General features: G+C 57.2%; 60 protein-coding genes, 1 tRNA gene and 1 pseudogene (1 of these 62 only partly in view). 15 read left to right on the top strand and 47 right to left on the bottom strand.

Annotated elements, in window-relative coordinates; all coding sequences use genetic code 11:
* Nucleotides 1-41 precede the first annotated feature (41 nt).
* Nucleotides 42-248, bottom strand: a pseudogene (locus ACR0KN_RS19505) (IS6 family transposase); the annotation flags it as partial.
* Here ACR0KN_RS19505 and ACR0KN_RS19500 point away from each other — a divergent pair.
* Nucleotides 247-1266, top strand: coding sequence for a recombinase family protein (locus ACR0KN_RS19500; protein ID WP_480655880.1), 1020 nt, complete (start codon nucleotides 247-249; stop codon nucleotides 1264-1266). The pseudogene ACR0KN_RS19505 and the gene ACR0KN_RS19500 sit on opposite strands and share 2 nt — an antisense overlap.
* A gap of 375 nt (nucleotides 1267-1641) precedes the next feature.
* On the opposite strand, the gene ACR0KN_RS19495 is transcribed toward ACR0KN_RS19500, so the two are convergent.
* Nucleotides 1642-1731, bottom strand: a tRNA-Ser gene (locus tag ACR0KN_RS19495).
* A gap of 204 nt (nucleotides 1732-1935) precedes the next feature.
* On the opposite strand from ACR0KN_RS19495, the gene ACR0KN_RS19490 reads away from it, so the two are divergent.
* From ACR0KN_RS19490 to ACR0KN_RS19455, 8 genes are all read left to right on the top strand, one after another.
* Nucleotides 1936-3237: an SPOR domain-containing protein gene (locus ACR0KN_RS19490; protein WP_480655878.1), complete on the top strand. Its 1302-nt coding sequence runs from the start codon at nucleotides 1936-1938 to the stop codon at nucleotides 3235-3237.
* 19 nt (nucleotides 3238-3256) lie between these two features.
* The gene (locus tag ACR0KN_RS19485; protein WP_480608949.1) at nucleotides 3257-4423 is read left to right on the top strand and encodes a D-alanyl-D-alanine carboxypeptidase family protein; all 1167 of its coding nucleotides are present in this window, start codon (nucleotides 3257-3259) and stop codon (nucleotides 4421-4423) included.
* Nucleotides 4420-5046, top strand: a complete 627-nt coding sequence (gene tmk / locus ACR0KN_RS19480) for a dTMP kinase (protein WP_010442736.1) — start codon at nucleotides 4420-4422, stop codon at nucleotides 5044-5046. Before ACR0KN_RS19485 ends, tmk begins: the two co-directional genes overlap by 4 nt.
* Nucleotides 5047-5053: 7 nt before the next feature.
* Complete coding sequence (locus ACR0KN_RS19475; RefSeq protein WP_480655876.1) at nucleotides 5054-6175, top strand: DNA polymerase III subunit delta'; 1122 nt, start codon at nucleotides 5054-5056, stop codon at nucleotides 6173-6175.
* Nucleotides 6172-6978: a TatD family hydrolase gene (locus tag ACR0KN_RS19470; RefSeq protein WP_480655874.1), complete on the top strand. Its 807-nt coding sequence runs from the start codon at nucleotides 6172-6174 to the stop codon at nucleotides 6976-6978. The genes ACR0KN_RS19475 and ACR0KN_RS19470 overlap by 4 nt, the downstream gene beginning before the upstream one ends.
* Nucleotides 6975-7772, top strand: coding sequence for an MBL fold metallo-hydrolase (locus tag ACR0KN_RS19465; protein WP_480655872.1), 798 nt, complete (start codon nucleotides 6975-6977; stop codon nucleotides 7770-7772). Before ACR0KN_RS19470 ends, ACR0KN_RS19465 begins: the two co-directional genes overlap by 4 nt.
* A 44-nt stretch (nucleotides 7773-7816) precedes the next feature.
* A complete protein-coding gene (locus tag ACR0KN_RS19460) occupies nucleotides 7817-8749 on the top strand; it encodes an AEC family transporter (protein ID WP_480655870.1) in 933 nt (310 codons plus the stop codon).
* A 72-nt stretch (nucleotides 8750-8821) separates the two neighbouring features.
* Nucleotides 8822-9508, top strand: coding sequence for a CbiX/SirB N-terminal domain-containing protein (locus ACR0KN_RS19455; protein WP_480655868.1), 687 nt, complete (start codon nucleotides 8822-8824; stop codon nucleotides 9506-9508).
* Nucleotides 9509-9522: 14 nt separating this feature from the next.
* Here ACR0KN_RS19455 and ACR0KN_RS19450 read toward each other — a convergent pair whose 3' ends face one another.
* From ACR0KN_RS19450 to ACR0KN_RS19430, 5 genes are all read right to left on the bottom strand, one after another.
* On the bottom strand, nucleotides 9523-10518 hold the full coding sequence (locus tag ACR0KN_RS19450) for a diguanylate cyclase domain-containing protein (protein WP_480655866.1): 996 nt from the start codon (nucleotides 10516-10518) through the stop codon (nucleotides 9523-9525).
* Nucleotides 10515-11102, bottom strand: coding sequence for a heme NO-binding domain-containing protein (locus ACR0KN_RS19445; RefSeq protein WP_170775727.1), 588 nt, complete (start codon nucleotides 11100-11102; stop codon nucleotides 10515-10517). Before ACR0KN_RS19445 ends, ACR0KN_RS19450 begins: the two co-directional genes overlap by 4 nt.
* A 122-nt stretch (nucleotides 11103-11224) precedes the next feature.
* Nucleotides 11225-12784 carry a trimethylamine methyltransferase family protein gene (locus ACR0KN_RS19440; protein ID WP_480655864.1) on the bottom strand — a complete coding sequence of 520 codons (1560 nt, stop codon included), beginning with the start codon at nucleotides 12782-12784 and terminating at the stop codon, nucleotides 11225-11227.
* Between the two features lie 120 nt (nucleotides 12785-12904).
* On the bottom strand, nucleotides 12905-13597 hold the full coding sequence (locus ACR0KN_RS19435; RefSeq protein WP_480655862.1) for an HAD family hydrolase: 693 nt from the start codon (nucleotides 13595-13597) through the stop codon (nucleotides 12905-12907).
* A gap of 19 nt (nucleotides 13598-13616) precedes the next feature.
* Nucleotides 13617-13901, bottom strand: coding sequence for a DUF3572 domain-containing protein (locus tag ACR0KN_RS19430; protein WP_010442746.1), 285 nt, complete (start codon nucleotides 13899-13901; stop codon nucleotides 13617-13619).
* Between the two features lie 89 nt (nucleotides 13902-13990).
* On the opposite strand from ACR0KN_RS19430, the gene ACR0KN_RS19425 reads away from it, so the two are divergent.
* On the top strand, nucleotides 13991-15391 hold the full coding sequence (locus ACR0KN_RS19425) for a diguanylate cyclase (RefSeq protein WP_480655860.1): 1401 nt from the start codon (nucleotides 13991-13993) through the stop codon (nucleotides 15389-15391).
* Nucleotides 15392-15395: 4 nt separating this feature from the next.
* Here ACR0KN_RS19425 and ACR0KN_RS19420 read toward each other — a convergent pair whose 3' ends face one another.
* Genes ACR0KN_RS19420 through ACR0KN_RS19405 form a run of 4 tightly spaced genes read right to left on the bottom strand, consistent with a single transcriptional unit; the run spans nucleotide 15396 to nucleotide 17279 of the window.
* Nucleotides 15396-15869, bottom strand: coding sequence for a periplasmic heavy metal sensor (locus tag ACR0KN_RS19420; protein ID WP_480655858.1), 474 nt, complete (start codon nucleotides 15867-15869; stop codon nucleotides 15396-15398).
* Nucleotides 15866-16210 (bottom strand): hypothetical protein, encoded by a 345-nt coding sequence (locus tag ACR0KN_RS19415; protein ID WP_480655856.1) that lies wholly within the window; start codon nucleotides 16208-16210, stop codon nucleotides 15866-15868. The genes ACR0KN_RS19420 and ACR0KN_RS19415 overlap by 4 nt, the downstream gene beginning before the upstream one ends.
* Nucleotides 16203-16817, bottom strand: a complete 615-nt coding sequence (locus ACR0KN_RS19410; protein ID WP_480655854.1) for an RNA polymerase sigma factor — start codon at nucleotides 16815-16817, stop codon at nucleotides 16203-16205. Before ACR0KN_RS19410 ends, ACR0KN_RS19415 begins: the two co-directional genes overlap by 8 nt.
* Before the next feature lie 6 nt (nucleotides 16818-16823).
* On the bottom strand, nucleotides 16824-17279 hold the full coding sequence (locus ACR0KN_RS19405; protein WP_480655852.1) for an EF-hand domain-containing protein: 456 nt from the start codon (nucleotides 17277-17279) through the stop codon (nucleotides 16824-16826).
* A gap of 221 nt (nucleotides 17280-17500) precedes the next feature.
* Between ACR0KN_RS19405 and ACR0KN_RS19400 the strand changes: the two genes are divergently transcribed.
* Entirely contained in the window at nucleotides 17501-17899 is a 399-nt protein-coding gene (locus tag ACR0KN_RS19400; RefSeq protein WP_480655850.1) for a DUF983 domain-containing protein, read from the top strand.
* Nucleotides 17896-18597, top strand: coding sequence for an NUDIX hydrolase (locus ACR0KN_RS19395; protein ID WP_170476514.1), 702 nt, complete (start codon nucleotides 17896-17898; stop codon nucleotides 18595-18597). The genes ACR0KN_RS19400 and ACR0KN_RS19395 overlap by 4 nt, the downstream gene beginning before the upstream one ends.
* Here ACR0KN_RS19395 and ACR0KN_RS19390 read toward each other — a convergent pair.
* From ACR0KN_RS19390 to ACR0KN_RS19230, 33 genes are all read right to left on the bottom strand, one after another.
* Complete coding sequence (locus ACR0KN_RS19390; protein WP_480655848.1) at nucleotides 18594-20261, bottom strand: ribonuclease J; 1668 nt, start codon at nucleotides 20259-20261, stop codon at nucleotides 18594-18596. The two genes, ACR0KN_RS19395 and ACR0KN_RS19390, sit on opposite strands and share 4 nt — an antisense overlap.
* A complete protein-coding gene (locus ACR0KN_RS19385) occupies nucleotides 20258-21037 on the bottom strand; it encodes a type III pantothenate kinase (protein ID WP_010442755.1) in 780 nt (259 codons plus the stop codon). Before ACR0KN_RS19385 ends, ACR0KN_RS19390 begins: the two co-directional genes overlap by 4 nt.
* Nucleotides 21038-21048: 11 nt before the next feature.
* On the bottom strand, nucleotides 21049-21798 hold the full coding sequence (locus ACR0KN_RS19380) for a biotin--[acetyl-CoA-carboxylase] ligase (protein ID WP_170476520.1): 750 nt from the start codon (nucleotides 21796-21798) through the stop codon (nucleotides 21049-21051).
* A gap of 53 nt (nucleotides 21799-21851) precedes the next feature.
* Nucleotides 21852-23294, bottom strand: coding sequence for an NADH-quinone oxidoreductase subunit NuoN (nuoN, locus tag ACR0KN_RS19375; protein WP_480655845.1), 1443 nt, complete (start codon nucleotides 23292-23294; stop codon nucleotides 21852-21854).
* 15 nt (nucleotides 23295-23309) lie between these two features.
* A complete protein-coding gene (locus tag ACR0KN_RS19370) occupies nucleotides 23310-24854 on the bottom strand; it encodes an NADH-quinone oxidoreductase subunit M (RefSeq protein ID WP_260022805.1) in 1545 nt (514 codons plus the stop codon).
* Entirely contained in the window at nucleotides 24854-27016 is a 2163-nt protein-coding gene (gene nuoL / locus ACR0KN_RS19365; RefSeq protein ID WP_480655843.1) for an NADH-quinone oxidoreductase subunit L, read from the bottom strand. The genes ACR0KN_RS19370 and nuoL overlap by 1 nt, the downstream gene beginning before the upstream one ends.
* Nucleotides 27017-27022: 6 nt before the next feature.
* Complete coding sequence (gene nuoK, locus ACR0KN_RS19360) at nucleotides 27023-27328, bottom strand: NADH-quinone oxidoreductase subunit NuoK (protein WP_005984024.1); 306 nt, start codon at nucleotides 27326-27328, stop codon at nucleotides 27023-27025.
* A 4-nt stretch (nucleotides 27329-27332) separates the two neighbouring features.
* Nucleotides 27333-27935: an NADH-quinone oxidoreductase subunit J gene (locus ACR0KN_RS19355; protein ID WP_170476529.1), complete on the bottom strand. Its 603-nt coding sequence runs from the start codon at nucleotides 27933-27935 to the stop codon at nucleotides 27333-27335.
* Nucleotides 27932-28342 carry a carboxymuconolactone decarboxylase family protein gene (locus tag ACR0KN_RS19350; protein ID WP_170476531.1) on the bottom strand — a complete coding sequence of 137 codons (411 nt, stop codon included), beginning with the start codon at nucleotides 28340-28342 and terminating at the stop codon, nucleotides 27932-27934. The genes ACR0KN_RS19355 and ACR0KN_RS19350 overlap by 4 nt, the downstream gene beginning before the upstream one ends.
* The gene (gene nuoI, locus ACR0KN_RS19345) at nucleotides 28339-28833 is read right to left on the bottom strand and encodes an NADH-quinone oxidoreductase subunit NuoI (RefSeq protein ID WP_039524264.1); all 495 of its coding nucleotides are present in this window, start codon (nucleotides 28831-28833) and stop codon (nucleotides 28339-28341) included. Before nuoI ends, ACR0KN_RS19350 begins: the two co-directional genes overlap by 4 nt.
* Nucleotides 28834-28835: 2 nt before the next feature.
* Complete coding sequence (gene nuoH, locus ACR0KN_RS19340) at nucleotides 28836-29873, bottom strand: NADH-quinone oxidoreductase subunit NuoH (RefSeq protein ID WP_010442763.1); 1038 nt, start codon at nucleotides 29871-29873, stop codon at nucleotides 28836-28838.
* Nucleotides 29866-30081, bottom strand: a complete 216-nt coding sequence (locus ACR0KN_RS19335) for a hypothetical protein (RefSeq protein ID WP_480655840.1) — start codon at nucleotides 30079-30081, stop codon at nucleotides 29866-29868. Before ACR0KN_RS19335 ends, nuoH begins: the two co-directional genes overlap by 8 nt.
* Nucleotides 30078-32099, bottom strand: coding sequence for an NADH-quinone oxidoreductase subunit NuoG (gene nuoG, locus ACR0KN_RS19330; RefSeq protein ID WP_480655838.1), 2022 nt, complete (start codon nucleotides 32097-32099; stop codon nucleotides 30078-30080). The genes ACR0KN_RS19335 and nuoG overlap by 4 nt, the downstream gene beginning before the upstream one ends.
* Nucleotides 32100-32102: 3 nt before the next feature.
* Nucleotides 32103-32507, bottom strand: coding sequence for a DUF5333 domain-containing protein (locus ACR0KN_RS19325; protein ID WP_480655836.1), 405 nt, complete (start codon nucleotides 32505-32507; stop codon nucleotides 32103-32105).
* Between the two features lie 98 nt (nucleotides 32508-32605).
* The gene (locus tag ACR0KN_RS19320) at nucleotides 32606-32962 is read right to left on the bottom strand and encodes a hypothetical protein (RefSeq protein ID WP_010442767.1); all 357 of its coding nucleotides are present in this window, start codon (nucleotides 32960-32962) and stop codon (nucleotides 32606-32608) included.
* Nucleotides 32963-33037: 75 nt separating this feature from the next.
* On the bottom strand, nucleotides 33038-33541 hold the full coding sequence (locus ACR0KN_RS19315) for a DUF3291 domain-containing protein (protein WP_480655834.1): 504 nt from the start codon (nucleotides 33539-33541) through the stop codon (nucleotides 33038-33040).
* Nucleotides 33538-33954 (bottom strand): MAPEG family protein, encoded by a 417-nt coding sequence (locus tag ACR0KN_RS19310; protein WP_480655832.1) that lies wholly within the window; start codon nucleotides 33952-33954, stop codon nucleotides 33538-33540. Before ACR0KN_RS19310 ends, ACR0KN_RS19315 begins: the two co-directional genes overlap by 4 nt.
* Nucleotides 33955-33959: 5 nt before the next feature.
* Nucleotides 33960-35258 carry an NADH-quinone oxidoreductase subunit NuoF gene (nuoF, locus tag ACR0KN_RS19305; protein WP_010442770.1) on the bottom strand — a complete coding sequence of 433 codons (1299 nt, stop codon included), beginning with the start codon at nucleotides 35256-35258 and terminating at the stop codon, nucleotides 33960-33962.
* Nucleotides 35259-35270: 12 nt separating this feature from the next.
* On the bottom strand, nucleotides 35271-35492 hold the full coding sequence (locus ACR0KN_RS19300) for a DUF5337 domain-containing protein (RefSeq protein WP_010442771.1): 222 nt from the start codon (nucleotides 35490-35492) through the stop codon (nucleotides 35271-35273).
* 30 nt (nucleotides 35493-35522) lie between these two features.
* A complete protein-coding gene (gene nuoE / locus ACR0KN_RS19295) occupies nucleotides 35523-36623 on the bottom strand; it encodes an NADH-quinone oxidoreductase subunit NuoE (RefSeq protein WP_480655830.1) in 1101 nt (366 codons plus the stop codon).
* Nucleotides 36623-37846, bottom strand: coding sequence for an NADH-quinone oxidoreductase subunit D (locus ACR0KN_RS19290; RefSeq protein WP_010442773.1), 1224 nt, complete (start codon nucleotides 37844-37846; stop codon nucleotides 36623-36625). The genes nuoE and ACR0KN_RS19290 overlap by 1 nt, the downstream gene beginning before the upstream one ends.
* Nucleotides 37846-37971: a hypothetical protein gene (locus ACR0KN_RS19285; RefSeq protein WP_010442774.1), complete on the bottom strand. Its 126-nt coding sequence runs from the start codon at nucleotides 37969-37971 to the stop codon at nucleotides 37846-37848. Before ACR0KN_RS19285 ends, ACR0KN_RS19290 begins: the two co-directional genes overlap by 1 nt.
* On the bottom strand, nucleotides 37971-38144 hold the full coding sequence (locus ACR0KN_RS19280) for a hypothetical protein (protein WP_010442775.1): 174 nt from the start codon (nucleotides 38142-38144) through the stop codon (nucleotides 37971-37973). The genes ACR0KN_RS19285 and ACR0KN_RS19280 overlap by 1 nt, the downstream gene beginning before the upstream one ends.
* Nucleotides 38144-38749 carry an NADH-quinone oxidoreductase subunit C gene (locus tag ACR0KN_RS19275; protein ID WP_480655827.1) on the bottom strand — a complete coding sequence of 202 codons (606 nt, stop codon included), beginning with the start codon at nucleotides 38747-38749 and terminating at the stop codon, nucleotides 38144-38146. The genes ACR0KN_RS19280 and ACR0KN_RS19275 overlap by 1 nt, the downstream gene beginning before the upstream one ends.
* 12 nt (nucleotides 38750-38761) lie before the next feature.
* The gene (locus ACR0KN_RS19270) at nucleotides 38762-39295 is read right to left on the bottom strand and encodes a NuoB/complex I 20 kDa subunit family protein (protein ID WP_010442777.1); all 534 of its coding nucleotides are present in this window, start codon (nucleotides 39293-39295) and stop codon (nucleotides 38762-38764) included.
* Entirely contained in the window at nucleotides 39286-39651 is a 366-nt protein-coding gene (locus tag ACR0KN_RS19265) for an NADH-quinone oxidoreductase subunit A (RefSeq protein ID WP_010442778.1), read from the bottom strand. Before ACR0KN_RS19265 ends, ACR0KN_RS19270 begins: the two co-directional genes overlap by 10 nt.
* 182 nt (nucleotides 39652-39833) lie before the next feature.
* Complete coding sequence (locus tag ACR0KN_RS19260; protein WP_170543418.1) at nucleotides 39834-40616, bottom strand: crotonase/enoyl-CoA hydratase family protein; 783 nt, start codon at nucleotides 40614-40616, stop codon at nucleotides 39834-39836.
* Nucleotides 40617-40618: 2 nt separating this feature from the next.
* Entirely contained in the window at nucleotides 40619-41473 is an 855-nt protein-coding gene (locus ACR0KN_RS19255; RefSeq protein WP_170543416.1) for a hydroxymethylglutaryl-CoA lyase, read from the bottom strand.
* A gap of 79 nt (nucleotides 41474-41552) precedes the next feature.
* Nucleotides 41553-43484 (bottom strand): acetyl/propionyl/methylcrotonyl-CoA carboxylase subunit alpha, encoded by a 1932-nt coding sequence (locus ACR0KN_RS19250; protein ID WP_480655825.1) that lies wholly within the window; start codon nucleotides 43482-43484, stop codon nucleotides 41553-41555.
* A 3-nt stretch (nucleotides 43485-43487) separates the two neighbouring features.
* A complete protein-coding gene (locus ACR0KN_RS19245; protein WP_480655823.1) occupies nucleotides 43488-43913 on the bottom strand; it encodes an ASCH domain-containing protein in 426 nt (141 codons plus the stop codon).
* Nucleotide 43914: 1 nt separating this feature from the next.
* Entirely contained in the window at nucleotides 43915-45522 is a 1608-nt protein-coding gene (locus tag ACR0KN_RS19240) for a carboxyl transferase domain-containing protein (RefSeq protein ID WP_480655821.1), read from the bottom strand.
* Nucleotides 45519-45983 (bottom strand): lysozyme inhibitor LprI family protein, encoded by a 465-nt coding sequence (locus ACR0KN_RS19235; protein WP_480655819.1) that lies wholly within the window; start codon nucleotides 45981-45983, stop codon nucleotides 45519-45521. The genes ACR0KN_RS19240 and ACR0KN_RS19235 overlap by 4 nt, the downstream gene beginning before the upstream one ends.
* Nucleotides 45980-47506: an AMP-binding protein gene (locus ACR0KN_RS19230; protein WP_480655817.1), complete on the bottom strand. Its 1527-nt coding sequence runs from the start codon at nucleotides 47504-47506 to the stop codon at nucleotides 45980-45982. Before ACR0KN_RS19230 ends, ACR0KN_RS19235 begins: the two co-directional genes overlap by 4 nt.
* Before the next feature lie 136 nt (nucleotides 47507-47642).
* Here ACR0KN_RS19230 and ACR0KN_RS19225 point away from each other — a divergent pair, with 136 nt between their 5' ends.
* Nucleotides 47643-48248: an OmpW/AlkL family protein gene (locus tag ACR0KN_RS19225; RefSeq protein ID WP_480655815.1), complete on the top strand. Its 606-nt coding sequence runs from the start codon at nucleotides 47643-47645 to the stop codon at nucleotides 48246-48248.
* 46 nt (nucleotides 48249-48294) lie between these two features.
* On the opposite strand, the gene ACR0KN_RS19220 is transcribed toward ACR0KN_RS19225, so the two are convergent.
* The 3 genes from ACR0KN_RS19220 to ACR0KN_RS19210 all read right to left on the bottom strand — a co-directional run bounded on the left by ACR0KN_RS19220 (nucleotide 48295) and on the right by ACR0KN_RS19210 (nucleotide 51523).
* On the bottom strand, nucleotides 48295-49458 hold the full coding sequence (locus ACR0KN_RS19220) for an isovaleryl-CoA dehydrogenase (RefSeq protein WP_480655813.1): 1164 nt from the start codon (nucleotides 49456-49458) through the stop codon (nucleotides 48295-48297).
* 163 nt (nucleotides 49459-49621) lie between these two features.
* Complete coding sequence (locus ACR0KN_RS19215) at nucleotides 49622-50812, bottom strand: DegT/DnrJ/EryC1/StrS family aminotransferase (RefSeq protein ID WP_480655811.1); 1191 nt, start codon at nucleotides 50810-50812, stop codon at nucleotides 49622-49624.
* Nucleotides 50813-50851: 39 nt separating this feature from the next.
* Entirely contained in the window at nucleotides 50852-51523 is a 672-nt protein-coding gene (locus ACR0KN_RS19210; RefSeq protein ID WP_170775670.1) for an HAD-IA family hydrolase, read from the bottom strand.
* Between the two features lie 134 nt (nucleotides 51524-51657).
* Between ACR0KN_RS19210 and glmU the strand changes: the two genes are divergently transcribed.
* Together glmU and glmS are read left to right on the top strand one after the other, a co-directional pair.
* Nucleotides 51658-53010 carry a bifunctional UDP-N-acetylglucosamine diphosphorylase/glucosamine-1-phosphate N-acetyltransferase GlmU gene (glmU, locus tag ACR0KN_RS19205; protein ID WP_480655809.1) on the top strand — a complete coding sequence of 451 codons (1353 nt, stop codon included), beginning with the start codon at nucleotides 51658-51660 and terminating at the stop codon, nucleotides 53008-53010.
* A gap of 3 nt (nucleotides 53011-53013) precedes the next feature.
* Nucleotides 53014-53564: the 5' end (the start) of a glutamine--fructose-6-phosphate transaminase (isomerizing) gene (gene glmS / locus ACR0KN_RS19200; RefSeq protein WP_480617762.1), read on the top strand. It continues 1273 nt past the right edge of the window; the window shows 551 of its 1824 coding nt (coding positions 1-551); its start codon is at nucleotides 53014-53016; the stop codon falls past the right edge of the window.

Raw genomic sequence — 53564 nt, 5'->3', positions numbered from 1 at the left:
ACTTACCACTTCCGTTTGGAGAATACGCGCAGCTGCTGAACACGCTTTCTTCGGATCTCAGCAGCAAACATTGGGCCAAACCTGTTCCACCAATACCGGACAGTTTCGTGGCTCACGTCGATGCCTCGCTCGTGCAACAAGTCTTCGACATTTCGAAGCGAGAGCGGGAAACGGATGTACAGCATCACTGCAAGGCGGATGATCTCGGGGCTGGTTTTGAAGTACTTGAAGGAGGCAGGTCTGGTCATGGACAAAAGCTACGCAACCACCCTGCCCGCCTCAAGCCAAGTTCTTCTGACAAGACACTATTACCTGCTGCGCAACCCGGTCTATCTCGGAAAAATTCGCCACAAGGATAAGATCTGGGACGGACAACATACGGCGATCATCGACCAGGACATCTGGGACCGGGTGCAGGAAAAAATGCGCCAAGCGTCGCAGCGATCCCGTGCAGACCCTTCACCCGATACGCGCCAATGTTCCAATGACCCCGGCGCCTGGCTCACAGGTCTACTGCGGGACGAAACTGGTGATCGGTTGACGCCGACCCACACCACCCGCAAAGGCCGACGGTTGCGCTATTACGTCTCCAATCGACTGATCTCGGGCGGCAAGGATACGTCCGGCTGGCGACTGCCCGGCCCTGCGCTGGAAAACGCGGTCATTGATGTCATCGTCAGACATCTGCAAGACGCCGCAATCACGCATCGAGTTCTGGCGCAGCCGGAGGCCGGATCAGCCGAGGTGGTCCAGGCCTCAATTGCGGATCTGGTAAGCCGGCTTCGAGCCCAAGGCGGGCAAGTCAGCGCTGATATTCTGGCCACCGGCAGAATTGCACGAGGACAAATTGACCTCGAATTGAACCCCAAAACCCTGGCAAGCACGCTTGGCATCTCTGCCGATCATCTACACCCGGATCTCACGCACATCACCGCATCCTTCGATCTGCGCCGCCGCGGCGTCGAGGCCAAGGCCATCGCCGGAGACATGGCACCCCAACCCGATCCCCACCTCCGGTCCATGCTGATCCGCGCCGATGGCTGGGCGCGCGATCTGAAAGCCGGGGTTCAACTGATGGAAATCGCACGCCGCGAAAGCGTCCCCGGCGCCTTCATCCGCACCCGTGCTCAGCTCGCCTTTCTCTCCCCGAAGATTCAGGCAGCGATTCTCGACGGGACCCAGCCGCCCGAACTCACACTCAAGCGTCTGGTCAGCGTGACCCACCCACTTGATTGGTCCGAACAGGAACGCCTGTTCGGCTTCTGACATCTCCAGATCCTACGTCCCTGATACGGGGTTCGCCCTCCCTGATCCGTCGGCACAATTCCCTGTTCCAATGAGAGAATTCCCTGTTCCACGTTTTAGGGAATTTGCAGGATAAACCTCTGTAAAATACTTAGTTCTGACCCGAGAAATGACGGAACTTAGACCCTTTTCGCGAAATTTCCCTGTAAATTGCCGGGTATCAGGGAAATTCGCCCCAAAGCGACCCCGCCAAAATGCGCCACTGAGACTGCGGCCGGAATTGCGCTCTGAGTGTACGATCTACTCCGTCTCTGATTGAAAGCGCATGCGCCAACTCGCGGGAATTGCGGCACAATTCCGGGTCAGAAAACACAACTGAAGTGAGACGGGTATGAGTGGCGGGGAGACAGGGATTCGAACCCTGGGAACGCTCTCACGTTCAACGGTTTTCAAGACCGCCGCATTCGACCACTCTGCCACCTCCCCGCGTGCCGCAGGGTCTAAGCTGTGTTTCAGGCAGAGGCAAGCCATAAAGCGGGAAATCTTGCCTAAGCTTCAGCAGCAGTCTTTCCTTAGCCCCGTGCCCGCGTTATCATTCGCGGACAAGACCGCTAGAGACTGGCAAGAAGAACCAGCAATCACGCGGTGGGGCGCGGCCAATATGGCCTTGTCAGGCAAGGGATTGAGACAATGGAGCGAGCTACGGGCACACGCTTTGGGCCACAACGGCTGGCAATTCTGGTTGTGGGTATGGCCGCTTTGGCCGGGTGCGAAGAAGGGTTCAGCCTTCAAGAGGCCCCGGAAGAGGAAGTTGCGACCGAAGAGGCGGACAATACCAATAGGTTCGAGTTGTTCCCAGACGCAGCACCTGCGAACCAGCGTGATGTTGAGGCACCCGATGTATTTCAGGTGACCGAAGCCGGACTTTGGGATGGACGCCCCTCTCTGGGTGGAATTTGGGTGGCACACCCTGATGTTACTCAACCCGAGCGGGTGCGGATCAAGAACACAGCCAACAACAAGACAGTTACAGGCGCATTGTTCCGTCGCGAGCGGGCTTTACCTGGACCTGCGCTACAGGTCTCTTCCTCGGCCGCAGAACAGCTTGGTATGCTGGCGGGGGCCCCAACCAAGGTTCAAGTCGTAGCACTGCGCCGCGAGGCGATTGAGGTGCCCCCTGCCCCTGAAGAGACAGAGGCGACCGAGGACGGAGAGGTTGCGGAAGGAACCGAAGCGGCGACGGAAACAGCTGAAGGCGAAGCGGTCGAACAGCCCGTTAAACGTAAGTGGTGGCAGAAAAAACCAACCAATGACACGAATGCTGGTGCTGCAGTCGTTGCTGGGGCAGCCGCTGGCGCCGTCGTCGCATCTTCGGACGATGAGTCGGCCCCCGCCGAAGTGCAAAGCACCGAGGTTGCCGATGCAGATCCACAAGCGACTGAGCAACCAGTCAAACGCAAATGGTGGCAGAAAAAACCAACGGATGAAGCCAACGCTGCGGCAGCAGGAGCAGCTGCTGCCGCCGTCACAGAGGCTGATGCCGCCCCGACCGAGGTGCAGTCGGCGGCATTGTCAGACCCAGAGATAACACCGCCAACTGAGAAGCCCGCTAAGCGCAAGTGGTGGCAAAAGAAAAACCCTAACGAGATCACCGAAACGCCATTGGACCCGATCGCAGGTGCTGCGGCAGCAATTGAAGCATCCGAACCGACCGCTGCAACGGCACCGGTGGCAGCAAGCACTGCAACGGCAGGAGGCTTATCCAAGCCGTATGTTCAGGCTGGAACTTTTGGCGTTGAATCCAATGCCAAGAGCGCAGCGGAAAAGATACGTCGGAATGGGATGAATGCTGACGTGTTTGAACTGAAAGGTGAAGACAAATCAGTTTGGCGCGTTCTGGTTGGACCTGTTGCAACACGCAGCGAACGCCGGGCATTATTGAATGACGTCAAAGACCTTGGGTTTACTGATGCCTTCACGTCCAAGAACTGACTGAACTAGGAGGCGAATGATGCTTTCCGCTTTACGATCAACCTCTCTTGCCATTGGGCTGGCACTAACTGCGCTGCCGGCCCATGCGTTCGACACCACCGCGCGCGCTGCTTATGTGATCGATCAGAAAACCGGCACCGTGCTGTTGTCGAAAGACGCTGATCAGCCTCTGCCCCCGGCTTCTATGTCGAAACTCATGACGCTTTATGTTGCGTTTGAAGCGCTGCGCGATGGTCGCCTTACGCTGGACGAAACTCTGCCCGTATCTGAACACGCCATGAGCTATGGTGGCTCGACCATGTTCCTGAACACGCAGGACCGTGTGCGGGTCGAAGACCTTCTACGCGGGATCATTGTGCTATCTGGAAACGACGCCTGCGTCGTGATTGCCGAGGCATTGAGCCCCGACGGGACCGAAGCCGGGTTTGCCCGCTTTATGACCCAGCGCGGGCAACAGATGGGTATGAACAACTCGAACTTTGCCAATTCTAATGGCTGGCCTGCTGCGGGGCACATGATGTCTGTGCATGATCTGGCAGTTTTGGCCGATCGATTGATCACTGATTTCCCTGAATACTATCCCCTCTTTGCGGAAGAGGTTTTCGAATTCGACGGTCGTGCCCCGTCGAACGCACGCAACCGTAATCCTCTACTGAAACTGGATATCGGGGCCGACGGTCTCAAGACCGGTCACACGCAAGAAGCAGGATATGGTCTGGTTGGTTCGGCCAAACAAGGGGATCGCCGGGTTGTCTTTGTGCTCTCCGGGCTCGACAGCGTCGGCAAACGGGCAGAGGAGGCTGAGGCCGTGGTTAACTGGTCGTTTCGAAATTTTGTCGAGAGGACAGTTGCCAAATCGGAAGAACCGGTAGCGCAGGCCAAGCTTTGGATGGGTGCGGAAAAAACTGTGGGTTTGGTGCCCGAAGGTGATCTGACCCTGCTGTTTCCAGTCCTGGGCAACAAGGACATTCAGGCCGAAGTCGTCTACGAAGGCCCGATCAATGCGCCGGTCAGCAAAGGCCAACAGCTGGCTGAGTTGGTGATCAAACCCGAAGGCCTGCCGGAAATCCGCCGCCCGTTGGTGGCAGACAGGGATGTACCCCTCGGCGGGTTTGTCGTCCGCATGATGACAGTGGGCGGCATCGTTCTAAAAGACGTGATCAACAATCCGCTGGAGCAAATGTGACGGCGCGCGGCACGTTTCTTACCTTCGAAGGCATTGACGGATCAGGCAAGTCTACACAGGCCCGTCTGCTGGCCGATCACCTGCGACGTGAAGGCCGCGATGTCATTCTGACTCGGGAACCGGGTGGGTCTGCCGGCGCCGAAGAAATTCGCAATCTGGTTTTACAGGGCGACCCGGATCGTTGGTCGGCCGAAACGGAAATTCTGCTATTCACTGCAGCCCGGCGTGACCATCTGGAACGCACAATCGAACCCGCACTGGCCGCTGGAAAAGTGGTCATCTGCGACCGATTTGCCGACAGCACTCGCATGTATCAGGGGATGTCGCGTGGCGATCTTCGCAGCCTCGTGGATCAGCTGCACAATTTGATGATCGGGCGCGAGCCTGACCTGACACTACTGATCGATATGGATCCGGAAACCGGTCTATCACGCGCTAAGGGTCGGCAAGGTGCCGAAGAACGGTTCGAAGATTTCGGTGTCGATCTTCAACTGCAGATGCGTGCAGGTTTTCTCGCTCTGGCGGACGAATTCCAGGATCGTTTTCGAGTGGTGAACGGCAATAGGGACATGGACAGCGTCGCGCAGGATGTGACAGACATTGTTATGACTTCTCTGCGATAGACCAGACATGAGCGACGACACCCCAACTCCGGATCAGGCCCCTGGCGCACCACATCCGCGAGAAACCACCCGGCTTATCGGGCAGGACGCAGCACAACAGGCCTTTCTGACCGCGTACAATTCGGATCGATTGCACCATGGTTGGTTGCTGACCGGTCCTCGTGGAGTGGGCAAAGCAACACTAGCATGGCGGATCGCGCAGTTCTTGCTGGCCACGCCGCCATCTGATGATGGCGGGCTGTTCGGCGCTCCACCTCCGCCTGACACTCTGGACATCGACCCGGAACACCCGGTCGCCCATCGCATTCTTGCCGGGGCCGAACCCGGCCTTGCCGCAATTACCCGCTCTGTCAACGATCAGGGACGGCTGCGCAATGAAATCGTTGTTGATGACGTCCGCAAACTTGGGCGGTTCTTCGGCTTGTCCTCTGCTGATGGAGGGCGGCGGGTTGTCATCGTGGACTCGGCGGATGAAATGAACGTCAGCGCCGCAAACGCGCTGCTGAAAATGCTCGAAGAGCCCCCCGCGCGCACAACTCTGCTGCTGATTTCGCACCAACCCTCGCGCCTGCTGCCGACCATCCGGTCGCGTTGCCGCACACTGCGGCTATCCCCTCTCTCGCCTGACGACATGCAGGCTGCGCTGTCGCAAACCGATACGGAAATTCCTAGCCAAACTGACCATCTCGCAGCGCTCGCAGCTGGATCAGTGGGCGACGCCGTTCGCTTAATAAACCTCGGCGGGCTGGAACTTTATGCCGAACTGATCGCTATTTTAGGCACCCTGCCCCGGTTTGACCGCCAGCGCGCTCTGAAACTGGCCGAAACGGCTGCGCAGCGGGGGGCGGCCGAACGGTTCGATCTGCTGCTTTCATTGATAGACGTGGTGCTCGCGCGCCTGGCTCTGACAGGTGCGACAGGTGCCGCCCCGAAGCCCGAGGCCGCCCCGAATGAGGCCGAAACTTTATCGCGCCTCTCCAGCTCACCGCAAAAGGCCCGCCAATGGGCCGAAATCGCCGCCCCCATCACGGCGCGTGCGCGGCATGGGCAGGCGGTGAACCTTGACCCTGCCTCGCTTGTCCTAGATACGCTGTTCAAGATACAGGAAACCGCCGGTCACAACAGATGAGCCCCACTCCCGAAATTACCGACAGCCATTGCCATCTGGATTTCCCGGATTTTGACGGTCAGTTGGAAGAAATCGTTTCACGCGCTGCCGACGCTGGCGTGACGCGCATGGTGACCATCTGCACACGGTTGCGTAACGAGCCCACGGTACGCGCCATCGCCGAGGCTCATGACCCTGTCTTTTATGCCGCAGGCACCCACCCGATGAGCGCAGCTGACGAGCCGATGGCAACAGTCGATGAACTGCTCGCATTCGCCAAGCATCCAAAATTCGTGGGCATTGGGGAAAGCGGGCTTGATTATCACTACACGGCTGAGTCGGCGGATGTGCAAAAGCGTTCGCTGCGTATCCATATCGAAGCGGCGCAGCGGACCGGATTACCCCTGATTATCCATGCACGTGCCGCGGATGAGGACATGGCACGTATCTTGGCGGATGAGCATAGAAACGCTCCGTATTCCTGTGTCATGCATTGCTTTTCTTCCTCAGCCGAGCTGGCCCGAGCCGCCCTTGATCTTGGTTTCTATCTGTCCATGTCCGGCATTGCAGCATTCCCCAAAAGTCAGGAGCTGCGTGATATCTTCGCCGCCGCACCCACCGATCGTATCCTGGTTGAAACCGACGCGCCCTATCTGGCGCCGCCGCCCTATCGCGGCAAACGAAACGAACCGGCCTACACCGCGCATACAGCGCGCAAAGGGGCCGAAGTGTTCGGTTTGGAGTACGCCGATTTCGCTGCCCAAACACAGGCCAATTTTGACCGGCTGTTCACCAAAGCCGCTTGCTACAAGGCCGCTGCATGAGCGAGCTGCGCTTTACAATACTTGGCTGCGGTTCGTCCGGAGGTGTACCGCGACTTGGGGGGCATTGGGGCGAATGCGATCCGGAGAACCCCAAAAACATCCGGCGTCGCTGCTCACTGTTAGTCGAACGCGATGGGCCAGAGGGTACGACCTCGGTATTGATCGATACGTCTCCTGATATGCGCAGCCAATTGCTTGGCACCGGAACGGGGCGTTTGGATGGCGTGATTTACACCCATTCCCATGCCGATCACACCAATGGCATCGACGATCTGCGGATGATTGTTTTCAACATGAAGACCCGCGTGCCTGTATGGGCGGACGGCGATACCCAGAACGATCTACTCGGTCGCTTTGGTTATGCGTTTGTTCAACCCGAAGGCTCACCCTATCCGCCCATCCTGGACCTAAAGACAATCAATGGCCCGTTTGAGATTTCCGGCCCCGGCGGCCTGATCCCCTTTCGACCATTCCGTGTGAACCATGGGTCGATTGATGCACTTGGCTTCAAGATGGGAAATCTCGTTTATCTGCCTGATGTTGCGGAACTTTATGATGAGAGCATGGCTGAGCTTTCAGACCTCGACTGCCTTATCATTGATGCCCTACGCCGATCCCCGCATCCAACCCATGCCCATCTAGAGAAGACGCTGGGCTGGATTGAGCAATTGAAACCAAAACGTGCCGTTCTGACCAACATGCATATCGATCTGGATTATGCCACGGTTGATGCGGAAACACCGGATCATATTACACCTGCTTTTGACGGCATGGTGATCCGGCAACCTCTGTAGGGCAAGACGCTGTTCGCGCGCGCGATACCGTCGATGGCAGCGACATGTTCCAAAGCCTGATCGATGTCATCCTGCCGGTGTTTTTGGTCATCGGCGCCGGGTATACGGCAACCCGGTTCGGATATTTCCGCGAAGATCATATCGACGGGTTGATGAAATTCACGCAGGGCTTCGCCATTCCCTGTTTGTTGTTTCTGGCCATCGCCAATCTCGATCTCAACGCAAGCTTCGACCCCAGACTATTAACCAGTTTCTATTCGGCAGCTGGCCTCTGTTTTGTCGCCGGAATGGTAGGCGCTCGCCTCATATTCGGACGCGAGTGGGAGGACTCGATCGCGATTGGCTTTTGCTGCTTGTTCTCAAATTCAGTGCTTTTAGGGCTGCCCATCACGGAACGTGCCTACGGACCGGACAACTTGACGGGAAATTTTGCGATCATCGCCTTCCATTCACCGTTTTGCTATTGCGTTGGTATCACCGTGATGGAGATCTTTCGAAACCGTGGCCATGGTGGGACGCGGATGGTGAAATCCGTATTGTCCGCAATGTTCAAGAATGCGTTGATACTGGGCATCTCACTGGGCTTTGTTGTCAATCTTACCGGGTTTGTAATACCGGGCGTGGTTGATGACGCGTTGAACCTGATCACGCGCGCGGCCCTACCCGGCGCACTATTCGCATTGGGGGGCGTACTGGTGAAGTACCGACCCGAAGGCGATTTGCGCGCCATTATCTTCGTCTGTTGCATCTCGCTGTTGCTACATCCAAGCCTAGTATGGCTATTCGGAACTTCACTGGCGCTACCGCAAGATCTGTTTCGCTCAGGTGTTCTTACCGCTGCGATGGCTCCGGGCTTCAACGCCTATATCTTTGCAAATATGTATGGGCGCGCCAAACGGGTTGCTGCATCTTCAGTTTTGATCGGCACCGCATCATCCATACTGACTGTCTGGCTTTGGTTGACCCTACTTGGATAGCCAGATCAAAAATCCTGCATTGACTCTGCGAACAAGCAGGACATCTTTCGCAGCACCATCTCGGAGCACCGCATGCCACACGCCGTTATCGTCGCACATGGACAACCGTCAAATCCGGCACCCGCCGAGGCGGCGCTGGCGCGCTTTGCCAGGCAAATAGATTCACTGTGTCATCGGGTCTCGGTTCATTCCGCCACTTTGGCTGCACCTGACACGCTTGAGACGTGCCTTGACGAATTGCCCGGCGACATAGCGATCTATCCGTTGTTCATGGCGAAGGGTTGGTTTGTAACCAAGGCTTTACCTAAGCGACTTGGTTCTCGGTCGGTCAAAATTCTGGATCCTCTGGGTATCGATCCGCAGTTGCCATTTTTGGTTAAAAGCGCCCTGCATCAAAAACTTGAAAATCTGGGATGGTCAGCACCTGACACTGATCTGGTAATCGCAGCCCATGGTTCAGGGCGCAGCAATAACCCGGCAACGGTGGCCCATGGGTTTGCAGATACGCTGGGCCAATTGGTCACATTCAAAAGCACCCGAACCGGCTTTGTTGAGCAATCTCCAAGCATTGCCGAGGCAGCATCAGGATGTGGTGAAAAGGCGCTTTGCCTGCCCTTCTTTGCCTGCACCGGAGGCCATGTGCTCGAAGATGTGCCGCAAGAATTGGCCCGCGCAAACTTCGCCGGCCAAGTTATGCCAGTCATTTCTGAGCTACCCCAAGTCGAACAACATATCGCTGCGACATTGGACGCCATTTAGGCAAGCGCATTCTATCAGGATTGTTGTGCATCCGAAAACTCACAGTAGAACTGGTGGCAAGATCGTCCGTTTCGTTTTGCGGCATATAGCGCCAGATCAGCGGCGTGCAGTACATCCTGCGCTTGTGGCTTTTCAAACTGGGTCGACAAAGCAGTACCAACGCTCGCTGATACACTGCAGACCGCTCCCTCGAATTTCATCGGCTGGCAAAGTTGCGCGATCAGGCGTCGGGCAATGCTGTCGAGTTTTTTCCGGTCGGTCATCCCTTTGATAATCAGGACAAACTCGTCCCCGCCGACACGAGCGACCGTATCATCACTCCGCGTTTCATCAAGCATGATCATTGCGGCTTGCTGCAGCACAAAATCCCCTGCGGCATGGCCCAGACGATCGTTGACCGATTTGAAAAAATCCAAATCCAGATGCATTAATGCAAATGACGATTTCGTTGATATCAAATGCCCGAGTATATGGTCCATTGCACGCCGGTTTTTTAGCCCGGTCAGCGTGTCTGTATAGGCCTGCTCCTCAGCCGCCAGCTTTGCACCTTGCAGACGCAGGTTCAATGATCTGGAAGCCTCCATCGCGGCAGATTTAGCTTCGACCAAATACAGCAATTCGATCGCCAAATCGGTGCCTGAGAAATCTGCGCTTGTCAGTGCATAGTCTCGCACCGCATCCAATATTGAAATTCCGAATGACAGGTTAACAACCGATGCACCCTTTCCAGAAAGTGGCGCGATCAGGCCCTTAAAGGCTGTTTGCGGTTGAACTTGGAAACGAAGACGTAACCGCGCGCCTGGCGTCGAAAGCAACGTCGGAAACTCAGTGACAGAACGCGGGCGCTGCAACTCAAAGACGTCAAGAAAACGCCGCCCTGCCATGGGTTGCTCCGGGCGCAGTTTCTGCACTGTGGGGCCCACTTGAACAATTCGCCCCTCATCATTGATAAGAACATACATGGGGCACAAAGTATCGAGAAGGGAACCCAGATCTTCGGTTTCGATCATGATTTCCGCGCCCCAAGCTCAAAATGACGCCCTTCGGCAAAGGCGCTTTCGATCAGTGTAATCGAAATGAGCTCTGACCCATTTCGACGCTCTTCGTTCGAAAGAACAACAAGTGCGCCGTAGTCATCCGCCATAGCCCGCAAAACACCAGTCATAACACTGGAAAATCCCGGCAGTCCGGGAGAGCAATATAGTTGGTACTCCGCTGATGAATGTTCCTGCAATTCAAGGTCCGGCAGCGTGAGATCCGAAACAGCAAGGCGCACTCGATCAGACAAATCATCTAGCGAGTGCAGAAACTCGACATACGTTACGCCCCCGAAACGCAGCAATCGCCTTAGGTCCTCCATATTCGCATGTGATACGAGGTAGGTTCCCAAGTCCTCAAGAAACTCGGATTTTCGACGGTTCAATTCGGTACAAAGCACGTCTAGCACACGATCTGAAACCTCTGCCTCATAGATCAGCATCGCCTCGAATTCGACGAAATCCAATCCTGCGGCTTGGGTCGCCTGCAGCCAGCATTGGCGCCCATAAGTGGCACAAACGAATGATTGGATCGCCCTGTTAATCAGCCCATGCATGAAACAACTCGAATTGGATATCTGCTTCAGGTGACCCCAGAAAACTTAACAAACACCCAATATCCTGGCCGAGATCATGAGAATGTTAGACATTCATGACTAATCTGCGTGGTTCGGTTAGGTCAGAAATCTGTCGGCGCGCCCCCTTCAGCCTTGCGGCGGGCAACAAAGTCTTCAAGCTCTTCGCGGATCGCCTCGTCCAATGCCGGCGCTTCAAAATTGTTAACGATTTCTTTGAACATTCGATGGGCCCGTTCCGCAGTCCAGATACCGCCAGCGACTTCCCAGGCCTCAAAGTTTTTCCAATCGCTCAGAAACGGCTGATAAAACGCCGTGGTATAGCGATCCTGTGTGTGTTGAATGCCAAAGAAATGCCCGTCATTTCCCACTGAACGGATTGCTTCAAGGGCGATCTCGTCCGGTCCTGTTGCTGTCAATTCCGGCTGCATATATCGCTGAATCTGTTGCAGGATTTCGCAATCCATGATGAATTTCTCAGGACTCGCGATCAGACCGCCTTCCAGCCAACCAGCCGCGTGATAGACCATGTTTGTTCCAGATTGAACAGCGGCCCACAGTGAATTTGATGTCTCCCAAATGGCCTGGCCATCTGGCACATTCGCAGCGCACACACCCGAAGAGCGCATCGGCAATCCATAGAACCGCGCCATTTGTCCGGTCATCTGCGTCGAGCGCATGTATTCCGGCGTCCCGAACGCGGGCGCTCCGGACTTCATATCAACATTCGAGGTGAACGTCCCAATCACGCATGGAATGCCGGGCCGGACATATTGGAACAGCGCAATAGCACACAATGCCTCGGCCAGCGATTGGGCGACCGCACCCGCCATCGTCACAGGGGCCATTGCACCTGCCAGAGTAAACGGAGTTACCACAATCGCTTGTCCGCGCCGCGCCAACCTCAGACAACCATCGATCATCGGATGGTCGTGCTTGAGCGGTGACGTCGAGTTGATGTTAGTATACATCCGAGGCGATGCCTCAAACTCTTCGTGACTCAAACCGCCTGCGATGCGGACCATTTCCATCACATCTTCGACACGTTCCTTACCTAGTGAGTAGGCGTGCATCGCCTTGTCAGTCAGCGTGAGCTTGTCATAAAGCACATCAAGATGTCGGACGCTGGCATGGATATCGACAGGTTCAACCGGATAACCTCCGGCAAAATGGATGCAGTTGAAATACTGCGTCAGTTTCAGCAAATCCTGACACATCCGTCGGGTGCCGGGCACTTTTTTACCAATTTCCATATCCCAATAGTTCGGCGGTGAAGAAACATTGCCGAACAACATGGTTTTGCCTCCAACCTCGATCTGACGGTCCAAATTGCGTGGCGTAATTGTGAATGATTTGGGGGCTTTGCGCACCATTTCCATGACAAAGTCCCGCCCCATACGGACGTTATCGCCAGAGATTGTACAGCCAGCTTCGCGCAAAATGCCAAGAGCTTCCTGATTATAGAACTCGATACCGATCTCTTCGAGGATGCGCATAGCTCCTTCGTGGATCGCCTCAATCCCCTCTGGCCCCAACGGTTCTGTTGGCCGGTCTAAGTTCACAGGTGGATTCCACGGCATCTGATCGATGACTTCGCTACCGCGACGGGTGGCTGCACCAGCGCGGCCACCGCTGCGGCGTCTGCGTGTCCTGCTGTCTTCCATAGCTGTCCTCCTGGCGCTCTCTTTCTCAAGAAAGCCCCGAAGATTTAGCTCTGGCCGCTCTATCTGCGACAAGTGGTGTCGGTTTTGTCGTTCAAACCGGCGTTTCAGAACACCAAACAATCAGATTTCTGACAACCAGCCGGGAATATGGCCGATGTCGGGTAAAACTACATCTGCCAAGGGTTCGAGCGTTTCTGTTGTGGCAAGCCCAGTAAGAACACCAATCGTCACCATGCCTGCGGCACGACCCGCTTCAAGATCATGAAGACTGTCACCAACCATGGCGACTCGCGACGGATCAACATCGACATGTTTGGCAAATGCCAAAAGCTGTCCTGGACCGGGTTTGAAGCCATGGCCACTGTCATACCCTGCAACAAAATCGAAGTGGCCCCGAACTCCGACCGATTCGAGATGACGCAGCGCCGGTATCTCGGCGTCATTGGTCGCTACACCCAGTTTAAGCCCGGCCTTTCGCATATTTTCAAGAAAAGGTGCGAGAGGAACAGCAGGCATTTGCTCTGCCGCTGCGGATGAGTCATTGAGAGTTTCGACGATTTGATGCTGAGCGATTCCAGTCAAGTGCGGCGTCAGGGCACGCGCAATTTCATCGACGGTTCCTGCAATAACGATACTGTCAGGGCTATACCTCTCCTCGGCATAATCAAAACCGATGACCTGGCCAAGTTCAGCCGCGCGCTTTGTATCCCCGTCGGATAGGCGTTCAAGTGCGATACGTCCGAACGCACCCCATGTAGACGCAAAGTCAAAAAGCGTGCCGTCCTTGTCGAAGACGAGGGCGTCAATGTTCATAAATTTAGGCTCCTATTGGTCAGGTCCAGTGCATATCAGAAGTGCCGGATAACACAGCGCGGGCGCGGCCCGGTTCTTCGTAGGGCACGGAATGGGCGTCACAAAAGGCGATCACCCAGGAATCGTCAAGCATCAGAAAGTCCAGTACCGATCCCAAAAACTCGCTTTCTCCTGCCCGAGCACGCAAATCCTCTATGGAAGCGCCGGTTGCACCCAGAAAAACTGGGAGCAACTCATCATTTCCAACCAACCAATTCAGCACCCTCAGGGCCAATGTTTCAGCAGAATGGACAGAGATCGGCATTATCTGGCCTCGACGACGCTCTTAGAAAGGGTTTGTTAACCAGACTCATAAACACTTTGGTAGCGCACGCAATCTAACGGTGAACGGCAATGTCTGTACAGGGTACCATACTGGTCCTCGACGGGGTCTCGACCAATCGCATTATGCTTAAGGTCCAGCTCACCGCGGCCTGGTATCATGTTGTACAAGGGGAAAAGCTGGCCGGATTGGGTGCTTTACTAAGGCGCACGCGTCCTGACTTGGTTTTGACCGCCCAAACCTTGCCCGACGGGACCGCCTCGGACGTTAAGAAGTTAATGGCGGTTGATCCCGCTTTGGCTGATGTACCGATTGTTGCCATCACGCCGCAAAATGATAGGACGGCGCGATTAAAGGCCTTATCGGATGGTTTAGACGACGTGCTGGGTTACCCATTTAAGGATACTTTGCTTCTCGCGCGTGTTCGCAGCCTGTTGCGCTCTCGTGCCGATCGGCAGGAACTGCGTCTTGGGGACGGCAACCAATCCATTGGTTTTGGTGAGGCGGCACAGACACCGCTTGCGCCACCTGCGATCGCGCAGATTGCGTTGTTGACCCAAACCCCACGCGCCGGAGCGCTATGGGGTAGTGCGTTGGCACAGCAAACACGATACCGCCTGTCCAATTACACTTTACCCGATCTGCACGGCGTTTTCTCTGAACCTGCTCCTGATGCCATTGTCGTCGAGCTTGCGCCCGGCGGATCAGGAGGGCACATCCTGGCCGATCTAAAATCCCGCAGTGCCACCCGAAACACCGTATTAATCGGCGTTCTGTCAAACGAGGATGCGACCCTCGCCGCCGAGGCTTTGGATAAAGGGGCTGATGCAATTTGTATGGGAGGTTTCCACCCGGACGAAATCTCGCTCCGGCTCGATACCCAGATCGCCCGCAAAACCCGCGACGACAAATTGCGCGCGTCGATACGTAAAGATCTATCCGAATCGCTAACCGATCCCCTGACAGGGTTACACAATCGTCGTTTCGCCATGAGGGCACTTGATCAGATCGCCCACCAGGCCTTGAAAACAGGGCGTGGGTTTGCACTGATGCTGGCGGATTTAGATCACTTCAAGGCGATTAATGATCGCTTTGGTCATGTTGGCGGTGACATCGTTCTGACAGAAACAGCGCGCAGGCTTCAGGCTGCAACAGGAAAGGTCGGCTTTGTCGCACGCATCGGCGGAGAGGAATTCATGATTGGGCTTCCTCATTGCTCGGCGGAGCAGGCGTTAAAACACGCGGACATGATCTGCGAAAGCATTTGCAATAAACCGTTTTGCCTGCCGGACGAATCCATATTGACCTCGATCACGATCAGCGTAGGCGTAAAATGGTGTTCCTCACCTGATCTGAATATTGCAGGTCGCAGAAATGCCGTCGGTCAGTTGATCCGTTCAGCCGACCAGGCTTTGTATGCGGCGAAAAATGCGGGTCGCAATCAGGTGCATATCCGTAGTTCAGCAGCCTGACGAGTTAGTTTCGTTTCTTGTGTTTACCTGGGCCGCGTTTGACGACCTCCTCCAGCCGATCCGCATATTTGACCCGCTCTTCCGCGCTCATTTGCGTGACTTGCGCAAGCCATTGCTGGTGCAGCGCTGTTTGCAGCTCTGCCGTTGCCTGCGCCTGCTTCTCAAGCAAATCTTCAACCGCAGACGGATCAAATGGCACGGCTCGCAAGGCCTGGCTAAGCGCACCAAAATCCTGTTTGCGTCGATGCGATCCTTTGCCCCGCAGATCTGACAATTCACCTTTGAGAGCTTTGCGATCAGATTTGGGCAGGGCATAGTACAATGCTGGGCCAAATCCTGGCGGTATGGCGGCACGATCACTGCCTTTGAAACGCAAGGCTGTACCCAGGACGACTCCTGCAATCAGCAGGTTCAGAGCAAGCGAAGCGATCAGCAGAACAGGCATCCATTTGCGTTTGGGTGCAGGATTATCGCTCATTCCGCGTCCTCCAGATAGTTTTCATCTAAGTTTAGTTCAGCCATCAGATAGGTTGCATCCTGCGAGACAAAATAATCTGCAGGGTCAGGTAGAAAAGCAGGCGCAGAAAACCCGATCCAGATGCCAGCTGCACTTGCGGCCACAAGGCCACTTACCCCATGCCATCCGCCGATGACATTCATCCGGTCCCGCCATGTTCGACGCCGTTTGCGAGCGGATCGAGCCAACCGAACCGCCTCTGCATCGGTTTCAATTCGGACGGCAAGATCGTCCGGGAACACATCCCGAGCGTCGCGCGCTTGCGCAAACAGGTGTTCGAGTTTTTTGTCATGATCAGCCATGTTCGTACCCCAGTTCATCCCGACGCCCCGCAAGTAGTGCGGCCAGTGATCGTTTTCCACGCGCAGTCAGGCTTTCAACCGCCTCAACCGAGATATCCATAATCCCTGCGATTTCAGGATTGGACAACTCTTCGATATGCCGCAGAACCACAGCTTGCCGTTGCCGATCCGGCAACTGATCCAATACCGCCTGCAACGCATCCTTACGCTCGGTATCTTGCATCCGATCAACCACGCTGGCGGATTCGTCTTCTGGCTCGGCAACATTTTCGAGCGCATCAGGCCGATTTCTTCGGCGCATATCCAGGCACAGGTTCAATGTCACACGATAAAGCCAGGTCGAAATCTGCGCCTGTCCCGGCACCCAGTCAGGCGCCATCTTCCAAAGACGCATCATCGCCTCTTGTGTCACATCTTCGGCTTCCGCCTGATTTCCCAACATTCGCAAGGCCACGGAATAGCTGCGCGGTCCAAGCCGCCCGGTCAGCAGACGGGCCGCAGCCGCATTGCCATCAGCAAACCGGCCCAGCAACTCCTCGTCGCTGAGCTCGGGCACGGCAGAAAAACTGCCGTGCGCCTCGTTTGGGTAAGAGGTCAGATCCTCCATCCCGTATCAGTTGTTGTCTGTGTCCGACTTCTGGTGCCGTTTGTGTTTCCGACCCATCCTGTCTTTCGCATCCGCATATTCCTGTTCTGATATCGATCCGTTCCCATCGGCGTCGATACGCTCGAACATCTTGGAGGCACGGCGCGGTTTCGGCAATTCATCTTCGCTGAGGAAACCATCGGAGTTAGCATCGTGCTTCTCAAACATCTTAGAGACACGCTCGCCGGCTTTCGCCTGTGCTGCTGCCTGCATTTCCTCAACGCTCAGCTGCCCGTCTCCGTCCGTGTCCGCGGTCGTGAACTTCTGGTTGCGATGCGCCGCGATCTCGGCCTGCGTTACCTGCCCGTCTCCGTCGGCATCCAGTTCCTGAAACGTCGGACGCGGCCCTTTGGCCAGTGCTGAGCTGCCGGATACTGCAACTGCCGCAAGAACGATGGCGGAGATGAAAGTTTTGGTTTTCATTACAAAGTTCCCTGAATTTAGCGGCACCTTGCCGCTGTTGATACTTCTTAAAACGCAGCCCGGGCAGCTTTCCGTCGCATCGCGCACAACTTTTTTCGTCATGTTTGAAATTCGATCAGTTGCTGATACGCTGTAAGCAATCGCCACAAAGCGACGCACCCCCCTTTTCCGACGGGTTGGAAACGGCCTATATCGCCCGAATAGAAACGCGCGAGATTTAAATGACTGATCAGACTATCGACACTGCGGTCGAGGACGACCGCCCGACCAAACCCGCACTGATCCGTGGGTTTCGTTGCAAATGCCCGAATTGCGGCGAGGGCAAACTGTTGCACAGCTATCTCAAGGTGAATGATAGTTGCTCGGAATGCGGTCAGGAATTGTTTCACCACCGTGCCGATGATGGCCCGGCCTATCTTACCATTTTGATTGTCGGGCACCTTCTGGCGCCTGCGCTGCACATCTCATACGTACACTGGCGGCCTGACCCTTGGGTCATGGCAATTGGCTTCTCGATCGCCTGCGTTGCCCTCTCGCTGTACCTTCTGCCTCGCTTGAAAGGGGCTGTGGTCGCATATCAATGGGCGCGTCGGATGCACGGGTTTGGCAAATCTGCATGAGCGCGGACAAAACCGCCATTCGCAATGCCGCGACCGTCATCGTTCTGCGCGACAGGCTCAGCGATCCCTCGATCCTGATGGGGCAGCGTGGTGCGAAAGCCGCGTTTATGCCAAACAAATTTGTCTTTCCCGGCGGTGCAGTCGACCCTGAAGACGCGCACGTTCCATTGAGCACTCAGTTACCCGATCTCTGCTCCGAACGTCTGTCACAGCGATCCGAACCAGGGTTGCAGAATGCACTGGCGGCTGCCGCGATCCGTGAATTGTGGGAAGAAACCGGATTGATCCTTGGGCAACCGGGCGAATGGCAGGGTGAGGCCTCGAACGACTGGCAGAGCTTTGCCGCTATGGGCTACCAACCTTCCGCAGAAGCGCTGCAATTCGTGTTCCGGGCGGTCACGCCACCCGGTCGCTCACGCCGGTTTGATGCCCGGTTCTTTTTGGTCGATGCAAAAGCGATTCAAGGCGATCTGGATGACTTCACGCATGCTTCGGACGAGTTATCGCATTTGCAGTGGGTCAAAATCAGCCAGGCGCGCGAATTCGATCTGCCTTTCATCACCGAAGTCGTTCTGGCCGAAATCGCCGCGCGCGCTGCAGACCCAAGCCCGCCGGACACAGTGCCTTTTTTCCTCAACAACGAAGAAGCCAGCCTGTTCCTGCAATTGCGCGGCTTTCCAATGCCCTACACGAGCTAACGCATCCGGCTGACGACTACCGTCACCTCGGGTTTTTTGCCGATCTCAGCTTGGGCGGTCTGGCGCGCAATCCGGCGCAACCCCTCTTCCAGCTTGTCGTCATCGCGCAGCGTTTTTGCGCCAGCGCGCATCAGGAACTGGTTCAAATCTTCTTCCAACACCTCGACCAGACCGGCACGGGACGATCCGATCTCGGGCAGTCCCATCGTGTCGCACCATGGCTCGCCCAAAGGTTCGTCTTCTTCGTCCAGAATGACTGTGATTGTGATATGGCCATTCAATGCCATGCGGATACGGTCACGCACAACACCATCCAATGCGCCAATCTTGACCGTACCATCCAGATAGGTCCGGCCCGTCTCGATGTAGTCTACCACTTTCGGAGCATTTCCGGTCAGGTCCAACATGGTGCCATTCACGGCCAAAATTCCGTTCCTGCCACCCGCCTCGGCCAGTTTGGCATGTTCACGCAAATGGCGGTGCTCGCCGTGCATCGGGATGACCATTTGCGGATCAACCAGAGCATGAACCTTTTCCAGATCAGGCCGGTTCGCGTGACCCGAGACGTGATACAGCCCCGAACTGTCATCGACCACATCCACGCCCTTTTCACTGAGCTGGTTCATAATGCGGATCACACCGCGTTCGTTTCCTGGGATAGTCTTGGACGAGAACAGGAACAGATCCCCCTCTTTCACCTCAAGCCCGCGATACTTACCGCGCGCCAGTTGGGCGCTGGCCGCACGACGTTCTCCCTGACTGCCAGTCACAATCAGCATCAGGTTTGCGCGCGGGACATCCAGCGCCTCTTCCGCGCTTATGACTTTCGGGAAGTCGCTGAGAATGCCCGTTTCAGTCGCCGCCTCGATCATCCGGCGCATCGCACGGCCCAGCAATACGACCGAACGCCCAGCCTTCTGGCCAGCCTCGGCAAGCGTTTTCACGCGCGCCACGTTCGATGCAAATGTGGTTGCGATAACCATGCCATTGGCATCCCGCACCAGCTGCGTGATTTCAGGCCCGACCTCGGATTCCGAGCGGCCGGGGTGGGATGAAAAGACGTTAGTACTGTCACACACCAACGCTTTGACACCCGACTTGGCCACCTCGGACCACAAGTCAGGATCAAACGGCTCTCCCACAATTGGGTTGGCATCAAGTTTGAAATCACCTGTGTGCACAACGCGTCCAGTAGGAGTATCGATGACCAGCCCCGCACTTTCCGGGATCGAATGCGATACCGGCAAGAAACCAACTGTGAATGGTCCGGCATTGATCTGTTCGGGCCACGGAGATGCTGTTCGCACCGTCTCGGTCGGATGACCATGCTCCTCCATCTTGCGGCGCGCAATATTCGCCGTGAAGGCACGCGCATAAACAGGGGCACCCAGTGACTCATAGCAATGCGCGACCGCTCCGACGTGGTCCTCATGCGCATGAGTGACAAAGACCGCTTCAAGCTGATCGACACGCTCCTTCAGCCATGTGATATCGGCAAAGATAAGATCAACGCCGGGCGAGGTATCCATGTCCGGGAAAGCAACCCCGAGGTCCACCAGAATCAACCGCTCTTGACCTGGTTTGCCGTAGCCATAGACATAGGCATTCATGCCGATTTCGCCTGCACCGCCCAGCGGCAGATAGATCAGTCGTTCACTGCTCATGTTGAGCCATTTTCCTTGTTATAGCGATGGATCACGGTCAGGCCGTGCATCGTCAGATCATCTTCAAACTCGTCGAACAGGTCAGCGGCTTGCTGAAACAGGGGCGCAAGACCCCCGGTCGAGATTACTTTCATAGGCACCCCCGCCTCGGCTTTAATACGCTCACAGATCTCGCGCACCAGGCCGACATAGCCCCAGAAGACACCGGATTGAATGCACTCTACCGTGTGGGTCCCGATCACCTTTTGCGGCTTCGATATGTCCACATGGGGCAACGCGGCTGCTGCGAGGTGCAGTGCCTCAAGGCTGAGGTTGACGCCAGGCGCGATAACTCCGCCAACATAGGCACCGTCATGAGCGACGACATCAAATGTCGTTGCCGTACCGAAATCCACCACAACCAGATCGCCGCCAAAGCGGTCAAAGGCCCCTGCTGTATTGACCAGACGGTCCGGTCCGACTTGCGTGCCTTCGTCGACACGAGGGTTGGCGGGCAGCAGGCAGTCGGGTTTACCAACGACCAGAGGGCGACATCCGAAGAAACGGTCTGCAAAGACCCGCAGGTTGAAAACAACACGTGGCACCGTCGATGAGATGATTACATCTGTAATGTCCACCTCAATTCCGTAGTGTTTCACCAACGTCGAATACCACGTGAAATACGCATCCGCGGTGCGCGCATGGTGGGTCGAGGTGCGCAGGGTGCACAGAAATTTCTCGCCATCCCAGATCGAGAAAACAGTGTTTGTATTGCCGCAATCAATCGCCAGAAGCATTTGTGCCCCCTTTAGAAATAGACGTCCGCGGCAGGAATGCTGACACGGCCCTTGGCGGTGTTTAGGACAAGGCTGCCACCCGCGTCTACCGTTTCGAAGGTTCCTACCGTCTCGGACGCAGCGGTACGCGCGGTAATAACCTCACCCAGCCGCGCTGCGCGAGAGAGCCACGCGGTGCGGATCGGATCGAAACCATACGTCATGAACTGGGTTTCATAGTGGGCATAGGCCGAAGCCAGTTCTGCCAGAAAATCCTCAGGCGTGACATGGGAACCGGTTTCCGACAGCAACGACACCGGCCGCACGGCGCCGGGTTCGACGCTGCCAGCGCTGGGAGCCTCGGACAGATTGACGCCAATGCCGATTGCCAGATGCGAGACACCTCGTCCCTGCCCAGTGCTTTCCAGCAAGATACCAGCCAGCTTGCCACCGTTGAGCAACACATCGTTAGGCCACTTCAGTGACAGACCCGCCGCTCGACCGGTCACCGCGACGCAGGCATCGTAAAGTGCGAGGGCCGCGACGAAACTGCGAAGCGCGGCTTGTTCCGGATCTCCGGGCGGTCGCATCAGCAAGGTCGCGGCCAGATTGCCCTTGGGGTTGGTCCAAGCACGACCACGCCGACCGCGCGCTGCGGTCTGGCGATGCGCCAAAATCCAGACGGGTCCCGAGGCGGTCGGCGCGAGTCGCGCGGCTTCGTTTAGGGTGCTGTCCACCTCCTGCAGTACATGCAGCCCGTATCCTTGCGGCCAATCACTCATGTCAAAAAGGCCCGGTACAGTGACCGAGCCCCTTTCTGTTTACGGAACCAAGATCAGTTGACAAGCGTTGTCGCCGCTGCAGCTGCAGCGCCTTCGATTCCGAACTGATAAAACACACCGATTAGCATCAGCGCGGCAGACCCCATCAGAGCGCCCCACAGAACTGGTGACGATCGCGTTTCGATCGGGTCCTCGTTCTCAGCCCCGAAATACATGTAGAACACGATCCGCAAGTAATAGAACGCACCGATGACCGAAGCGATTGCCGAGGCAATAACCAGACCGGTCAACCCGGCCTCTACACCAGCTTGCCAGACGCCAAACTTGGCGAAAAAGCCCAGCATCGGGGGCACGCCCGCAAGGCTGAACATCAGGATCAGAACAGCCAGAGCTTTCCCGGGGTCACGTTTTGAATACTGACTCAGAGCATCGATATCCGTCACTGGCTTGCCATCACGCTCCATCATCAAGATGAAGGCGAATGTGCCGATGTTCATCGTCACATAGATTGCCAGATACATCAGCATGGCCTTGACGCCCATCTCGGTACCAGCGGCCAGACCAATCAGGGCATAGCCCATATGTGCAATCGAAGAGAACGCCATCAGGCGTTTGATGTCACGCTGCCCAATCGCCGCGACCGCACCCAGCAGCATCGACAGAACTGACAACAGAACGATCACCTGCTGCCAGTCTTTGACAACCCCGCCAAAGGCATCGTGCAAAACACGCGCGAACAGGGCCATCGCGGCCACTTTCGGGGCAGTGGCGAAGAACGCGGTAATGGGTGTCGGTGAGCCTTCATATACATCCGGTGTCCACATGTGGAACGGCACGGCAGAGACTTTGAATGCAAGGCCCGATATCAGCAAAACAAGGCCAAACAGTAGGCCGAGCGATATGTCGTCGTGATGCACGGTCTGGATGATGCCCGAGAACAAAGTCGTTCCGGTAAAGCCATAAACCAGCGACGCGCCGTAAAGCAGCAGGCCGGAACTGAGCGCGCCCAGCACAAAATACTTCAGTCCCGCCTCGGTCGATTTGGCACTGTCCCGACGCAGCGCAGCCACGACGTAGAGCGACAGAGATTGCAACTCGAGGCCCATATAAAGTGACATCAGATCGCCCGCGCTGACCATCATCATCATGCCAACAGCGGCCAGAGCCACCAGAAGCGGATATTCAAAACGCAACAGACCACGGCGTGCCATGTAATCTTGACTCATCAGCAGGACAGCTGCTGCAGAGAGAAGGATTGCAACTTTGGCAAACCGGGCAAATCCGTCATCCACGAACATGCCGTTGAAAGCAATATTCGTGCCATCGCCATTGGTTGCGATCCAGATCGCGAGCAACGCCATAAGCCCCGCTGTTGACCAGACCAACACCGGTGCCAGCCCATCTTTTGTTGTGTAGACAGCCCCGATCAGCGCCGCCATCGCATAGATCGCCAAAACGATTTCCGGCAGGATAATTGTCAGATCAGCCTGGATCATGTCTCCAAAGCCTCCTTAATGCGATGCAGCTGACTGGGTCGCGGTCTCAGCCGCGGCCAGAGCCGTGTCATAGTTCGAAATCAACGCAGCCGTCGAGTTGCCGATCACATCGGTCACCAGCGAAGGATAAACCCCCAGCAGAATGGTCATCACGATCAGTGGCGCAAAGATCAGCCGCTCGCGCGAGCTCATGTCGGTGATGGCCTTTAGGCTTTCCTTGATCAGGTCGCCGAATACCACACGGCGGTACAGCCAAAGCGCATAGCCGGCCGAGAAGATCACACCGGTCGCGGCCACAGCCGTTACCCATGTGTTGACCTGGAAGGCGCCCATCAGGGTCAGGAATTCTCCTATGAATCCGGACGTACCCGGCAAGCCAACATTTGCCATGGTGAACAACATGAAGACCAGCGCATAGGCGGGCATCCGGATTACCAAACCGCCATACGCCTCAATATCGCGGGTGTGCATTCGGTCATAGATCACACCGACGCATAGGAAGAGCGCGGCCGAGATGAACCCGTGGCTGAGCATCTGGAAGATCGCGCCGTCAATGCCCTGCTGGTTCGCTGCAAAGATACCCATGGTCACAAAGCCCATATGTGCGACCGAGGAATAGGCGATCAGCTTCTTCATATCCTCCTGCACCAGCGCGACCAGAGAGGTGTAGACAACGGCTATCGCTGACATCCACAGCACCACATCGGTCATCACCGCCGAGCCCACAGGAAACATCGGCAGGCTGAAACGCAGGAAGCCATAGCCACCCATCTTCAACAGGATCGCAGCCAGAACAACCGATCCCGCCGTTGGCGCCTGAACGTGCGCATCCGGCAGCCACGTGTGCACCGGCCACATCGGCATCTTCACCGCGAACGACGCGAAGAAGGCCAGGAACATCAGCGTCTGCATTCCGCCGACGATATACACGCCCAGCACGCTGAACCCTTCGGACGAGAACTGATGGCTCATCAGCGCCTCGATATCCGTGGTGCCCGCATCCGCGTACATGGCAACCATCGCCACCAGCATCAGCACCGAGCCGAGGAAGGTGTAGAGGAAGAACTTGAAGCTGGCATAAATCCGGTCTTTGCCGCCCCAAATACCGATGATCAGGAACATCGGGATCAGGCCCGCCTCGAAGAACAGGTAGAACAGCACCAGATCCAGCGCCATGAAGACGCCCAACATCAGCGTTTCCAGCAGCAGGAAGGCGATCATGTATTCTTTGACCCGATCCGTCACGTTCCAACTGGCCAGGATGGTCAGCGGCATGATGAAGGTGGTCAGCAGCACAAACAAAACGCTGATCCCATCCACACCCATCTTGTATTTCAGGCCCAGCAGCCACTCGCCCTCTTCCACCATTTGGAAGCCGGTATTGGACGGATCAAAACCGGTATAGATGCCGATCGAAACCAGGAAGGTCACGGTTGTGGCAACCAGCGCGACCCATTTCGCGTTGCGTTGCGCGGCTACGTCCTCACCATGCAAGAACAGGGCCAGAATGCCTGCTGCAATCGCGGGGATGAAGGTGACAATAGATAGGATATTGTCCATTAGTGTGCGCCTCCGCCGATTGACATCCAGGTGACAAGGGCGGCGATGCCCAAGACCATCCAGAAGGCGTAAGTAAAGATGTAACCAGTTTGAGCTTTCCCGGCGAGGCGCGTGAAGAAGGGCACAACGCCCATCGCAACCCCATTCAGGAAGCCGTCAATCGTGTTGCCGTCGCCGCGCTTCCACAGGAACCGGCCAAGCGCCACGGTGGGCTTGACGAAGATCGCGTCGTAGATCTCGTCAAAGTACCATTTGTTCAACAGGAACAGGTAGAGCGGACGCTGGTTCGCGGCCAAACGTGCAGGCAGCGAGGTGTTCACGATGTAGAACCAGTAAGCCACGATGAACCCAAGCAACATCGCTACAAAGGGTGAGACCTTAACCCATTTCGGGGCTGCGTGCGCATCGTCCAGCACATGGTTGTCGGGTGCCATATAAAGCGCACCTTCACCCGGTTCTCCGGCAAAGACATAGTGGTGATCGCCGCCATGCGAGTCCTTCTCACCATGCCCGTCATCCGCATGGGCGGTATCGGCATGGCTATCGTCTGCGTGGCTGTCGTTCGCGTGGCTATCTTCGCCATGCGAATCCGCTTTGCTGTGATCGCCCGCCTCTGCATGCTCTGATGCCTCGGCCACTGGAATCCCGTAGAACTTGCCCACCTTATCCGCATGGCCAAAGAAATTGCCGTACCAGATCATCCCGGCAAACACTGCACCCAGCGACAGCACGCCCAGCGGTACCAACATGGTCATTGGGCTTTCATGCGCATGTTCATGGGTATGCTTGTCGCCACGCTCCTCACCATAGAAGGTCAGGAAGATCAGGCGCCAGCTGTAGAACGATGTGAACATCGCAGCGATGACCAGCATCCAGAAGGCATATCCAGTGCCACCGGCATACGCGCTTTCGATAATTGCGTCTTTCGACAGGAAACCGGCGAAGCCGAAAGTGGTCAGCGGAATACCCACGCCAGTAATCGCCAGAGTGCCGATCATCATCGCCCAGAACGTATAAGGTATCTTCTTCCGCAGGCCACCATATTCGGTCATTTCCTGCTCGTGATGCATTGCATGGATGACCGAGCCTGCACCAAGGAATAGTAGCGCCTTGAAGAATGCGTGTGTCAGCAGGTGGAACATCGCTGCTGAATACATGCCGACGCCAGCGGCCACGAACATGTATCCCAGCTGAGAACAGGTCGAATAGGCGATGACGCGTTTGATGTCGGTCTGAACCAGACCCACAGTCGCAGCGAAGAACGCGGTCGATGCACCAAGGAAAGTGATGAACCCGGTCGCGCCCGGAGCGAACTCCATCAGCGGCGACATACGGCAAACCAGGAACACACCCGCAGTCACCATGGTCGCCGCGTGGATCAGCGCCGATACAGGCGTTGGGCCTTCCATCGCGTCGGGCAACCAGGTGTGTAGGATCAACTGCGCCGATTTACCCATCGCGCCGATGAACAGCAGAACACAGATCACTTCGATGGCGGTCCACTCCCCCCACAGGAAGTGCAGCTTCTCTTCTGCCAACGTAGGAGCGGATGCGAAGATGTCCGAGAAGTTGATGCTGTCCGTCAGGAAGAACAGCGCGAAAATCCCGAGCGCAAAGCCAAAGTCACCGACACGGTTGACGATAAACGCTTTCATTGCAGCGGCATTGGCCGACGGCTTACGATAGTAGAAGCCGATCAACAGGTATGAGGCAACGCCCACGCCTTCCCAGCCAAAGAACATCTGCACCAGATTATCCGCTGTCACCAGCATCAACATCGCGAAAGTGAAGAAGGATAGATAGGCGAAGAAACGCGGCTTATAGCTCTCGCCCTCGCGCCATTGCGGGTCGTGGTCCATGTAGCCGAAGGAATAGAGGTGCACGAGCGCTGAGACGGTCGTCACCACGATCAGCATGATCGCTGTCAGACGGTCCAGACGAATGGCCCAGCTTGTCGACAAAGATCCGCTCTCGATCCAGCGCATGATCTCGATCTGTTGCGTAACCCCGTCGAACGCGAAGAACACGATCCACGACAGCAGACAGGCCAGAAACAGCAGGCCTGTTGCGGTCCACATGGCGGCTTTCTCGCCGATAAAGCGCCAACCAAACCCGCAGAGCAGCGCGCCCACCAGCGGGGCAAAGAGGATGGTGGTTTCCATGTTCTCTTACCCCTTCATCATATTGACGTCTTCAACCGCGATGGTGCCGCGGTTGCGGAAGAAGCAGACCAGAATGGCCAGCCCGATCGCCGCCTCGGCCGCCGCCACGGTCAGAACGAACAGCGTAAACACCTGCCCGACCAGATCGCCGAGGAAACTGGAAAATGCCACGAGGTTGATATTCACCGCCAGCAGCATCAGTTCGATGCTCATCAGTAGGATGATGACGTTCTTGCGGTTCAGGAAGAGACCGAAGATGCCGATGACAAACAGCGTCGCCGCGACCGTGAGATAGTGTTCAAGTCCGATCATCGTCTTATAGCCCCTGCCCCGGTTTCACGTCCTTTAACTCCATCGCTTTGGCCGGGTCGCGCATCATCTGGCCGATGATGTCCTGACGCTTGATGTCCTGACGGTGGCGCAGCGTCAGCACGATTGCGCCGATCATGGCCACCAGCAGGATCAGGCCCGCCAATTGGAACAGAAGGAAGTATTGATCATAGAGGATGACACCCAGCGCCTCGGTGTTGTGGCGGTCGATCGGGACAGGCTGCGCCAGATTGGCCGTCGCGCCCTGAGCGCTATCCCATGCGCCAAAGGCCATGACGAACTGCATCAGAATGACCAGACCGATCAGCAAGGCCAACGGCATATAGCGCGCCATCTCGGCCTTCAGTTCGGCAAAGTCCACGTCCAGCATCATAACCACGAATAGGAACAGCACCGCGACCGCGCCCACGTAGACGATGATCAGCAGCATCGCCACGAACTCGGCCCCTAACAGCACGAACAGCCCAGCCGAGGACAGAAAGGACAGGATCAGCCAAAGCACCGAGTGCACCGGCTGACGGCTGATCACAGTGAACAGTCCGCCGGTGATGGCGCTGATGGCAAACAGATAGAAGGCAAAGACGGTCATTGATCCTCATCCTCGTTGTCGCCCATGACCTCTTGCGCCAGATCCAGCGCACGGGTCATGGCGGGGATGCCGGCAAAGACCGACATCTGACCGATCGTTTCTACGATCTCTTGTTTCTTTGCGCCCGCTTCCAAAGCGTGGCGCACTGTCTGGCGCACCGCCGAATCCGCCTGAGCGCCCTGACAGGTCAACCCGGCCAGCGTCAGCAGCAGGCGGGTCTTGGCATCCAGACCGTCCTTGTTGACGGTGTTGCCGAACATCATCTCCATGACCTCTTTCGGCATGGTCGGCCAGAGCGCCTCGAACCCTTTGGGCGAGAAACTCTCCATCGCCGGGTTCATCGCCTTGGCCATGTCCTGAGCCTGCTTCATCATCAGCTCAAACGGATTTGTCGGGCTATCGCTCATCGGTACGGCGCGTCCATTTCCAGATTGCGAGCGATCTCGGCTTCCCAGCGTTCGCCATTGTCGAGCAGTTTTTCCTTGTCGTAGAACAGCTCTTCGCGGGTTTCCGTGGCGAATTCAAAATTCGGGCCTTCGACGATGGCATCGACCGGGCAGGCTTCCTGACAGAAGCCGCAATAGATGCATTTGGTCATGTCGATGTCATATCGCGTTGTGCGGCGACTGCCGTCTTCGCGTGGCTCGGCGTCGATGGTGATGGCTTGAGCCGGGCAGATCGCCTCGCAGAGTTTGCAGGCGATGCAGCGTTCCTCGCCATTCGGATAGCGGCGCAGGGCGTGTTCACCCCGGAAACGCGGCGACAGAGGTCCTTTTTCGTGCGGATAGTTCACGGTGGCTTTGGGAGCGAAGAAATACTTTAGCCCCAGCTTCATGCCGACCCAGAAGTCCTGCAGAAGGAAGTATTTGGCAGCGCGGGTGTAGTCGATTTGGGTCATGATCAGCCTCCTACGCTCCAACGGGCGAACGCACCCCAGAACCAGTCGAATTTCGCTGCGAAGGCCACGAAGACCACCCAAGCCAGTGAGAACGGCAGGAATACTTTCCAGCCCAGCCGCATCAGCTGGTCATAGCGGTAGCGGGGGGTAATGGCCTTGACCATCGCGAAGATGAAGAAGAAGAACGCCATCTTAGCGACCATCCACAACACGCCATCGGGCAAGCCCGGGATCGGCGACAGCCAGCCGCCGAAGAACAGCAGCGTGGTCAGGGCGCACATCAGGAAGATAGCGATGTACTCACCGGCCATGAACAGCAAGAAAGGTGTGGCTGAGTATTCGACCTGGTAACCGGCAACCAACTCCGATTCCGCTTCGGGAAGGTCGAAGGGTGGCCGGTTGGTCTCGGCCAGCGCCGAGATGAAGAACAGGAAGACCATCGGGAAATGCGGCAACCAGTACCAGCTGAAGAAGCCGAAGGAGCCATCCTGCGCGCGGACGATATCACCGAAGTTCATCGAACCGGTCGAGATGATGATGCCGATGATGATCAGACCAATGGAGACTTCATAGGAAATCATCTGCGCGGCTGAGCGCAGCGATCCCAGGAACGGGTACTTTGAGTTCGACGCCCAACCGCCCATGATCACGCCATAAACTTCCAGCGAGGACACGGCAAAGACATAGAGTATGGCGACATTGATATCCGACAGGACCCAGCCATCGTTGAACGGGATCACCGCCCAGGCGATCATCGCGAGGACAAAACTGGTCAATGGTGCGAGGATAAACACCGTGCGGTCGGCACCGGCGGGTATAACAACCTCTTTGACCACATATTTTAAGGCATCTGCCACCGATTGCAGCAATCCGTAGACGCCCACCACGTTGGGTCCACGGCGCATCTGGACCGCTGCCCAAATCTTGCGGTCGCCGTAAACGAGGAACAACAGCGAGATCATCACAAAGGCCACAACTGCAAGCACTTGCGCCAGAATAATGATGGCTATTCCGCCTGGGGTGTTAAAGAATTCAGCCATTGGTCCTCACACCGTGGGTATTCCGTTTTCCGCGTGCGATGCAAAGGCGAGTTGCCTGCGCAATCTGCGGCTGGGTCGGCGCGTTGGTGTAAACAGCATCTGCCGTCTTTACGCCACCCTTAATCTTCGATTTCACACGCAATTCCGGCGCGGCTATCTGCCACCCAGGCACCGTGTTGGTCTGCGATATGAAACGTGTCTGGTTCATTCCGCCGCAATCTTCTCAGTCATGCGGGCCTGCGCTTGCGCCGAAAGCTCGGCCATCAGTTGCGAGGCGCGTGCTATCGGATTGGTTAGATAGAAATCTTTGACGGCATATCGGAATGTCGCCTTGCCCAACGGGCCTGCGTCCAGAGCCCGAACGTCATTCTCGATCACTTCATCGACACGCGCCAGATGCGGAACTGCTTCGATCAGTGCAGTGCGCAGTTGCGCCAGAGAGTCGTAGGGCAGTGTTGCACCAAGCTCGGCAGACAGGGCACGCAGGATGGCCCAGTTTTCCTTGGCCTCCCCCGGGGCGAACCCTGCACGTATTGCGAGTTGAGGTCGACCTTCCGTGTTGACGAACAGGCCGTTTTCTTCTGTGTAAGCCGCCCCCGGCAGGATCACGTCTGCGCGGTGCGCTCCACGATCGCCGTGACTGCCCTGATAGATCACAAAGGCGCCATCGCCGATCTCGACCTCATCGGCGCCGAGATTATAGATCACATCGGCCGCGCTGACCGCATCCATGCCGCCTTCGCTGGTGGCATCCACATCCATGGCTCCCACGCACGATGCTGCGGTGTGCAGAACGATAAGCCCACTTTCGGTATTGCTTGCAATGGTTTGCGCGGCGGCCAGAACGGCAGAGCCATCAGCCTCTTGCAGCGCGCCTTGCCCGACGATGACCAGAGAGCGCTTGCCCTTGATCTCATCATCGCCACCCATATCAACGACGGTTTGCAGCGCAGCACGGTCGTCGCCTACATGGTGATACTCATAGGTCAGATCGACGGCGGGCCCGACCAAAGCTACCTCGGCACCGTGTGCCCATGCCTTGCGGATGCGGGCGTTCAGAACCGGCGCTTCATCACGTGGATTGGTGCCAACCAGAAGGATACGCTCGGCGCTGTCGATATCTTCAATCGCGGCTGTACCGGCATATGCCCCACGGTTACCCGCCGGCAGCTTGGCACCATCGGTGCGACATTCGACAACACCGCCCTGCCCTTCAATCATCTGTTTCAGCGCGAATACGGCCTCGACCGGGGCCAGATCACCCACGATGCCCGCAGATTTATCAGCCCCTTTCAACGCCTCTGCGGCCTTGTTCAGTGCCTCTGGCCACGACGCCGGACGCAGTTTGCCGTTTTCCCGCACGTAAGGCCGATCCAGGCGCTGACGGCGCAGACCATCCCAGACAAAGCGGGTCTTGTCGCTGATCCATTCCTCGTTCACACCATCATGATTGCGCGGCAAGAAGCGCATCACTTCGCGACCTTTGGTATCCACGCGGATGTTCGAGCCCATGGCATCCATGACATCGATGCTTTCAGTCTTGGTCAGTTCCCAAGGGCGGGCGGTGAAGGCATACGGCTTCGAAGTCAACGCCCCGACAGGGCACAGATCGATGATGTTGCCCTGCAAGTTCGAGTCTAGAGTCTGGTTCAGATACGACGTGATCTCGGCATCTTCCCCACGCCCGGTCTGGCCCATCTGGGTGATCCCAGCGACCTCGGTCGTAAAACGCACGCAGCGGGTACAGCTGATGCAGCGCGTCATTGCGGTGCCAACCAGCGGGCCAAGGTCCAGATCATCCACGGCACGCTTGGCTTCTTTGAAGCGTGTGCCTGACAGACCATAGGCCATCGCCTGATCCTGCAGGTCACACTCACCGCCCTGATCGCAGATCGGGCAATCCAGCGGGTGGTTGATCAGCAGAAACTCCATCACCCCTTCGCGGGCCTTCTTGACCATGGGTGAGTTTGTCTTGACCACAGGTGCCTGCCCTTCCGGACCCGGACGCAAGTCGCGTACCTGCATCGCGCAGGAGGCCGCAGGTTTCGGCGGGCCGCCAACGACCTCGACCAGACACATCCGGCAGTTCCCGGCAATCGACAGACGCTCGTGATAGCAAAAGCGCGGCACCTCGACCCCGGCCTGCTCACAGGCTTGGATCAGTGTCATCGCGCCATCGACTTCGATTTCCTGTCCGTCGATATTGACTTTGCGGAGGTCAGACATGGTCTAGTTCGCCCTCAAATACACGCCGATGGCGCTGTTTCTTTCAATTTCCTTCTTGCCCAACGCGCAGAAGGTTTTGGTATTTTCGTAAGATACGCCGTTCTGCGCCAGATAGCTCTCGCCCTTGGCGCGCATACGATCTTTTTCAGAATCCGAATCCACATAAGCCCGGATTTCCTTGTCCGAATATCCAAGTTTGTTCGCTTTCGAGCGCAAATCCCACATGACACCAATCGCCTTGAGCCGACGCCCGCTTATTGACGGGCAATACTCCGAAATCTCGTTTGCGATCGCGATGTAATAGAGTTCGTTGTCGATCTCTTTGACTTCGCGCAAGGGTGGCTTCGCCTCAGCCAGAACCGGGATAGATATTACGCAAATCGCGGCGACCATTCGTATCAAAGACATAACATTTCCTTTCGTCTTGGGAATCCCAAGACGATGGTCGGCACGCTTGCTATGCAATAACAAGCCACCGGTCCTGCCGTGATATGCGATACGGTTGCTCATGGTCGTTGGCAGCGTCCGGCAAAGGTCAGTTTATCGTTTTCAATACGCAGGTTTTGCGGTTCCGTATCCGGTCCAACCTTCCAGGCAATCCTGGAAGAGCCAAAATTCTGAACGCAGAACTTGGTGGCTTCGTAGCGGCCAGCTTCACGCGCACCGTCGAACGATTGCGAAACGCCGTTTACTGTCACGGTAAACTCGGAAGGTGTGGTTCTCTTGTCCACGTGTTTCGCGCTGGCCCTGAAATAAATGCCGTCGAACGCAACCCGCGTCGCCTGTGATGGCGCCTCTCCGCAGGCGGAGAGCAGTGCCCCCACCAAAACCGACATCACCAAAATTCCTCGTTTCGCCATCATGACCACTCCTGCATCGTGGCTGGCGCATGCGGTATCTGCCGGTGCGTCTGGGATATCGTGTCCATCACCATCCCCTTACTCTGCCGCGACCTGCACGCAACGGTGGTCGCGCCACTTGCTGGCCTGTTTCAATTCTGCCCATCCAAAGGCACTTTCGCTCGCACCTTTTGTGCGCAACGTCTCTAGTCGTTCCAGCGCTTCTTCCAAACTAGGCTGGTGACCTTTGGGCACCCACCACATGACAAAATGTTGATCGCCGAGTATTTCGAACCATTCTTGCCGACGTTCGTAGAACTGCTTGTGGATGGTACCCCAAACAAATTTCTCAAGGCTGGCGACTTCTTCCCAGACCGTCAGATTTGCGACGAACTGCGGATCGCTTCCGATGCTGTTTTCGGTATTTCCGGTTCCTGGTTCGCCTGAACCTTCCATCATCCAGACAAAGCCCGGCATCCGCTTGCCGAGTCCGTTAACGCGGTCCAGGTTGGCCATGAATTCGGCCACGCGTGGATCGTCGGTAGGCGCCAAAAAACGACCAACATTCAATTCGGCCAAGTGATATCCGTCGGGCTGGATCAAAATGCAGCCACCAATGCCATAAGGCCGAGAACGGCCATGCAGGCCCACCCAACTACATAAGACACAGAGCGAACCCCGCTATGCGGTTTGCCGATCCCGCGCAGGTGGATCACCAGCATGACCACCCGCGCTAACAGCGCGACCGAGGCCAGCAAGTTCACCCAGAGCGGGCTGACACCCAGCAGTATTGCCGCAACTGTAACGGTCAAAAACGCAGGCAGCGTTTCAGTACCGTTCAGATACGCGCGGTTCAAACGATAAGCCTTGTCAGAATAGTCCTGATCCGGGGTCGCCCCTGGTGCCAGCCCCTTGCCGGCTTTTGCGAGCGCCGAAAACGGCGACATGAACAATACGATCAGGGTGAAAATCACCAATGACGCAATTGCGTGGGAATATTCGGCGTAGGCTTCCATCAGGTTTACTCCGCTGCCATCGCACCCATACGGCCCGATTTCTGAGCCTTGATGCGGTCTTCGATCTCTTCCCGGAAATTACGGATAAGGCCTTGGATTGGCCAAGCGGCGGCATCGCCAAGGGCGCAGATTGTGTGGCCCTCGACCTGCTTGGTGACGTCGAACAGCATATCGATCTCTTCCAGCTCGGCTTCGCCACGTACAAGACGATCCATCACACGCATCATCCAGCCGGTGCCTTCCCGACAGGGCGTGCACTGACCGCAGCTCTCATGCTTGTAGAACTTCGACAACCGCCAGATCGCTTTGATGATATCCGTGGACTTGTCCATCACAATCACAGCGGCTGTACCCAGACCCGAACCCAACTCTCCGCGCAGATAATCGAAATCCATGATCGCATCGCGCATGTTTTCGCCGCGCACGCACGGCACCGACGAGCCACCGGGGATCACCGCCAGCAGATTGTCCCAGCCGCCGCGAATACCGCCGCAATGGGTTTCAATCAGTTCTTCGAAGGAAATCGACATCGCTTCTTCGACGACGCAGGGGTTGTTCACATGGCCCGAGATCGCAAACAGCTTTGTGCCCGCGTTGTTCTGACGGCCAAAGCCTGCGAACCAGTCGGCGCCACGCCGCAGGATGGTCGGCACAACGGCAATCGATTCCACATTGTTCACCGTGGTCGGGCAGCCATAAAGGCCCGCGCCTGCCGGGAACGGAGGCTTCATCCGCGGCATGCCCTTCTTGCCCTCAAGGCTTTCAATCAGAGCTGTTTCCTCGCCGCAGATATACGCGCCCGCCCCGTGATGCAGGAACAAGTCGAAATCCCAGCCGGAACCAGCGGCATTCTTCCCAAGCAGACCCGCGTCATAGGCTTCGTCAATCGCGGCCTGCAGAGCCTCACGCTCGCGGATGTATTCGCCGCGCAGGTAGATGTAGCAAGTATGCGCGTTCATTGCGAAAGACGCGATCAGGCACCCCTCGATCAGCGTGTGCGGATCATGACGCATAATCTCGCGGTCTTTGCAGGTGCCCGGCTCGGATTCATCTGCGTTCACAACAAGATAGGCCGGACGTCCGTCGCTTTCTTTGGGCATGAACGACCATTTCAAGCCGGTAGGGAAGCCCGCCCCGCCGCGACCGCGCAGCCCCGAATCCTTCATTGTCTGGATGATCCAGTCACGGCCATTTTTGATCAGGCCAGCTGTGCCGTCCCAATGCCCGCGGGCTTGCGCGCCTTTCAGCGTGCGCTCATGCATCCCGTAGATGTTGGTAAAGATCCGGTCCTGATCCTTCAGCATCATGTCTTACCTTCAGCTGTCCTGACGCATGCGCCAGAGTTGAAATATGTTCACACCTGCATAGATGAATCCCGCAAGAGCAGCGAAATCAAACAGCAGCGCATAGCGCCCCGGCAAACCCATTGCGGGGCCTATGAACAAAGTCATGCCAAGCCAAAGCACCATCGTCACGGCGATGACGATGCCTATGTGACGACCCTTGCGGGCTATGGCGTGTTCCCTGTCTTTATCCATCTCGTCCTGGTGCCCCGCACGGGCACCTGCTTAGTCCTCGTAAGTGCCATCTTCCTTGGCACGTTTAGCGAATTCGGTTTCCTCACCAGCTGCCAGTTTTGCAGCCTGTTCGATCCATCCGTCCCGTTCGATCCGGCCTTTGAATTTCAGGCGCGTGTCGACCCAGGCCACATGCTCTGATGTCCATGCGGCAATCTGGTCGAAGTGGAAAAAGCCCAGCTCGTTCAGGGTCTCTTCCAGCTTTGGACCTACGCCCTTCAGCATTTTCAGATCATCAGGCTTGCCATCCCGCGCACCAGACAGCGTTTCGGGCTGTTCCTCTTTCGCCGCTTTCGCCTCAGCGGCCTGTTTCACTGCAGGTTTCGCCGGGGCTGGCGCTTTTGGCGGTTTCGGAGCAGCTTTGGTTGCAGCAGCTTTGCCATCCTTGCCCAGCCACGGGGTCAGGATTGGAACCTCGGTTCCGTCGATACGCTTGACGGTATCGCCCAGTTCGCTCGCAAGCTTAACACTGGCGTTGTATTGCGTCCGGCCACTGTCATACTCCGTCAGGCTGGTCAGCCCTTTCAGAGGTTCCGCCGCATACCGACCATTCTGCGGACCCGGAGTTGGCACTTTGCCCACCACCAGATCATCGAGAATCTTGCCAAAGCTCTCGGTCGTCAGATCTTCGTAGTAATCCTTGCCGATCTGCGCCATCGGAGCGTTGGTGCAGGAACCGAGGCATTCCACCTCTTCCCAGCTCAGCTTGCCGTCAGCAGACAGCTCATGCGGCTTTGCAGCGATCTTTTCCTTGCAGACCGCAATCAGATCTTCGGCGCCACAGATCATGCAGGAGGTCGTGCCACACACCTGAATATGCGCCACCGATCCAACCGGCTGCAGCTGGAACATGAAATAGAACGAGGCGACCTCAAGCACGCGGATATAGGCCATACCCAGCATGTCGGCGACGGATTCAATCGCCGGACGGCTCAGCCAGCCCTCTTGTTCCTGCGCGCGCCACAGCAGCGGAATGACCGCGCTGGCCTGACGCCCCTCGGGATATTTGGTGATCTGCGCTTCGGCCCATTGCTGGTTGGCAGCGGTGAAGGCAAAGCTATCGGGTTGTTCGGCGTGAAGACGGCGGAGCATTAGCGGTCAATCTCTCCAAATACGACGTCCATGGTGCCGATAATCGCGGCGACGTCGGCCAGTTGGTGGCCTCCGGCAACGTGGTCCATGGCTTGTAGATGCAGGAACCCCGGCGCGCGGAGTTTAGCGCGATAGGGTTTGTTGGTGCCGTCGGCGACCAGATAGACGCCGAATTCGCCCTTGGGGGCCTCGACGGCGGCGTAGACTTCGCCCGCGGGGACGTGGAAGCCTTCGGTATAAAGCTTGAAGTGATGGATCAGGCTTTCCATCGAGGTCTTCATGTCTGAGCGTTTCGGCGGGGTGATCTTGCCGCGTGCCAGAACGTCGCCTGGGCAGTCGCGAATTTTGGCGATGGCCTGGCGGATGATCAGCAGCGACTGGCGCATCTCTTCCATGCGCACCAGATAGCGATCGTAGCAGTCGCCGTTTTTGCCGACGGGGATCTGGAATTCGAACTCGTCATAGCATTCATAAGGCTGCGCGCGACGCAGGTCCCAAGCCAGACCCGATCCGCGTACCATAACGCCCGAGAAGCCGTACTTCTGAATGTCATCCTCGGTCACGACACCGATATCGGCGTTACGTTGTTTGAAGATGCGGTTTTCGGTCAGCAGACCGTCGATATCATCGAGAACAGCGGGGAATTCGTGGCTCCACGCCTCGATATCGTCCAGCAGTTCCGGCGGCAGGTCCTGATGAACGCCACCGGGGCGGAAATAAGCTGCGTGCAGGCGGGCACCGCAGGCACGCTCGTAGAACACCATCAACTTTTCACGCTCTTCAAAGCCCCAAAGCGGTGGGGTCAGCGCGCCGACGTCCATGGCCTGAGTGGTCACATTCAGCAGGTGGTTAAGAATACGACCGATCTCGGAATACAGAACCCGGATCAGAGAGCCGCGACGCGGCACTTCAACCCCAGTCAATTTTTCGATGGCCAGACACCACGCATGCTCCTGGTTCATCGGCGCCACGTAATCCAGACGGTCGAAATACGGCAGGTTCTGCAGATACGTGCGGCTTTCCATCAGCTTTTCGGTGCCACGGTGCAGCAGGCCGATATGCGGATCGCAACGCTCGACGATCTCACCGTCCAGCTCAAGTACAAGACGCAGAACTCCATGCGCCGCAGGGTGTTGCGGGCCGAAGTTGATGTTGAAGTTGCGGATCTTCTGTTCCCCGCTCAGCGCGTCCGTGCTGCCGTCATCGTATCTTGAGCCGTCCATCAACGCCCTCGTTTCTTCTTCGCTTCGGCCCGAACCCGGACCTTTTCCGCCTCAGCCGCTTTGGCAGCAGCCCCGGCCAGCAGAACCCCCAGCGCCCCCAACGCGATCAGTTCCCCCAGACCCATCAGCGGCGCTCCAACTCTTGCAGTTTAAGCCCGACCCACCACAGCAACGCGATCGTGCCGAAGGGAACCAGACAGAGCAGGCACCAGTATTTGTTGATCCCGAAAAACGGCAATATCTTCACCATCGGAATGATGGTCAGTGCAGACAGGATCAGCCACCAGATGCCACCCATTATTCAGTCTCCTGTTTTTCATCCCCCGGAAGAATGTAGTTCGCACCTTCCCACGGGGACATGAAATCAAACTGACGGTATTCCTGCACCAGCGACACAGGTTCATAGACCACGCGCTTTTGCGCCTCGTCGTAGCGAACTTCGGTATAACCGGTGGTCGGAAAATCCTTGCGCAGCGGATAGCCGCGGAACCCATAGTCGGTCAGGATGCGCCGCAAATCGGGATGACCCGAGAACAAGATGCCGAACATGTCGAACACCTCACGCTCGAACCAGTTGGCCGAGGGGTGAACTTCGACAATTGAAGGCACCATATCTTCTTCACGGATCGACACCCGCAGGCGGATGCGCTGGTTCTGGTACATCGACAGAAAGTGATAAACCACATCAAACCGCTTAGCGCGTTCGGGGTAGTCGACACCGGTGATATCAACAAGCGTCGAGAACTGGCAACTGCGGTCGGACTTCAGGAATTCGATGAATTCCACAAGATTCGACGGGGCCACATCGACGTTCAGCTCACCATGCGTCACGTCCCAGGACAGAACGCAATCGGTCCGTTTTAGCTCCAACTGCGCGCCGAGTTCTTTGAGTGCTTCGCTCATCTGCCCTCTCCCTCAGCGAACAATCGTGCCGGTGCGGCGGATTTTGCGTTGCAGCTGCATCAACCCATAAAGTAGCGCCTCTGCGGTCGGAGGGCAGCCGGGCACATAGATGTCCACGGGCACAACCCGGTCACAACCGCGCACGACAGAATAGGAATAGTGGTAATAGCCACCGCCATTGGCGCAGGAGCCCATCGAGATCACATAGCGCGGCTCGGGCATCTGGTCGTAGACCTTGCGCAGCGCAGGGGCCATCTTGTTGGTCAGGGTTCCGGCCACGATCATCACATCCGACTGACGCGGGGACGCTCGGGGGGCAATGCCAAACCGTTCCGCATCGTAGCGCGGCATCGACGTGTGCATCATCTCAACCGCGCAGCAGGCCAGACCAAAGGTCATCCAGTGCAAGCTACCGGTACGGGCCCAGTTGATGATGTCTTCGGTCGAGGTCAGCAGGAAACCTTTGTCCTGCAGCTCGGCATTCAGGGCCTGGGTGGCGACTTCTTTGTCGACGCCCGCGGTGTTTGCGCCCGTCATCACTCCCATTCCAGGGCCCCTTTCTTCCATTCATAGGCAAAGCCGATGGTCAGCACCGCCAGGAACACCATCATGGACCAAAACCCAACATCGCTGATGTCTTTGAAGCCAACGGCCCAGGGAAACAGGAAGGCGATTTCCAGATCGAAGATGATGAAGAGAATCGCGACCAGATAGAATCGGACGTCGAATTTCATCCGCGCATCGTCGAATGCGTTAAAGCCACATTCATATGCACTGACTTTTTCAGGGTCTGGATTGCGGACGGCAAGCACTACAGCAGCGAGAATCAAGACGATTCCAAGGCCTACAGCGACGGCCAGAAACACCAGGATCGGGAGGTACTCCCGCAACAGGTCTTCCACGTATAGCTCCTTTCCTGCGCATGTCCCGAAAGGGTGCGCCGTCAATTGGCGAGTTGACTGGACATTCTCTATCCCTGTGGGGTCAGAGGGTCAACCGAACAGAAACGCGCAGATGGGCATTATTACAATTGCCCAGCAGGCTATGGCTTAGAATACCTTGCAACGGCCCGACGCGGCTAAACCTACCTATTCCATGCAGGTTTTCGTTTATCGAAGAAGGCCCTGATTCCCTCTTGCGCCTCGTCGGTTTCCCAACGCGTTACCAACTGTCGAATGGTGTGGTCGATCACAGCATCGTCAATGCGTGGTCCCAACGATTGGATCAATTGCTTTGCCGAAGAAACAGCGCCTGGCGCGCAGGACAGATAGGGACGCACTTCGGCCTCGACCGCCTCTGCCAAGGCATCAGCGGGCACCGCGCGCGCCAACAAGCCCAGCTCGACAGCCTCCGCTGCATCAAAGAGACGTGCGGACATGAAGACCCGCCGCGACCTTGCCTCACCCATACGAGCAATAACATAGGGGCCAATCGTGGCCGGGATCAGGCCAAGTCGCGTTTCGGTCAGGCCCATCTTCAGGCTATCCACCCCGATCGCCACATCACAGACCGAGGCCATTCCCACTCCACCACCAAACGCATTGCCCTGCAATGCGCCAATCAGAGGCTTGGGCAGCGTATTCAGGGCATTCAGCATCTCGGCCAGCTTGCGCGCCTCGGTGAAGCGCGTATCGGGATCGGCGGCCATCTGCGCCTGCATCCAACCCAGATCACCCCCGGCGCAAAAGCTTTTGCCTGACGCGGCCAGAATCACCACCCGGACAGCTTCATCACTGGCCAGTTGCCCGGCGGCTTGTGTCAGTTCAGCAATCATCTGCGCCGACAGCGCATTGTGCTTCTCTGGTCGATCCAGCGTTAACGTGGCTACGCCGCGACCATCTGTCTTTAAAGTTATCGTTTCGTACATTTCTATTCCGCTCGCATAGCCCGCGCCATGTCTGCAGCTTCTTCCAGCACAGACGCGTCCAACCCGGTTTCATATCCCAACCGTTCCAGATGCGCGGCCACCGCTTCGGTTGCCACATTACCCGCTGCACCTGGCGCATAGGGGCAACCCCCGAGCCCGCCGACGGCGGCATCAAACACCCGTACACCCAGCGCCAAAGAAGCATCGATATTGTCGATCGCCCGCCCGTTGGTGTCATGGAAATGCCCAGCAAGCCGAGTGACCGGGACCCGTTCGCGCACGGCCAACAGCATATGCGCGATCTTGTCCGGGGTCCCTTGCCCAATCGTATCGCCCAGCGAAATCTCGTAGCAGCCATGCGCGAACAATGCGTCCGCCACCTCGGCCACCTTTTCGGGCGGGGTCGGGCCGTCATAGGGGCAATCAGTCACGCAGGACACATAACCACGCACGGGCAAATCGATATGCCGCGCGGCCTCAAGGATCGGCACGAACCGTTCGATGGATTCGGCGATGGTCGCGTTAATATTTGCCTTCGAAAATCCTTCGGAGGCCGAGGCAAACACTGCAATCTCATCCGCCTTGGCCGCCAACGCGTCCTCATACCCACGCATGTTCGGCGTCAGAGCCGCATAACGAACGCCTTCTGCCCGCTTGATCCCGGCCAGAACCTCACCGCTGCCTGCCATTTGCGGCACCCATCTCGGTGAGACAAAGCTTGCAACCTCAATCCGGTTGAACCCGCCACGGCTGAGGCAATCGATCAAGGCGACTTTCTCGGCCACCGGGATCTCGCGCTGTTCGTTCTGCAGGCCATCCCGCGGACCGACCTCGAAAATCTCGACCCGTTCTTTCATCAGCGCATCCCTTCCCGGTTTCTTATCGTTTCAATTACGGATGGCCCGACTGTGCCACGCAATCCACAGGCCGAACAGATCAATCCTCGGCCAACCGAACCAGCGCTGCCCCGGCCTCGACCTGTGCTCCCGCTTCGGCCAGCACTTCTGCGACCACGCCATCGCGGGCGGCCAACAGTGAATGCTCCATCTTCATCGCTTCCAGAATGGCCAGCCGGTCGCCTTCTTTCACCGCCTGCCCCGCTGAGGCAAAGACGGCTTTGACCAGACCTGGCATCGGCGCCTCGATCACATTGGTGTCACCCGCCGCGCTTGCGTCGCGGTCCAGAGGGTCAACAACCTCAAACGCCTGCCCATAGTCGTCGAATACAGTGACCTGGGACCTAGCCACGACAACATTGGGCATGGGTGTCCCATTGATGGTCCAGCCAGCGCCACGGCGCTGCGCGATTAGCTGCGCGCCTTCGATCTCCCAAATCTGCCGATCTGTACCTTCGACCTGGACATCCAGATCAACAACCTCTCCATCGCGCAGCAATTGCACAGCGCGATGTAACGGCGCCCATAGCGTAAAGCCCGTTTCTGAGGCCGTCTCGGCCAGACCCAACGCCGTCATCGCTGCAGCCACGGCTGATGCGTAGCTTGCACCAACTTCCTGCACCAGATCGTCAAGATCCCGTCCGATCAGCCCGGTATCCACGTCGCCCGACGCAAACCCGCTGTGCCGCGTCAGAGCACCAAGGAAGGCGAGGTTTGTGACAGTCCCGGCGACCTCGGTCTGGCGCAGGACGCGGTGCAGGCTTTCCAAAGCAACCGCACGCGTCGGGCCATGCACCACCACCTTGGCGATCATGGGATCGTACCAAGGGCTGATCGTATCTCCGGCCCGGACGCCACTATCGGCACGACACTCTTGCGGAAACTGCAGATGCGTCAGCGTACCCGTCGCGGGCAGAAAGCCCTTGGGCACATCTTCGGCATAAAGCCGCGCCTCAAAGGAATGCCCGCTGATCGACAAATCACCCTGCTGTTTCGGCAGGCTTTCGCCCGCAGCTACCCGTAACTGCCATTCGACCAGATCGACACCCGTAATTGCCTCGGTCACCGGATGTTCGACTTGCAGGCGCGTGTTCATCTCCATGAACCAGAACCGATCAGGCCGCAGCCCGTCCGAGGCATCGACGATGAATTCAACCGTTCCTGCGCCCTTGTATCCAATCGCCTCTGCCGCACGTACCCCCGCCTGCCCCATCGCTTCGCGCATTTCAGCGGTCATGCCGGGGGCCGGAGCTTCTTCGATCACCTTCTGGTGCCGCCGCTGCAACGAACAATCGCGTTCAAACAGATGCACCGCTTGGGTGCCATCCCCAAAAACCTGCACCTCGATATGACGTGGTTTGGCGACGAATTTCTCGACCAGTACCGCGTCATTACCAAAGGCCGTCTTGGCCTCACCGCGCGCGCTGTCCAAAGCAGCCGAGAATTCCTCGGGCTTCTCAACCAACCGCATCCCCTTGCCGCCGCCACCTGCAACGGCCTTGATCAGAACAGGATAACCAATGGTATCCGCCGCGCCTGCCAGGTGTTCGGGGTCTTGATTGTCGCCATGATAACCGGGCACAACCGGAACGCCTGCATTCTCCATCAACACCTTGGCCGCGTCCTTAAGGCCCATCTTTCGGATTGCGTCCGCCGATGGGCCGATGAAGGTCAGGCCTGCTGCCTCAACCGCATCCACGAAGTCTGGATTTTCGGACAGAAAGCCATAGCCCGGATGGATCGCTTGCGCGCCGGTCTCGATTGCTGCCTGAATGATCACATCACCTTTCAGATAGCTCTCAGCTGGGGCTGCACCGCCGATATGAACAGCCTCATCGGCCATCTGCACATGCTTGGCCGAGGCATCGGCATCAGAATAAACTGCCACGCAGGATACGCCCATCTTCTGAGCAGTTTTCATCACACGGCAAGCAATCTCGCCTCGGTTGGCAATCAGGATTTTGTTGAACATAGCTTACCCCTCAGCCGCCAGATCTTCGACAAGGCGGAACCGTTCGCACAGCAACCCCATCTCAGGGTCAAACCCGCCATTTCGTTCAAAATACCGGCGATGATCCTCGCGCCAGCCCTCAAGCGTTTCATTCTCACCCTCGGCCAACGCGAAGTCTTCGGTCACATCGCAATAACGGCAGATCGAGACCTCGACCGTTTCGATCACCAAGGCCGGGCGATCATCCCATTCCAGCGCAATATCCTGCCGCCCAACAACAGGGGTATCAGCACTGCCATCGGGGTAGTCACGCAACGCACCACAGGTTGCAGTTTTTCGACCTGATCGCACCAACGCCAGCAGCTCAGCACTTAGCGATGCGTTGTCACCAAACTTGAAAGTCTGGGCGCCCGGATAGCGGGCCATGACGTCATTTAATGAAACGCTCATCTTACATCCTGAACACGCCGAAACGTGTCTCCTCAATCGGGGCGTTTAGCGCAGCACTCAGCGACAAGGCCAACACGTCGCGGCTTTTGCGCGGATCGATGATGCCGTCATCCCACAGGCGGGCCGAGGCATATAACGGGTGCGACTGCTCCTCGAACATGTCCAGCGTCGGGCGTTTGAATTCGGCCTCCTCCTCGGTGGACCAGCTGCCCCCCTGCCGTTCAATCCCGTCACGCTTGACTGTGGCAAGAACGCCCGCAGCCTGCTCGCCCCCCATCACCGAGATGCGCGAATTCGGCCAGGTCCACAGGAATCGAGGCTGATAGGCGCGACCTGCCATGCCGTAGTTTCCAGCTCCGAAAGAACCGCCGACCAGCATGGTGATCTTCGGAACGCTTGTCGTCGCCACTGCCGTCACCATCTTGGCCCCGTGCCGCGCGATGCCTTCGTTTTCGTATTTTCGACCAACCATGAAGCCGGTGATGTTCTGCAGGAAGACCAGTGGTGTTTTGCGCTGCGAACACAGCTCGACAAAATGCGCGCCCTTCTGCGCGGCCTCGGAAAACAGCACGCCATTGTTGGCGATGATCCCAACCGGGCAGCCTTTGACATGGGCGAAACCGGTCACCAGCGTCTCACCAAAACGCGGCTTGAACTCATCAAACCGGGAGCCATCGACCAGACGCGCAATCACCTCGCGGATATCATAGGGCGTACGCAGATCAGCCGGAACAACGCCCAGAATCTCTTCAGGGTCGTAAGCTGGCTCTTCGGGTGCCTCAAACTGTAGGCCGGGCTTCAGCCCGGCACCGCCCAACGACCCGACGGCGCGCCGGGCCAGAGCCAACGCATGCGCATCATCCTCGGCCAGATAATCCGCCACGCCGGACAGGCGCGTATGCACATCGCCGCCACCCAGATCTTCGGCAGTCACAACTTCTCCCGTCGCGGCTTTGACCAGAGGTGGCCCGGCCAGAAAGATCGTCCCTTGCTCTTTCACGATGATGGTCACATCCGACATCGCGGGCACATAGGCCCCGCCCGCCGTGCACGAGCCCATCACGACGGCGATCTGAGCAATGCCCTTGGCGCTCATCCGCGCCTGATTGTAGAAAATGCGGCCAAAGTGATCGCGGTCGGGGAATACCTCATCCTGATTGGGCAGGTTCGCGCCGCCACTGTCGACCAGATAGATGCAGGGCAGATGGTTTTCCTCGGCAATCTCCTGCGCGCGGAGGTGTTTCTTGACCGTCAGCGGATAATATGTGCCGCCTTTCACAGTGGCGTCGTTACACACCACCATGACCTCGCGCCCCTGTACCCGGCCAATCCCCGCAATGACTCCGGCACAGGGCGCGGCATCCCCATACATCCCATGCGCTGCCGTTGCTCCGATCTCAAGAAACGGAGACCCCGGATCAAGCAGGTTCGCCACCCGCCGACGTGGCAGCATCTTGCCCCGAGATTCATGCCGCGCACGGGATTTCTCACCACCACCCATGCGGGCGGCTTCGGCGGCCTCAGAGATATGTGCCAGCGCATCCAGATGTGCGGCTCTGTTCGCCTTGAACCCCTCGGAGGTTGGTATGGCTTTGGATTTTAGTTTCATTCCATCTTCCCCAAGTCGCGCAATTCCACAGCGCGTTCAGCGGTTTCGGTCAGCAGACAATTTGCGGCAACAATCGAGCGTATCGTTCCACCAGACCATATGCCGTAGGCCAGAGCGCATTCAGCGTCCCGAAACCCGATCCATGCGCGCTGAGCATCTCGCAGCTGGTCCGAAAGTTCGGGACTTTGTTCAGCCAGTTCCGCTCTACGCAGTTTATACTGTTCGTTCAGAAATGAATCCCAAACTTGGGTTTCGGCTTGAATACACTCGGTGACGCCAATGGTTGTTTCATTTCCCGGTATCTTTTGGCAGGTATTGGCAGCTGCGCCGAGACATGATGACAAGCTATCGCCCTGCTGCAACTGGGAAAAACACTGTTGAATGTACGACTGGTCTACCCAAGCGCCCTGAGCGGAAACAAGCGATGGAACTAGCATCGCAGCAACTGCAATTCGCATCATGTAATTGCCTCCCCCGCCGCCCGCGCCTTCAGTTCCTTCCGGATCACCTTCCCCGTCACCGTCATCGGCAACTCGTCCAGAAACGCCACCTCGCGCGGATAGGAGTACTGAGCCAGACGGTCCTTGACCCAATCCTGCAACTCCTGCTCCACAGCCTCAGCGCCCGGTTTCAACACCACATAGGCCTTCACGATCTCGGTTCGCAGCGGATCAGGCTTACCGACCACGCCCACCGTTGCCACCGCCGGATGGGTCAGCAGGCAATCCTCGATCTCAGCGGGTCCGATGCGGTATCCGGCCGACGTGATCACGTCATCATCGCGGCCGACAAAGCGAAGATAGTCTCCCTCCCAAACGCCGCGGTCTCCGGTGATCAGCCAATCACCACGAAACTTCTCAGCGGTCGCATCGGGCCGGTTCCAATATTCCAGCATCATCGAGGCCGAGCCACGCCGGATAGCGACGTCGCCCTCTTCATTGGTTGGCCGGCCGTCGCCATCAATCACCGCTACTTCATGCCCGGGCACCGGCTTGCCGATACAGCCGGGGTGCACCGGGAAATCCTCAGCGCAGGAGGACACGACCATATTGCATTCGGTCTGGCCATAAAATTCGTTGATCGTCAGGCCAAACGCCTTTTTACCCCAGGCCAACATCTCGGCCCCCAGAGGCTCCCCTCCGGACGCGACCGAGCGCAAACCGGGGATCGTCTGGTCCGCAGCTTTCAACATACGAAGGGCGGTCGGCGGGAAGAACACATTCCGTACCCCGCCACGCATGACGAGATCAGTGCAGGCCTCGGGAGTGAACTTATCCAACCTCGCCGCAACGACCGGTACACCCAGCGCTAGACCGGGCATAAGCACATCGAACAGACCGCCGATCCAAGCCCAGTCTGCCGGTGTCCACAGACAATCCCCCTGACGCAGATGATTGTGGCTGATCGATACGCCCGGCAGGTGACCCGTCAGCACCTGGTGCCCGTGCAGTGCCCCCTTTGGGCTACCGGTGGTGCCTGAGGTGTAGATCAATACTGCAGGGTCCTCGGGTCTGGTGTCAGCAAACGGCACAGGTGGTCCCTCTTGCCCGATCTGATCGGCAAGAACTGGTTTGGCCAGATCACCAACAAGCGCGGCCCCTTCGGGATCTGTCAGAACAATTTCTAAGCCCGCGTCGCCGACGCGCGATGATAGCGCATCGTGTTTGAACAACTTGAACAGGGGTACCGAAATCGCGCCGATTTTCCAGATCGCCAAATGTGCCGCCGCACACCAGGGCGACTGGCTCAGGAACACACCCACCCGATCACCGGGTCGGACGTCGTTGATCAGAGCACGCGCAATACCATCTACCATTTCACCCAAATCGCCGAACGTAACTTCACGCGGATCAGAGGCCGTCAGGTCCAGTATCGCAACCTGTTCTGAAGGCTGAGAAAGGCACTGTCGCGCCATATTCAATCGATCCGGTATGGCCCAGCATTGATCACCGCGCAGACCCGGTATGACCCTAGCAGGAGACACTCAGATTCTCCCTTATTTTACTGGCAGTTGACCCATGCTTCATCGGCGCAATTTCGATGCGAAATTGATGCAGATCAGAGTTTGGCGGCCTCGGCCCATCCACAAGGTCTATATTAACGCAACCAAAGGCATGAATATGACAAAGAAACTCGCCGCTTTGACCCTTTCCACCGCGCTTGTCGCGCTGGCTGCTCCGGTGTTCGCCCAATCTCAGGGAGATTGGACTGTTGGTGTAGGTGTCGGTTATCTGGATCCCAAATCCGACAACGGCTCGCTCGCTGGGTTTGACGCCGACGTTGACTCGGACACGCGCCCCATCTTCACCGTCGAGTACTTCGTTCAGGACAACCTCGGGATCGAATTGCTGGCCTCGACCCCCTACAAACATGACGTCACTCTTGGTGGCAGCGTTGATGCCGGAAGCGTCAAACACCTGCCGCCCACCCTTTCGCTGAACTATCATTTCCCGACCAATAGCGCATGGAAACCCTATGTCGGCGCGGGTCTGAACTACACCATCTTCTTCGAAGAGGACTCGCCCCTGGGCGATTTGGGTCTGGACAATTCCTTTGGCGTCTCGCTGCAGGCCGGTCTGGACTACATGGTCACCGACAAAGGCGCTGTGCGTCTGAACGTGCGTTGGTTCGACATCGACTCGGACGTCACTTTGGACGGCACCGACATCGGCAAAGCCGAAATCGACCCGTTCCTGATTGGCGTGTCCTACGTCCATACGTTCTGATCCAATCAACAAAGCCCCGGAGTTCGTAAAACTGCGGGGCCTTCCCTCACAGCATTTCGTTCATCATCTCACGGCCGATCAGCATCCGACGGATTTCGCTGGTGCCCGCGCCGATCTCCATCAGCTTTGCATCGCGGAATATCCGACTGACCGGCGCATCGGAAAGGAACCCGGCCCCGCCCAGCGCTTGCACCGCTTGATGCGCCTGCACCATCGCCTGTTCCGATGCATATAGGCAGCACGCTGCCGCATCCTGTCGGGTCACATCTCCCCGATCACAGGCCTTAGCGACTTCATAGACATAAGCCCGCGCCGAATTCATCGCGGTGTACATATCTGCGATCTTACCCTGCATCAGTTGGAACGAGCCAATCGGCTTGCCGAACTGTTTGCGCTCGGCCAGATAGGGCATGACCTCGTCCAGACAGGCTGCCATGATACCTGTCCCGATCCCAGCCAGCACAACACGTTCGTAATCCAGACCGGACATCAGGACGGCAACGCCCTTGCCCTCTTCGCCCAGAACATTCTCAAACGGCACCTCGACGTCTTCAAAGATCAACTCAGCCGTATTCGACCCACGCATTCCCAGCTTGTCGAAATGAGGCGAGGTCGAGAATCCTTTCATCTCTTTCTCGATCAGGAAGGCTGTGATCCCTTTCGATCCGGCCTCGGGGTCTGTCTTGGCATAGACGACCAGAGTATCGGCGTCCGGCCCATTGGTGATCCAATATTTGTTGCCATTCAGGCGGTAGTAATCATTCCGCTTTTCCGCGCGCAACTTCATCGAGACCACATCCGATCCGGCCGAGGGTTCGGACATTGCAAGCGCGCCCACATGATCGCCCGAAATCAGGCGCGGCAGGTACTTCTGTTTCTGCTCATCCGTCCCATTCAGCTTGATCTGGTTCACGCACAGATTCGAATGTGCCCCATATGACAACGAGACTGAGGCCGAGGCGCGCGCCACCTCTTCCACTGCAATGGTATGCGCCAGATACGACATTCCCGCCCCACCATAATCTTCTGGCACTGTGACGCCCAGCAGGCCAAGGTCGCCCATCTCTTTCCACAGTTCATTCGGAAAGGCGTTCGAAGCATCAATCTCGGCCGCCATCGGCTTGACCCGTTCCTGCGCCCAACGGTGGACCATCTCACGCAGGGCGTTCACGTCCTCGCCCAGATCGAATTGCATTGTGGCCATAAACATGCAGGGCTCCTCCGATTGCATTAATGAACAAGTGTTCAATAATCAAATAGCAGCGATTCCCCCTTCGGTCAACGACGACGCGCAGGCCAACGCAAAACGCCGCCCGGCAAGGGACGGCGTATTCAAATAAATCGAGCGTGCGCTGAAAGCGCACTCCGCTGGATTACGACTGATAGACCGCGCTGACCTCAGCCCGGATTATGCGCGCGATTTGGCTACAATCCTCTAGCGAGAAGGTCAACGGAACGCGCATATCCATGATCCCGGCCAATATCCGATCACTGACCGGCATAGCGGTACTGTCGGCATAGCGCCAACTGTCATAGCGTGAGGTAAAGCCCGACGGCTCGTCCCCTCCGAACCACTTCAGTTCAACCCCGCGCGCGGCGCAGCGCTGGATGACCTCGGCAATACGCTCGGGCGTCCAGTCCAGCAACAGGAATTGGATCGACGAACCGACATAGGTCTCAGCATCGGGCCGCTCTACGATTTTCAAACCGGGTGTTCCCCGCAGACCATGCTCCATTTCATCATATCGTTCATTCCAGCGCTGCACCTGCCGGTCCAGATCGCGCAACTGCGGACGTAAGATCGCCGCACGCAAATTGTCCATCCGGCCCGAGACATTGGGGGTGGTGTATTTGATCTGCTCGAAAACCTCCGGCCCGGGCGCTGCCAGATGGCGTTCATAAAGCATGTAAGACCCGGACAACATCGTAGCCTTGGCGGCCAGTTCCGGATCATCCGTGATCAGCAACCCGCCCTCGCCCGAATTGACATGTTTATATGTCTGGCACGAGTAACATCCGATGGCCCCCTGCCGCCCAGACAGCTGCCCGCGCCAGGCAGCGCCCATGGTGTGGGCGCAATCTTCGATCACGATCACACCCGCCGCATCACACATCTGCATCAGGCGATCCATATCGCACAAATGACCTCGCATGTGGCTGAGCATCAGTACCTTCGCCTGATCCAGTTTGGCGTCAAGATCATCCAGATCGATGGTCAGGGCTTCGGTCACACCAACAAAGACCGGCTTTGCGCCCACCGACGCAATCGCCCCCGGCACCGGGGCCAGAGTGAATGCGTTGGTCAGAACCGGATCGCCCGGCTTTACGCCAACTGCCCGCAACGCTGTGGCCAGAGCGTAGCCCCCCGATGAGACCGCCAGACAGTATTTCGCCCCCATCTGGGCGGCGAATTCCTGTTCCAACAGCGCAGTTTCGCTCAACTCGCCAGGTGCAACGTTGTAACGATGCAACCGACCATGGCGCAGGACGGCCACGGCAGCCTCGATGGCGTCTTCGGGGATGGGTTCTTGCTGGGTAAAATTACCCGTGAATGTCTCGGTCATAGGTCTGTTTTGGTGTGGAGTCTCAAGCGGGTCAAGGGATCACGCGGCCGCTCCGATCAAATCGGAGACCAGTTTCGGTAAATCATCAAAATGATGCAGCAGCGCCTCGGGCTCGAGCGCGGCCATTTCGTCGCCTGATGGGCCGAAGGTCACCAGAACCGACGGCACACCCGCAGCCCGCGCCGTGTTCCGGTCAGTGTCCGAGTCGCCGATCAGCACGCAATGATCGGGATGCCCCCCTGCGCGGCGCGCCGCTTCGCGCAAAGGCTCAGGATCAGGTTTGCGCACCGGCAACGTATCAGCCCCTACCAGCGAAGCGAAACGATCGCGCGCGCCCATCCGGGACAGCAGCAGATCGGCAAGGCCTTCGGGTTTGTTGGTGCAGATACCCACGCCATAACCTGCACCTTTCAGTGCTTCGACGGCTTCAAGCGCACCGGGATAGAAATAGGTATGCGTATCGATCGCTTGCCCATAGACGTCCAGAAAGATCGGATAATAGGCTTCGACGACGTCCGCGTCATAGGCGCCGACCCGCTTCAATCCATGGGACAACATCAAGCGTGCACCGCGTACCGAAACCGCCGCATCAAGCTCGGGCATCAGTACATCCCCGTGACCCATCTCGCGAAAACAGTGGTTTGCAGCGGCCAGCAAATCACCGGATGTATCCGCCAAAGTTCCATCCAGATCAAAGATTACCGTACGCATGTTTATCTCCTGAACCGGCGGGATTCCGCCATGTCGTGTTGCAAACGGCAATCTTCTTTGATGGCCGAACCGCTTGCGCCTTTGACCACAGCGGATAAAACGGGCCACAACAAAACAAAAGAGAAAATGATTTCATGAGCAATGCCCTTGTCATTCTTGCCGCCGGAAAAGGCACAAGGATGAACTCTGATATTCCCAAAGTCCTTCACCCGATTGCCCAGGTGCCGATGTTGGTTCATGCCATGCGTGCCGGTGCTGTCCTGTTTCCCGAGCGCACCGTGATTGTTACCGGCCACGGCGCGGAAGCCGTTGCACGCGTCGCTGAAGCCGAAGATGAAAACGCCAGCATTGCGGTGCAGGAAGAGCAGCTTGGCACCGCACATGCAGTTGCGCAGGCGCGTGCAGCGCTGGATGTTTTTCAGGGGGACGTGGTCGTCCTCTATGGCGATACCCCGTTTCTGCAGCCCGACACCCTGCAGCGAATGATTGAAGCGCGCACAAAAAACGATCTGGTCATTCTTGGGTTCGAAGCTGCAGATCCCGCCCGTTATGGTCGCTTGGTCATGGATGGTGACTCGCTCGAGCGGATTGTTGAATTCAAGGATGCCACTGACGAACAACGCGCCATAACCTTCTGTAACTCAGGCCTTTTGGCGTGTGACGCTGAAACCCTTTTCTCACTTATCGATGCGGTTGGAAACGACAATGCCTCGGGTGAATATTATTTGACCGACGTCGTTGAGATAGCCCGCGACAAGGGTCTTAACGTAACTGCCGTGGCCTGCGATGAAGCGCAGACATTGGGTGTGAACTCCCGAGCGGATCTGGCGGCAGCGGATGCAGTGTTCCAAGAACAGGCGCGCTCCGAACTACTTGATCTGGGAGTCACTTTGATGGCACCTGATACGGTGTATCTGGCAGCAGATACCGTGATTGGTCGCGACACTGTCATTGAACCAAATGTGGTTTTTGGCCCCGGTGTAACCGTGGAAAGCGGCGCAACAATCCGGGCGTTTTCGCATCTCGAAGGCTGCCATGTCAGCCGAGGTTCCGTGGTCGGACCCTATGCCCGCCTACGCCCGGGTGCAGAGCTGGCTGAAAACGCGAAAATCGGCAACTTTGTTGAGATCAAGAACGCCGAGATCGCAGAAGGCGCAAAGGTGAATCACCTCAGCTATATCGGCGACGCTTCGGTTGGGGCGGCTACAAATATCGGTGCTGGAACCATCACCTGCAACTATGACGGCGTGATGAAGCACAAAACGACCATCGGGGAAAACGTGTTCATCGGATCGAACACGATGCTGGTGGCCCCGGTCACTCTGGGTGACGGCGCGATGACCGCCACGGGGACCGTAGTGACCAAGGATGTTGAGCCAGACGCATTAGCCGTGGCGCGTGCCAAGCAAGAGAATAAGCCCGGCTACGCGCGCAAATTGTTTGAAATGTTGAAGGCGAAGAAGGCTCGCCGCGACAAAGGAGCCTGAATTATGTGTGGAATTGTTGGTGTTCTGGGCAGCCACGAAGCCGCCCCTATTCTGGTCGAAGCACTGAAGCGACTTGAGTATCGCGGCTATGACAGTGCGGGTATCGCTACAGTTAAGGATGGCGCGCTTGGGCGTCGTCGGGCTGTCGGCAAGCTGGTGAACCTGAGCGATCTTCTGGTGCACGAACCATTGGCCGGGAAATCCGGCATTGGTCATACCCGCTGGGCGACTCATGGTGCGCCTTCAGTAAACAACGCGCACCCACACAAGGCGGGACCTGTCGCTGTTGTGCACAATGGTATCGTTGAAAACTATCGCGAACTGCGGGCTGAGTTGTCTGAACATGGCGTTGACTTTGTCACGGACACTGACACCGAGACCGTTGCCTTGATGACAGAACGGTACATGTCCGAAGGACAATCGCCGATCGACGCCGCGTTCAATACCATCGACCGGCTCAAAGGCGCATTCGCACTCGCCTTCCTATTCGATGGGCAAGAAGATCTGATCGTCGCAGCGCGTAAGGGCTCGCCACTGGCGATAGGTCATGGCGA

It is taken from the genome of Ruegeria sp. AP7 (assembly GCF_056539905.1).
The sequence above is the reverse complement of the archived record's forward strand: the minus strand, read 5'-3'. Positions and strand labels throughout refer to the sequence as shown.

What these genes read in the sequence shown, in the direction of transcription:
- ACR0KN_RS19500 (WP_480655880.1), top strand. Translation starts at nt 247, where the DNA reads ATGGACAAAAGCTACGCAACCACCCTGCCCGCCTCAAGCCAAGTTCTT.
- ACR0KN_RS19490 (WP_480655878.1), top strand. Translation starts at nt 1,936, where the DNA reads ATGGAGCGAGCTACGGGCACACGCTTTGGGCCACAACGGCTGGCAATT.
- ACR0KN_RS19485 (WP_480608949.1), top strand. Translation starts at nt 3,257, where the DNA reads ATGCTTTCCGCTTTACGATCAACCTCTCTTGCCATTGGGCTGGCACTA.
- ACR0KN_RS19475 (WP_480655876.1), top strand. Translation starts at nt 5,054, where the DNA reads ATGAGCGACGACACCCCAACTCCGGATCAGGCCCCTGGCGCACCACAT.
- ACR0KN_RS19470 (WP_480655874.1), top strand. Translation starts at nt 6,172, where the DNA reads ATGAGCCCCACTCCCGAAATTACCGACAGCCATTGCCATCTGGATTTC.
- ACR0KN_RS19465 (WP_480655872.1), top strand. Translation starts at nt 6,975, where the DNA reads ATGAGCGAGCTGCGCTTTACAATACTTGGCTGCGGTTCGTCCGGAGGT.
- ACR0KN_RS19460 (WP_480655870.1), top strand. Translation starts at nt 7,817, where the DNA reads ATGTTCCAAAGCCTGATCGATGTCATCCTGCCGGTGTTTTTGGTCATC.
- ACR0KN_RS19455 (WP_480655868.1), top strand. Translation starts at nt 8,822, where the DNA reads ATGCCACACGCCGTTATCGTCGCACATGGACAACCGTCAAATCCGGCA.
- ACR0KN_RS19450 (WP_480655866.1), bottom strand. Translation starts at nt 10,518, where the DNA reads ATGATCGAAACCGAAGATCTGGGTTCCCTTCTCGATACTTTGTGCCCC.
- ACR0KN_RS19445 (WP_170775727.1), bottom strand. Translation starts at nt 11,102, where the DNA reads ATGCATGGGCTGATTAACAGGGCGATCCAATCATTCGTTTGTGCCACT.
- ACR0KN_RS19440 (WP_480655864.1), bottom strand. Translation starts at nt 12,784, where the DNA reads ATGGAAGACAGCAGGACACGCAGACGCCGCAGCGGTGGCCGCGCTGGT.
- ACR0KN_RS19435 (WP_480655862.1), bottom strand. Translation starts at nt 13,597, where the DNA reads ATGAACATTGACGCCCTCGTCTTCGACAAGGACGGCACGCTTTTTGAC.
- ACR0KN_RS19430 (WP_010442746.1), bottom strand. Translation starts at nt 13,901, where the DNA reads ATGCCGATCTCTGTCCATTCTGCTGAAACATTGGCCCTGAGGGTGCTG.
- ACR0KN_RS19425 (WP_480655860.1), top strand. Translation starts at nt 13,991, where the DNA reads ATGTCTGTACAGGGTACCATACTGGTCCTCGACGGGGTCTCGACCAAT.
- ACR0KN_RS19420 (WP_480655858.1), bottom strand. Translation starts at nt 15,869, where the DNA reads ATGAGCGATAATCCTGCACCCAAACGCAAATGGATGCCTGTTCTGCTG.
- ACR0KN_RS19415 (WP_480655856.1), bottom strand. Translation starts at nt 16,210, where the DNA reads ATGGCTGATCATGACAAAAAACTCGAACACCTGTTTGCGCAAGCGCGC.
- ACR0KN_RS19410 (WP_480655854.1), bottom strand. Translation starts at nt 16,817, where the DNA reads ATGGAGGATCTGACCTCTTACCCAAACGAGGCGCACGGCAGTTTTTCT.
- ACR0KN_RS19405 (WP_480655852.1), bottom strand. Translation starts at nt 17,279, where the DNA reads ATGAAAACCAAAACTTTCATCTCCGCCATCGTTCTTGCGGCAGTTGCA.
- ACR0KN_RS19400 (WP_480655850.1), top strand. Translation starts at nt 17,501, where the DNA reads ATGACTGATCAGACTATCGACACTGCGGTCGAGGACGACCGCCCGACC.
- ACR0KN_RS19395 (WP_170476514.1), top strand. Translation starts at nt 17,896, where the DNA reads ATGAGCGCGGACAAAACCGCCATTCGCAATGCCGCGACCGTCATCGTT.
- ACR0KN_RS19390 (WP_480655848.1), bottom strand. Translation starts at nt 20,261, where the DNA reads ATGAGCAGTGAACGACTGATCTATCTGCCGCTGGGCGGTGCAGGCGAA.
- ACR0KN_RS19385 (WP_010442755.1), bottom strand. Translation starts at nt 21,037, where the DNA reads ATGCTTCTGGCGATTGATTGCGGCAATACAAACACTGTTTTCTCGATC.
- ACR0KN_RS19380 (WP_170476520.1), bottom strand. Translation starts at nt 21,798, where the DNA reads ATGAGTGATTGGCCGCAAGGATACGGGCTGCATGTACTGCAGGAGGTG.
- nuoN (WP_480655845.1), bottom strand. Translation starts at nt 23,294, where the DNA reads ATGATCCAGGCTGATCTGACAATTATCCTGCCGGAAATCGTTTTGGCG.
- ACR0KN_RS19370 (WP_260022805.1), bottom strand. Translation starts at nt 24,854, where the DNA reads ATGGACAATATCCTATCTATTGTCACCTTCATCCCCGCGATTGCAGCA.
- nuoL (WP_480655843.1), bottom strand. Translation starts at nt 27,016, where the DNA reads ATGGAAACCACCATCCTCTTTGCCCCGCTGGTGGGCGCGCTGCTCTGC.
- nuoK (WP_005984024.1), bottom strand. Translation starts at nt 27,328, where the DNA reads ATGATCGGACTTGAACACTATCTCACGGTCGCGGCGACGCTGTTTGTC.
- ACR0KN_RS19355 (WP_170476529.1), bottom strand. Translation starts at nt 27,935, where the DNA reads ATGACCGTCTTTGCCTTCTATCTGTTTGCCATCAGCGCCATCACCGGC.
- ACR0KN_RS19350 (WP_170476531.1), bottom strand. Translation starts at nt 28,342, where the DNA reads ATGAGCGATAGCCCGACAAATCCGTTTGAGCTGATGATGAAGCAGGCT.
- nuoI (WP_039524264.1), bottom strand. Translation starts at nt 28,833, where the DNA reads ATGACCCAAATCGACTACACCCGCGCTGCCAAATACTTCCTTCTGCAG.
- nuoH (WP_010442763.1), bottom strand. Translation starts at nt 29,873, where the DNA reads ATGGCTGAATTCTTTAACACCCCAGGCGGAATAGCCATCATTATTCTG.
- ACR0KN_RS19335 (WP_480655840.1), bottom strand. Translation starts at nt 30,081, where the DNA reads ATGAACCAGACACGTTTCATATCGCAGACCAACACGGTGCCTGGGTGG.
- nuoG (WP_480655838.1), bottom strand. Translation starts at nt 32,099, where the DNA reads ATGTCTGACCTCCGCAAAGTCAATATCGACGGACAGGAAATCGAAGTC.
- ACR0KN_RS19325 (WP_480655836.1), bottom strand. Translation starts at nt 32,507, where the DNA reads ATGTCTTTGATACGAATGGTCGCCGCGATTTGCGTAATATCTATCCCG.
- ACR0KN_RS19320 (WP_010442767.1), bottom strand. Translation starts at nt 32,962, where the DNA reads ATGATGGCGAAACGAGGAATTTTGGTGATGTCGGTTTTGGTGGGGGCA.
- ACR0KN_RS19310 (WP_480655832.1), bottom strand. Translation starts at nt 33,954, where the DNA reads ATGGAAGCCTACGCCGAATATTCCCACGCAATTGCGTCATTGGTGATT.
- nuoF (WP_010442770.1), bottom strand. Translation starts at nt 35,258, where the DNA reads ATGCTGAAGGATCAGGACCGGATCTTTACCAACATCTACGGGATGCAT.
- ACR0KN_RS19300 (WP_010442771.1), bottom strand. Translation starts at nt 35,492, where the DNA reads ATGGATAAAGACAGGGAACACGCCATAGCCCGCAAGGGTCGTCACATA.
- nuoE (WP_480655830.1), bottom strand. Translation starts at nt 36,623, where the DNA reads ATGCTCCGCCGTCTTCACGCCGAACAACCCGATAGCTTTGCCTTCACC.
- ACR0KN_RS19290 (WP_010442773.1), bottom strand. Translation starts at nt 37,846, where the DNA reads ATGGACGGCTCAAGATACGATGACGGCAGCACGGACGCGCTGAGCGGG.
- ACR0KN_RS19285 (WP_010442774.1), bottom strand. Translation starts at nt 37,971, where the DNA reads ATGGGTCTGGGGGAACTGATCGCGTTGGGGGCGCTGGGGGTTCTGCTG.
- ACR0KN_RS19280 (WP_010442775.1), bottom strand. Translation starts at nt 38,144, where the DNA reads ATGGGTGGCATCTGGTGGCTGATCCTGTCTGCACTGACCATCATTCCG.
- ACR0KN_RS19275 (WP_480655827.1), bottom strand. Translation starts at nt 38,749, where the DNA reads ATGAGCGAAGCACTCAAAGAACTCGGCGCGCAGTTGGAGCTAAAACGG.
- ACR0KN_RS19270 (WP_010442777.1), bottom strand. Translation starts at nt 39,295, where the DNA reads ATGGGAGTGATGACGGGCGCAAACACCGCGGGCGTCGACAAAGAAGTC.
- ACR0KN_RS19260 (WP_170543418.1), bottom strand. Translation starts at nt 40,616, where the DNA reads ATGTACGAAACGATAACTTTAAAGACAGATGGTCGCGGCGTAGCCACG.
- ACR0KN_RS19255 (WP_170543416.1), bottom strand. Translation starts at nt 41,473, where the DNA reads ATGAAAGAACGGGTCGAGATTTTCGAGGTCGGTCCGCGGGATGGCCTG.
- ACR0KN_RS19250 (WP_480655825.1), bottom strand. Translation starts at nt 43,484, where the DNA reads ATGTTCAACAAAATCCTGATTGCCAACCGAGGCGAGATTGCTTGCCGT.
- ACR0KN_RS19245 (WP_480655823.1), bottom strand. Translation starts at nt 43,913, where the DNA reads ATGAGCGTTTCATTAAATGACGTCATGGCCCGCTATCCGGGCGCCCAG.
- ACR0KN_RS19240 (WP_480655821.1), bottom strand. Translation starts at nt 45,522, where the DNA reads ATGAAACTAAAATCCAAAGCCATACCAACCTCCGAGGGGTTCAAGGCG.
- ACR0KN_RS19235 (WP_480655819.1), bottom strand. Translation starts at nt 45,983, where the DNA reads ATGATGCGAATTGCAGTTGCTGCGATGCTAGTTCCATCGCTTGTTTCC.
- ACR0KN_RS19225 (WP_480655815.1), top strand. Translation starts at nt 47,643, where the DNA reads ATGACAAAGAAACTCGCCGCTTTGACCCTTTCCACCGCGCTTGTCGCG.
- ACR0KN_RS19220 (WP_480655813.1), bottom strand. Translation starts at nt 49,458, where the DNA reads ATGTTTATGGCCACAATGCAATTCGATCTGGGCGAGGACGTGAACGCC.
- ACR0KN_RS19215 (WP_480655811.1), bottom strand. Translation starts at nt 50,812, where the DNA reads ATGACCGAGACATTCACGGGTAATTTTACCCAGCAAGAACCCATCCCC.
- ACR0KN_RS19210 (WP_170775670.1), bottom strand. Translation starts at nt 51,523, where the DNA reads ATGCGTACGGTAATCTTTGATCTGGATGGAACTTTGGCGGATACATCC.
- glmU (WP_480655809.1), top strand. Translation starts at nt 51,658, where the DNA reads ATGAGCAATGCCCTTGTCATTCTTGCCGCCGGAAAAGGCACAAGGATG.